The sequence below is a fragment of the Mesobacillus sp. QJM3NY_10 genome (genome assembly GCF_056173465.1).
The window spans coordinates 2572355-2630025 of the sequence record NZ_CM149675.1; the positions used below are offsets into that span (position 1 = coordinate 2572355).

Below are 57671 nucleotides of genomic sequence, written 5' to 3' on the forward strand. Positions count from 1 at the left end.
CCAGACTCCTTCGCTTCTTTAGCTTTTGCCCGAAGGTCTTCCATGTCTGAGTGGTTGAAGCGGATGATCTTTGCTCTAGATAAACGGCAGCCATCAATGATTGATGCATGGTTCAATTCATCAGAAAGGATGGCATCATTTTTATCCATGACAGCTGAAATGGCAGCCATATTGCACATGAATCCGGACTGGTATGCAATCGCAGCTTCTGTCTTCTTGAATTTCGCCAATACTTCCTCTAGTTCAATATGCAGCTGGAGCGTTCCGTTGATTGTACGTACTGCACCTGCTCCCACACCATATTTTTCAATGGCTTCATCTGCAGTCTTTTTCAGTCTTTCATCCGTAGCGAGTCCAAGGTAATTATTTGAGGAGAGGTTAATCATCTCTTTCCCATTAATGGTTATGACTGGTCCATTTGGGCTCTCAAGCGGGTCGATTACATTATATAAACCCTTCCCTTTTAAATCCTCCAGGTTTTCATTTAAAAACTGATCCAATGTTTTACTAGACATCGTAAATCCCCTTTCTGCCATTACATTTGGCATGTCATTATAATGGATACATCTGTCTTTTTGGAGAGGACAGTATTTCCGCCTCTTTTTCCATGTTTAATGTGTGTTCACAAAATATACTTTATCATATTTATTATATTTGTACATCTATGAAGGACAGAAAACGCTTTCTTTTTTTATCTGTTTAGTTTTCCCTATTTTTTGTCACAATGCATGATTTTTTATGAAAAGCTGCATCTCCATTGATGTTGGCAGTCTTCCTGGTGATAACCTTTCATCACTTTTGGGGAAAACCTTGAAAACATAGGTTTCAAAGTTTTTATTAGGGTATAGAAAAGGGAGCCAGTCTGCAGGCAAGCAGTTTGGCGGGGGCAGTGAAATTTGAGGTTTTACATAAATAATCACTTCCTCCTTATTTCATATAGAAATAGATACTGAATATGGAGGCTACTTATATGAAACACCCTTTGAATGTAACATCTGAAATTGGTGAGTTAAAATCCGTCGTCTTGCACCGTCCAGGAAAGGAAGTCGAAAACCTGACACCCAAGTACCTGGAACGACTCCTTTTTGATGATATCCCTTACCTGCCAGCAGTTCAAAAAGAGCATGATTACTTTGCGGATGTATTAAGAAATCGCGGCGTTGAAGTTCTCTACTTGGAAAAATTAATGGAAGAAGCATTAAAAACTGATGAGTTACATCAACAGTTCATAGATCAAGTATTGAATGAAAGCAAGAGCAATTTGAATGGCTCGAGACAAACAGTCGAAGAGTATCTTCATTCTTTTTCAACTGATGAAATGATCCGAAAAGTCATGTCTGGGGTTCTTAAATCAGAAATCAAGCAAGAGAAAAAAGTCCACTTACATGAGCTTCTCGATGATTACTACCCATTCTTTCTCGATCCAATGCCAAACCTTTATTTCACAAGAGACCCGGCAGCTGTGATTGGAAATGGTGTCTCTCTAAACAAGATGTGTGAAGGTGCAAGAAAAAGAGAATCATTGTTCATGGACTTTATCATTAAACACCATCCTAGATTCTCCGAGCATGATATTCCACATTGGTATGACCGTGATGAATATTATCCATTAGAGGGTGGAGACGAGTTAGTACTCAGTCGTGAGGTGATTGCGATTGGGGTTAGTGCAAGGACGTCTGCACAGGCGATTGAAAAATTGGCGAAACGGATTTTTGCAAGGAACGGTAGCATAAAAAAAGTGATTGCAGTTGAAATCCCTAAATTAAGAGCTTATATGCATCTTGATACTGTATTTACAATGGTTGATCATGAGAAATTCACAATCCATCATGGAATTGAAGGCCCTAATGGAAATATGAAAATCTATATTCTCGAAAAAGGCATGGATCCTGACACTCTTAACATTTCCGAGCGCTCAAATCTGACACAAACACTAAAGGAAGTCCTTGGTCTACAAGAGCTCGTACTGATTCCTTGTGGGGGCGGACATGAAATTGCAGCAGCCCGCGAACAATGGAACGATGGTTCAAATACACTTGCGATTGCACCAGGAGTAGTCGTTACATATGACCGCAACTATGTTTCGAATGACTTGTTGCGTAAAAATGGTGTAGAAGTCATTGAGATTCCAAGTTCGGAGCTATCAAGAGGACGCGGCGGCCCGCGTTGCATGAGCATGCCTATCTACCGAAAAGACTTGTAAACAAAAAGCAGTCCTGATAGCAGGACTGCTTTACATGTTAACTTTAAACTAGTATAACTATTGCACAATGATTAGTATCTAGCTTCAGCGCCTAGCCCCTCGAGCCGTTGTCAGGGCTGATCTAGGCGCTTACGCTTTTATTTCTAGCTGGTTGCAAGGTAGCTTTGCAATTCTTTGACCAATTGCTCTGCTCCCTCTCTGCTTAACACGATCTTACCATTTGCTAGTGACAAATTATCACTGCTGATTGTACCGGTTATGAGGCAAGTTTGATCTGGCTGGTATTTCTTCAGGATAATCATATCCTCATCAACAAATATTTCGAGCGGATCACTTTCCCCGATACTCAGTTTTTTCCTAAGCTCCATAGGAATGACCACTCTGCCAAGTTGATCTGTTTTCCTCACAATTCCTGTAGCCTTCATATAGCATCCTTCCCTTCAAAAAAATTATGGGATGTGGATGTCAATTCTTTGAATAAATTCTAGCCCAATACAATTATAGCAAAACGAGGCATAATTTTACATTATTAATGTGTCAGTTTAAGCAATCAGCGTTTGACCGTTACTATGATTTATATAGGTTCCTCTAATTACCAAAGTACCTATAATAACGAATTTAAGACTATTCCAACCACAAAAAGGCTAAACTCTAATATTAGAATTTAGCCCATTGTGTTATTTATGGTGAAAAGGACATTTGCCTTCTATTGGTTTGCTGTCGTCGCCGATAAAATACATTTTCCATTCCCGATGATCCGGATCGCCATAATGGCTTACATTAGGGTGCTTTGGCAGGTTGTCCCATTTCTCAACGCGCTCCCTTACCTTTTCCCGTGACATAATCCCACCCTTTGACGTTCCTTCAAGTCCCTCAAAAATTCGACGCGGCTGAAAACCAAGAACAAGACTATTTCCCAGATCCCTAGTTTTTCGCTGTTTATAGGCGGGTGCATTTCCGAAGGCAAAAAAAGGTTCGCCTGCAAACGAAAATGCCCATAAATGATGGTCAGGATCTTGTGGATAATCTGCCGGCCATGGCTGCGTATCTTTTTCATGTAAGAACTGAAGTACATTCCAAAAGTATTCACGATAGTAATCAATTGTTTTTTCTTCCATTTCAGGCTCGACGAATACAAACAATCCATGTCTTATAAGAGGCTTGGAATCATCAAACAATGCAATGAATTCTTCTATAGCACCGGGCAATTCATCCCAATTGTCCCGGCTAATATATGAATAACGGAGTTCTCCTTTTTTCTCGGCAGACATTCCAAAATAGCAAGGAAACTCCCGATTTGTGACAACATCCCTGAAATTTTTATATTCTTTTATCACCCACTCAGGCACAAGGTCTGAATTGACCATATCTTCCTTTGTAAACAAATAACTATTGGTAACTGCCATGTTTTACACCTCAACTTAGTTAGTCAGTTACCATTTACCCCTTCAATCAATTAGTAAACAAATTGCTTCCTTTCTTTATTTCACATACCTTCATAAGAAAAAAGTAAAAGCACGCAATCTTCGCGTGCTTTCACCATAAGTAATTGGCTGTATTCGTATGCTTTGTTGCTTTTAAAAAGTGGATTTCCACTCCAGAAAGGCGCTTTCCGCGTGAAGAATTATGAAAAAGCTCAACTCCCTGCTAAAACAGCCAAATTATTCTACACCCTGGCTAGGTGTTGTGGATGAACTATTATTCTTCAATAAAACCTTTAATCCTGACCCGATATCAGATGCAAGAATGTAATTCCTGTCCACAAACACTCCCCATACATCACTTCTTTCAGGTACATATTGGCCTACTTGAACAGGTGCCGCTGGGTCTGTTATATCAACTGCATATACTCCTCCTGCGTAGTGGGACAAGTACAATGTGTTTCCATGGACTTTAGGGTCGTGGACTGTATTTGCGAATGTAGTACCATCCTCGACGTTATCAACCAAATCAGTCTTAAACTCGCTTAGTAATTTAGGATTTGTTTTATCCTTGATATCGAAAATTCTTGTGTAGCCATAGGATTGTTCATAACCTTCTTTCGTTGGGTTATAGACTTCCCTGGTCTCAATCAGAACATTTCCTCCTTTAGCAAGGGTAGCCGAGTGTGCGGATCCCTGCTGGTCGGAACCAAAATCTGTACGTCCAAGGTATTGAGGGTTTTCGGGATTGCTGATATCAAAAATGACTGTACCCAAATCCCACATGGAAACATAGGCATACTTTCCGGTTTCATCTATCATCGTGCTGTGATTGAAAACTGGACGGGTTTTTCCATCAGGAGAATTCCAATGGTATCCGTTAAAATCGTCCGGAATTTCTTCAAGCATTCTTGGATCGAACTCCCATAGTTTTTGAGGGTTTGCAGGGTCGCTGACATCTACAACCTGGAAGTCCTTTTCCTCCCCATGGCTATAATAGTCTGCATAAGGATTTGCAGCAAGTACGATCGCGCGGTTCCCCTGCATAGTTAAATATAACTCATGAGTTCCTCTCGTTTTCTTTGTAACCTCATAGAATCCTAGCTTTTTTGGTTCTGTTGGATTTGTCACGTCATACAGCAGGAAACCGCCTTTGGAATCAGGGTTTTTACTATCTAGTTGCTGCACACTCACCACGGCAAGATCTCCTTTAAAAGATGGTGTATTGACGCTTTTTACGATTACTTTTTCTTGCCAGGTTCCAGGGATATCATTATTGGCAAAAACAGCAACTTCTTGAGGATTTGCAGGATCCTTTAAATCAAATACACGCACGCCTCCGTTTGCGCCGTTTTTAGTGTGAGTTCCAAGATATGCATACCCCTTATGCGAATAGACATCCGCAAAACTATTCTGTTTTCCATCTTCCCTTACTGTATTCATTTCAGGAGCTGCTGCTTCATGTAAGAATTGGAGGTTTTTGCTGCCCTCCATGACAGGGACAGCAATATTGCTATATCCAGCCCTCTCTCCTTTTTCAATATTGACATCCCCAAGTTCATCATGGGCAAGGACATTGAATGGAACCGAAGAGACCGTCAGAGCACCAGCTAAAATAAAACTCGATAACAAACGTTTTTTCATAATTTAAACCTCCTTCTATGTATTGAATAACAATATAGCAGAGGTGAAAACTTCGCTTCAATTAATAAACTGTATTTTTTGTAAATTCAGTTAATTTATCCTAATTTTGTAATTTGCTGCTATGTCTATAGTAGTTGTTTCGGATTCCGAATTAGGTAAAATTCCACAAAGCTGATAGGAACAGTTTCCATATCTTCCAACCTAGAAAACGCTGGTCGAAAACCAGAGATTTTAGTATGATTAAGAAATGTGATTGTAAAATATTTGTTTTCTTAAAATAGATTGAAGCGAGGATTTTATCATGAGTTTATTGAATGTAGAAAATTTAAGCCACACATTTGGCGATCGTACCCTTTTTAAAGACGTTTCCTTTCGTTTACTGGCAGAAGATCATGTTGGCCTTGTAGGAGCGAACGGTGTCGGAAAGTCGACATTGATGAATATCATTACTGGGCAGTTGATACACGATTCCGGTAAAGTTGAATGGACTCCAGGAGTTGAGTATGGATATCTTGATCAGCATACAGTTTTGACACCTGGAAAAACAATCCGCGATGTATTGCGTGATGCGTTTCTTCCTCTTTTTAAGAAAGAAGAAGAACTCAATGAAGTGACAGCAAAAATGGCGGATGCAACACCTGAGGAGCTTGAAAAGCTACTTGAACAAATGGCGGAAATCCAGGATGCCTTAGATGCGGGAGGTTTCTACTCCCTTGATATGGAGGTCGAAGAAGCTGCGCGGGGTCTTGGTTTGGATGCAATCGGTATAGATCGCGATGTCTCTGCTTTGAGCGGCGGCCAGCGTACAAAGGTTCTTCTTGCAAAGCTATTGCTTGAAAAGCCAAAGGTTCTCCTGCTTGATGAACCGACCAACTACCTTGATGTCGAGCATATCCAGTGGCTCACAAAATACTTGAAGGATTACCCTTATGCTTTTATCCTGATTTCACATGACACTGAATTCATGAACCCGGTTTCAAATGTTATTTTCCAGCTGGAATTTTCAAAGCTGACGCGCTATACTGCTACCTATGAAAAATTCCTGGAATTGGCCGAAATTAACAAGAATCAGCATATCAACGCATATGAAAAGCAAAAGGAATTCATCAAGAAACAAGAAGATTTCATTGCCAAAAATAAGGCACGCTATTCGACAACAGGACGGGCAAAGAGCCGCCAAAAGCAGCTTGACCGTATGGAACGAATTGACAGACCTGAAACGGCCGTCAAACCTACTTTTGAGTTTAAGGAATCACGCGCAAGCAGCCGTTATGTATTTGAAGGCACAGACTTTGAAATTGGATATACTCAACCACTTCTCCCTAAAATGTCGGTTACGATCGAGCGTGGTGAGAAGATTGCGATTGTCGGAATGAATGGTGTCGGTAAATCGACCTTGTTAAAAACGATGCTTGGGAAAATTCCTGCATTGAGCGGTAAAATCGAACGCGGCGACTTCCTCTTCCCTTCTTACTTTGAACAGGAAGTAAAAGCAGGAAGTATCACTCCGATTGAGGATGTCTGGAGCGAGTTCCCAGGCATGGATCAGCATCAGGTCCGCGCTGCATTAGCACGTGGGGGCCTAAAGAATGAACATATTTCCCGCCCGTTGAACCAGCTTAGCGGCGGTGAGCAGGCGAAAGTCCGCCTGACAAAATTGCTTATGCACGAGAGCAATTGGCTTCTGTTCGACGAGCCTACCAACCACCTTGACATCACTGCGAAAGCAGAGTTAAAGCGTGCATTGAAGGCATATAAAGGGACGGTTGTCCTAGTCAGCCACGAACCAGATTTCTACGAAGACTGGGTAACAAAAGTCTGGAATGTTGAAGAATGGATTGAAAAATCAAAATAGAATTCAAAGGAACCTGACGGCTATTCCGTCAGGTTTTTCTTTATTATAGTTCTGACAACTCCTTATAGAACTTGTTAAAAACAGGCTATGATTAAGATTTTGAACTGCTTGGACATTGAATTCTCCTAATCTCCCATAATATTCATATTAAATTTCATCAAAATGTATTGAGTTATCCGCTAGTTATTGATAAATTTTATAGGGTACATAAAATTTGTTTATAAAGGTGATAACAGATGAAAAAATTGATTACTTTTTTAAGCTTGTTGATGACCTTCACCCTTACGGCTTGTTCTGACACTGGTACAGACGAAGGACAAAAAGACACAAAAACAGAAACAATTAAAATCGGTGCGATTCCCGACCAGAATGCAGCAGATTTGAACAGAAGCATGGAGGATTTTGCGAAGGACCTGGAAGAGAAGACAGGATTGAATGTTGAGTATGTCCCTTCTGTCGATTATTCTGCGCTTGTCACTGCCTTCGAACGCGGCGAAATCCAGCTTGCCTGGTTTGGCGGCCTTACTGGTGTACAGGCGAGAAACTTAGTTCCTGAAGCGGAAGCATTTGCACAGAGACCAATCGATGAAAAGTTTAAATCAGTATTCATTGCCAACAGTGATGTGAAGATTGATGGCCTGGAAGATTTAAAAGGGAAATCCTTTACTTTTGGCAGTGAAAGCTCGACATCCGGTCATTTAATGCCGCGCTACTTCATGATGGAAGCTGGCATAGACGCGGATCAGGACCTTGATGGAAAGCCGAACTACTCCGGTTCACATGATAAAACATATAAGCTAGTAGAATCAGGTGCGTACCATACAGGCGCATTAAATATTTCAGTATGGGAAGCTGCTGTAAAAGAAGGCAAAGTAGATGAATCAAAGGTAAAAGTGTTTTATACAACTCCTGAGTACTATGACTACAACTGGACATTAAATAAGATGGATGCAGATACCAAAACTAAACTCAAAGAGGCGATACTTTCCATGACTTCAGAGGATAATGAAATCATGGAATTATTGCAGACTGATAAATTCATAGAAACGAAGAATGAAAATTACGAAGCAATAGAAAAGGTAGCAAAGCAACTCAAGATCATCAAGTAGGTGGATTTCATGCAAGAAGCAATAAGCCTTAAACAAATATCGAAAATCTATGAGCGGAAGGTAGCTTTATCTTCCCTCTCTTTTACTGTTAATAAAGGAGAATTAGTTGCCCTCATTGGTCCAAGCGGAGCAGGCAAAACTACATTGCTGAATTTGCTGGCAGCCATTCTTCCACCAAGCCAGGGTGAAATCCTGATAGACGGCCACCCTCTCTCTGAGCTAATGGACCATAAGAAGAGAGCAAAAAAAATCGGTATCATTCGCCAACAGTTTGACCTTGTGGGAGAGCTTCCGGTCATCCATAATGTTCTTGCTGGAAGGCTGTCTGAATGGGGGATTTTTAAATCGATTCTTTCCATGCTGATCCCTCAGGATAAGGAATATGCTGTCCAGGCACTGAGTCGGGTGGGATTGACAGATAAATTGTATGAAAAAACTTCTTCCCTCTCAGGTGGAGAACAACAACGAGTAGCACTTGCAAGGCTCCTTGTCCAAAGTGCTGAAATTGTACTGGCCGATGAACCGGTTGCCTCTCTGGATCCAGCGCGTGCGGAAGATGTCCTCGAACTATTGGTTAAAATCGCATTAGAGGAAAACCAGACACTGATCGCCAGCTTGCATTCAGTCGATTATGCCCGGAAATATTTTGATAGATTGATTGCCCTTAAAGATGGTGAAATCTTCTTTGACCTCCCCGCTTCCTCCGTAACTGATGACCATATCAATAGCCTTTATAGACTAAAGGAGCTGTCTTGATATGGATAAAAGATGGTTGAATTTTGAGCTCCATAAGCGAAAGATCCTTACACTGATCCTATTGCTTGCATTCATGTGGAGTCTTTTCTCTGTTGAATGGCATAGTAACTTGATTCATAGCGGAGGATTCATAACAGCAAAACAAATTGCGGCAGCATTTTTCACTCCTGATTTATCGGGTGACATCCTTCTTCTGGCCCTGGAGTCGAGCTGGACAACTCTTTCATATGCAGCTTCCGGCATGAGTCTGGCGATTATCATTGCCTTTTTCTTTGGCATTTTCGCCTCTGGAATTGTGGTATCAGAAGGTAAAATCAAAAGGTATATAAGGCCATTTTTTAGAGGTCAGCTTGGCTTCATGAGAGCCATTCATGAACTCGTTTGGGCCTGGTTATTCGTCGCCTCGATCGGTCTCTCTCCTTTTGCCGCGATTTTTGCCCTGGCTATACCATACGGTGGCATCCTGGGAAGGATTTTTGCAGATATGCTGGAGGACATACCAAGGGAACCGATTAAAGCTTTGGAAGCAGCGGGCGCTTCAAAAATGCAGATTTTATGGTATGGTTACTTGCCAATGGTCAGGGCAAGCATTACCAGTTATGCGATGTACCGATTTGAGTGCGCAGTTCGTTCTTCTGCCATCATGAGCTTTGTCGGCATCGGTGGCCTGGGGTATCAAATTCAGTTGAGTCTTGATGACCTTCATTATGATGAAGTTTGGACTTTCGTGTTCTTTTTAATCGCCCTAGTCCTCATCATCGATCTTTGGAGCAACCAATTAAGAAAGAGGCTGGTACAATGAAGAAATATAAACTTAGCTTCGTAACAGCTTCTGTCTATGCTCTATTGCTACTTATGATTGGATCCTGGGCATCGATATTTATTGTAGAAAAAGCAAGCTTGTCCTTACTGTTTACAGAAAAGAATCTTTTTTACGCTAGCAAGTTCTTTAAAGGGCTTTTGGGTATAGATGAAGAAAGTCCGGCTTATCTTAATGCCAAAAACTGGAAAAATGCATTGGATCTTACGATTGAAACATTGGTGATGAGTGTGATGGCTACTGGCTTTGCGACAATTGCCGCACTCCTGACAGTTGTGCCAGCAGCAAGGAATGTTGCAGACGGGTCCCTCACGCTGGCTAAAAAATGGCATGGTTGGCTATCATTTGGTGTTGTTCGCGGAGGATATATCTTTTCTCGGGCAGTCCCTGAGCTTGTTTGGGCAATGATCATCATCTTCATTTTTAAACCTGGAATATTGCCGGGGGCAATCGCACTTGCTCTTCATAATTTCGGGATTCTTGGAAAGCTTTTTGCAGAGGTCATCGAAGATTTAGACTCAAGGCCGGTTCGGAATCTTTCTTCATCCGGGGCAGGACGTTTTCAGCTCTTTTTGTATGGAATATTGCCTGCTGCTCTTCCCCGATTCCTGACGTATATCCTTTACCGTTGGGAGGTCATCATGCGAACGACGATTGTCGTCGGTTTTGTTGGCGCAGGTGGGCTCGGTCAGCAATTCAAGCTGAGCATGAGTTTCTTCCATTACACAGATATTACTCTCTTGCTATTTTTCTATCTTCTCCTGGTTTTCGCAGCCGACTACATTTCTGAAAAAGCGAGAATCTTCATAAAATAAATCCGGCCATGCCTGGCCGGATTTTTCCTTATAAAATATCAATTTTGTCCAAACCGTTTTCCAGGAAGTATTTTTCATAACGTGCTTTCAGTTGGAAAAGCCGATTGATCTTTTGTTCAATAGAAGCATTGATGTTGACTTCACGCTTCAAATCAATCGTTGCGAGCTTATGGGTAAGCTGATCCCAAAAGACATCTTCCTCGTACTCATCAATAATCGCCTCCACCGTATCCCTGAGGCCTTCGGAAAGATAGTAATATTCCTCTTCCTCGTCATAGTAAATCCCGTCAGCAGCTTCAAAGTCCCTTGATAGAGAGAAAATATATTGTTCAAGATCCTCCGCTTTACTCACCAGTTCCTGATTTGCTTCCGTCAGACCAAGCGGCCAGTTTCCAAGCTGCAATAATTTTACTAGTGTCAAATATTGCTCCCTTGAAAGGTCAATTCTCATATAACCCTCCCCTTTCATATGCTTGTTTCATATATATGAAAGAACAATGGCTAGCTTTCCTAAATATAGCTCTTGTTGGTTCTTTTTTTGTTCACCGGCTCTTTCACACACTCAAAAATACCTAAAAAATAAAAACGACAAGCCGCTGATCAAGGGCTTGCCGGGTTCTATTTAAACCTAGTTACTAATATTGATTGCCTTACCTAATAGCTGAATATCTTTATAAATCTCATTTTTCAGTTCCTTATCCTCGCATTGCGCGTACTCATTGAATAAACGGCCAAGTTCTTTGATAAATAACAGATGTTCTTCGACTGCAACCATACAGAGACCCCTTTACACAGAAGATGACCAGTGGCTAATGCTGCGATTCTATTTCTGTTGACCAGAATATTTACCCGTTAAGATTTATATCAAACTACCATTTTTATTATTATATGTCGGTACTGTCCACTATATGACAACCAGTTTGTTTAGTGTCCATTTCTTTAAGGTAATTAATAGGAAGAGACATAAATATTCAGGGGGTAAAAGACATGTGGATACAACGACCTTTTTTTAAATACGCAACCGGAACCATTCTCCTGCTTCTTATCATTTTCCTCTTTGGTAAGATAGACTACTTTGTTTGGCCGCTGCAAAACTTTATTATCGCCATTTTCTTTCCTGTTTTGATCTCAGGTCTTGTCTATTATATATTAAGGAAACCAGTTCAATGGTTTGAGCGTTACATGCCAAAGATAGTGAGCATTGTGATTGTCTTTGTTCTGGTAGCTGGATTATTTTCGGGATTTGTTTATTTTGCAGGTTCCCAATTAGGAGAACAGATCAGCGAAATACAGGGAAACTTTCCTCAAAAAGTAGATGAAATTACGGAAGAGTCGAAAAAAGTCATCAATGAAAATCAGCTTGGTTTTGTTAATGCAGATGAAATCAAGCAAAGAGCACTGAACTATTTGAGCAAGGTCACACAAAGTCTGGGAGAAAATCTCTTGACAGTATTTTCGGTGATCACTAGTGTCGCGACTGTTCTTGTCGTTGTTCCTTTTCTTGCGTTCTTCTTTTTAAAGGATGATGAAAAGTTAAGGCCTTATATTTTAAAACTAATTCCAGAAGGACATGTGCAGGAAGGCAATAAAATCTTAAAAGATATTGATAAAACTCTATTCACCTATGTAACTGGCCAATTCATCATCGCTCTTGTGGACGGGACGCTAATGTATATTGGATATAAAATCATTGGACTTGATTATGCCCTTATCCTTGCAATCTTCACGATGTTCTTAACTGTTGTTCCATTTTTGGGCCCGATTATAGGTATTATTCCAGCATTATTCGTTGCCCTCACAAGCAGTCCGATGATGATGGTAAAGGTACTGATCGTCCTAGTAATCGTGCAGCAGCTTGAAGGGAATCTTGTTACTCCTCAGGTGATGGGGAAAAAGCTCAGCATCCATCCGATTACCGTCATCCTCCTGTTAATCGCAGCAGGCTCCTTATACGGCTTCGTTGGGATTCTGATCGCCATTCCACTTTATTCTGTGGTTAAAATAATCATAAAGGATGTATGGAAATTTTATAAACTCAGGGAAAAGAGGAACCTGATCACCCCTGATTCATAAACAAATCACAAAAGGCCAGCAGCATCGCTGGCCTTTTGCCTGTTTAGTTTGTATTCTTTCCTCCATCCTCCAACCCCGTCTGAATAAGTGGGCGGACTGATAAATCTGTCAACAGGCCGCTATGGCTCACACCACTAATTTCAACATTTTCTGCTCCAGCAATAATTGAACTCGTATAAGGGTTTATGACTGTATCAGCACTACTGTAAATTGATGTGTATTGAATGATCGCTGAAGTGTCACTTCCATTTGGTGTTTCATCAACACTGTTTAAGTCGTTCAGGAAAGTACTTCCAGGGACCATTTCTCGCGCTCCCTGAGTCCACAACCCAAAATACGAAGAATTCGTGCCGTGATGAGGGGAACCTAATGTGACTACATCATCGACTTTTTGAGCGCCTTCCAGGTATTTTACATAGTATCGTGTACTTAGCCCTCCCATACTATGTGCGACTATATCAACTTTCGATGCTTTCGTCTGTCGCAAGACGGTTTTCACGAACGATTGCAATTCGTACGCATTGTCTATACTGCTTCCTGTAGTATCTGAATATTGGATGGCATACAGGTAATTGGATGGCCATCCCTGGCTAATAAGCCATTGTTTCATGTCATCAAAACTTGAAGACGAACCTGTAAAACCATGAACGAAAACGACTGGATCCTTCTCAGAAGTAACGGGAACTTTTTTAGCCGCTTCGGCTGTTGAAAAAACGGAAAGAAAAAAGACAATTGTAATAGCGATACTCATCAAACCCCTGGTCTTAGTCATTAATAACCTCCTAAAATATTTTTCTATAAATCTTATGGCGGCGCTTTCATAAAATTCCTCCATTTTCTCAAATATCCACACTGCCTTATTTTCCAGTACCAAATTACCGAACAAACAATAGTCTTTTCTCACTTTTAATAAGTTAGGAAACTCCGAATAAAACTTCGTCGATTTGGACATTCTATTTGCGATTCAAAAAATAGGAGGATTTGCCAATGAAACGAATTAGCGTACAGGTGCTTATCCTGATTATGACCGCCCTTTTGTTCGCCGGGTGCAATACTTATACAGATGAGGGAGCAGAAACTTATCAGATAAATAATAATGGTGCACGAATCCAGAATATCAACCAGGAGTACACCACCAATTCATATAATCAAACATACAAGATGCATGTGGATGAAAATGCGGAGGAACAAGTAGAAATGCTTAATGAAGTCCAAAGCGCTACCGTCCTCACCGTGCAGCGAAAGGCTTATGTGGCCGTAGTCCTTGAAAATGGTGATACAGAAGCTGTTCCAGGTGATTTAAAAAACAAAATTGCTCAACAAATCAAAGTCTCCGATGAATCCATTGATGATGTTTATGTATCTTCTAATGCAGAGTTTGTTGTCAGAATGACAGACTATAGGGATCAACTTCAGAGCAGAAGGCCGATTGTGGGGCTTTCCGAAGATTTTAATGCTACAATAGAAAGAATTTTCCCTGATAATCGTTAAAATCCAGCCAAGTCCAGAGATTGAATGAGGGCATCGGGAAGACCCGATGCCCTTAGTTCATTTATGATGGCAATTGTGTTCCTCCCCCGCTTTTACCACTCAAAAGCTCTTCATCAATCATTTTATCAAGCCTGATAATGCTTTGTTTTGCACGCTCATGTTCTATTTTCCTGTAATGGTGGTTTCCGCCTTCTTCTTCGTCTTTTTCATCTGCCCATTTCACTACCTGCTGAAGTGGCGTACGGATAATATCGTTTGAAGGCAAAAAGGAGTCTGTATGGAAAAGGATTGCAAGTGAAGTGGCTTTCGCCTGCACGGGGTTTTCACCCAATCGGATCAAGAGTTTATGCGCTCTCTCCGCTCCCTTAATTGGATGGATGTCATTTTTTCTGTATAGCTCGTAGTCCCATTTGCCGTTCCTGTACCAGGTAAAATGCCCTATATCATGCAGGAAACCGGCTTTCGCTGCAATATCTACATCCACCTTATGCTCCCTGGCAAGATGGAATGCGTGGTAAGCGACAGCGATAGCATGGGCCATGCCAGAACGCTTCAAGTATTTTTGGGCAATATGGTGTTCAAATATGTCCAAAAGAGTTACATCCCTCATTTCATAACCTCCTTAGCTGATGTGATACCCTCATTTTTATGAATGTTAACAGAAATCATCCAGAAATGCACTTTTTTGCATCCTACCTTTCACATAGCCTGTTTTCGTAAAGATTGTTGTTAAAATCCTAAAGCCGATTTTAACGTAATATAAGGCCATTGCAGGTCGGAATTAAGTTTGCATGCTCTTTTCTCACAAAAGAGTCAACTTTACGAAGAAAAACGGTCATTAAATCCTATTTTGTAGTCAAATAGCAAAAAAGTTTGAGAAAAGAGCCTTCATAAAACAAAGCTGGCAAAGGATCAAAACATTCCCCCTTTGCCAGCTTTTATTAGTTCCAGTTTTTCATTTTCATGATTAAACTCTCTTTTAACTTTGCCAAGAGAGTTTTCTCCCCTCTAGCTCCTTTTTGTTTATTCCACTCATTGAAGCTGGCAACACTGATCAGGATCGATCCGGCGATCAAGAGGTAACCCCACCAAGGGAGATTTCCCCAGAATGGGCGGGTTTGCAGAACCACATTAAGAAGCAAAACTCCCGCCCCAACAAAGAAATAAGCTTTTACTCTCAGCCACATTCCGGCCAGCATGGAAATCAGCGACAGCGATCCAAGAATCAGGGCATCATAAACCGTATTGCTTTCCAAGCCATCCTGAATGAGCATAAGAGATACCAACATCAACACCGCCCACTGAATATAGCTGGTGATTTGCTTGCTTCTCGCTTTGAACATATATCGTAAGAAAATCACAAGGGCCACGAGTGGAAGTACGTATACCTCCCTTTCAAACAAGGCCGGGATATTAAGCTGCTCTACGGCTGTATAATAAGGAATCAGCAGGTAAGCCCCTGCGATAAATTGAATTACACTTACTCCTTTACCATGAACCCTGTTCTTCTGCAGCCATAATCCTGCAGATAGAAGGAGTCCATGGACAATGAGCGCCCAGAAGGTTTCACCATTCATTAGTGCCACGGAAACAATGAACAAGAATCCGACTAATGAATAAGCATCCATGCTTTGCAGTCCAAAAACTCCTCCCTTTTCCCAGAGATTGCTATAAATCCTTCTCCCTGAAAAAATAAGCAAAATTCCTGATCCTGAAAGAATAGCGATATCCCAATACACATGCAACTGTGCCAGGAACATGATTTGGATTGTGCCGTAAAAGATCATTAATAACGGGATCATTGCGGCTAAATCCCATTTCACTATATGGAGCAAAACCAATATCGCTGCTGCATAACCAATTGTTATACCGAACAACAGCCAGCTGTATGGATATGCCGCCAGAAAGCTTGCTACTCCTAAGAGTGAAATCGGGACAAGATAATATAAGGTTCTTTGTTTAAAACTCGCGGTTGACAATACCCAGAATAGAGTCAACAAAATACTTGTCACCAGGAAGGCGTAATGGCCTGTATCTGTTTCTGTAAAATGACTGATACCCGTCTTGATCGTCAGGAACAACGTAGTGAATGCAGCGTATAAGAACGATTTCACTTTCCATTCCTTTTTCACAAAGAAAATACTCGCTGCATAGACTCCCGTTCCAACCAAGTAGCTTAAGATCGCTTCATCCCCGTACATGATAAACTCAACTGCCATTATTGGAGCGAGGTAGATATGAGCAATCCATGAATAAGCAATTGCAAGACCTCTCTGCTTTTGAATAAGTAAAGCGGCTGCCCCCAGCAATAACCATCCGCCTCCTGGGATGATTAAAGACTCTATTGTTGTACTAAAATCAAATATCTTTTGATTAATCGAGTCCATAGTGATCAGGTACCAGGCAAGGCTGACTACACCGGAAAAAAATGCGACCAGTGACTCTTTTGTCACTCTATAAAGCAAGAGAGACATCATGATACCGCCAAACCAAATGATTGATTCTCCGTAAATATTTGTCATCGGAGACGCGAATGTGTAAAACAGGCTTGCCGCATAGAAACCATGCGAACTGAAAAATGCATTTTGTGACAGGATGGTTTCCTTTGTTTTGCCAAGGACAAAACTGGTACCTAATAAAAGGACTCCCGCAAGAGCGAAATTTCCGGGCATTCCAATAAAATCGTTATATAAGATGGAGTGTAACCGTATTTCCTCCCCGATGGCAGCGGCTGATAAACCGAGTGAGATGGGTGCTGCCCATTGTGCAACCAAAGGCAAAATCGGTCTGCTTTCTATTTTCATCATGATATACAAAGCATAGCTGGTCAGCGAGAACATCAGGGCCAGCTCCCACCAGTCGAACATGGAAAAAGCAACAAGAATCATGAAAAGCATGATCACCATTCCGACATCCCGCGAGCTGGTTTTAATGGCTTGAAGATACTTCATCTTGGCCAGCCAGCCTGCAAGACTGAAGAGAATGAACCCAATGAAATAAATTGGCAAAACAAGGCTTTCGAAACCGATCCATTTTTCAATTTGCAAAACGGCTTCAAACATAGCGGCTGCAAGGAAAATCGGACTCAAATATTTAAAAATGATATTTTCATTGGTATTCGCAAGATAAATGAAGTTAGCTGAAATGATCAGGTAAGCTGCCATAAGAATAAAGGATGGACTTTCGGTATGAATCATCATCCCTTCGGCTGTGATGAATAAAAAGGCAAGACCTGATACAACTGCACTAGTCATTTGGAAAGCTCTTTTCAAGGCGTGTTTATCATCAATGAACCTTGGAACGAACAGAAACACGAAACCAAGAAGTGCATAACCTATTACACTTACTTCTGTAAACCACCAATTTTCAAGAATTTGATAGGCACCGTAAATGAACATGGCACTAAAAACAAAATGATACTCTTTATGGCCATTAACGAAGATCATCGATAGATAGACAATAGCAGTCAAAATCAAATTGAAGCCGTTGAAAATATGATTTTCATAAAAGAAAAGCATTAACAAGGTAGACAGTACTAGGTTTGCCTGTGAATATACTGCAAGTTCCTTGGTGAAAAGCGGCAGGTGATCTTTTATTTTCAGCTGGTGATAGGCTGCAATCAGAAGTGTATTGAAAATCATCAGGCCGAGGTAAAATCCGTCTGTTTTCAGTCCAATCGCTCTCAACACATATGCTGCTGCAATGGAGGTTGTAATAAACGTAAACCACACGAATAACCTCGAAGATAGCCTCTTTGCCAGAAAACCATATATCGGAATCAACACTGAACTGCTTATTGCCCCTAAAATGAAGCGACCTTCTCCATAGAACGATAAGAAAGGGCCGAGCAATTCAAACCAGCCTAGTGATAAGGTGAAGATAGGCAAGAAAAGGCTGCCAAGTACCACAAACGCAAAGGCTGTTTTTTCAATTTTAATGATCTTGTAGCTAATATAGGCAATTCCGTAAAACAAAGCCGAAACCATTGCGATTGACCCTGTCTTCATCCATGGAGTCATACTTTCCCAGTTGCTTGTAGCTAGGTACAATCCGCCAATCAAAAGCATGATCACCCCTATATTCAAAGACCAGGAAATATTCCGTTCACGAATCTCTTCCGCTGATTTCTTTGGTCTTGCTTTTACCGGGTTTGGTTTAGACTGTTGTATTTGATTCTCCTTCACCGCAACGCGATCTGTTGACTGAACTTTTTCGTTCTTAAGTTCAAGTACTTTAGGAGTATTGTTCCTAGTTGCCAAGTCTTTCTCCTGCCGGTCTTTTGCCAGCAAATCAAGAAAGTATTCATTATGGGCTTCTGATACACTTTTGTATTCCTCTGGTGATACATAACCTGATTCTTTTAAATTATAGAGCTCATTACGGAAAATCCTGCGTCTTTCCTCTTTAGGAGCATGCTCCATTTTTATCCCCCAATCCCTCTTTAACCCATATTTAAACTGCTTAGTGTAATTTTACACCTTTTAGAAAATAATTCAACATTTTACATGGAAAAATCACAAGTCATTTTTCGACAATTTCTATTCCAACATTGCCTCTTCACCTTTATAATAGGATAGGTGCGTTTAAAGGGTGTTCTTCTCGGACAAAGCGACTTACCACTATCATTCTGTTTCGATTTATAATTTTCAGAATCAGGACGTTTAAACCACTCTGATAAAAAACTAATTAAAAGATTACGAGGTAAGAAAATGACTGACTTTTTATGGTTAATGTATTTAGGATTTATGGGCACCACGGCAATTTGGTTTTTGATCAAGGGTAAATATAAAAACAATATCACCAGGCTGGATTTTGTCATTTCAATCATCACTTGGCTTGGATTATTTGGATATGTGACTGAAACAGAAATGCTAACCCCTTTAGTATGGAAAATCGTCTTCGTTATCGGTCTTTTATGGGATGTGATTTTTACCATATTCTTTGCGGAGCGGTTTGCAGGGGATTTTGGCCTGGAAGAAGAGGAAGAACCCATGCCGCTTGCAGCAAAACTGAGTGGATTGATATTTGTACTGCCCCTTTATTATGGGATATTCCAATATGCTTTTTAAAACGGCTTATGCCGTTTTTTTGTTCACTCTCTTAAGTTATACCAAAATAACAGTATCGTTTTTTAATATAATAATAGCCTTTCTAGAGTCTGGAACAGCATATTTTAGCGGTATTCCTGCATCCAATTAGTACCAGGTACTATTACTGATTGCGAGTGTCTTTTCCAGGAAGACACTTCAGTTTTTCTTTAGTTTTTATAAAAAAAGAGGATAAAACCTTTGTTGGTTCTATCCTCTGAATGATTATGGATTTGTAGACCACATTCCAGCTGTTTTGATGAAAACGCGGCGGTTCAATTTTAGTTGCGCTACCATTAGCTCAGCCAAATCTTCTGGCTGCATGACTTTTTCCGGATTGCCATCTGTTAAGTTCGACTCAATGGCCAGGTCAGTAGCTACTGTGCTTGGTGTAAGTGCGCTGACACGAATGTTATGCTTTCGGACTTCAAGCATTAATGATTCTGTCAACCCAATCACTCCGAATTTTGATGCGCTGTATGCACTTGTTACCGGTGCTCCCTTTTGCCCTGCTGTGGAAGCAACATTGATGATGTCACCTGTTTTTCGCTCAATCATTCCTGGCAAGACAGCACGAGTCACATTATATGTGCCCATCAAATTGACCTGGATAATTTTTTCCCACTCCTGTGGTTCTAGCTCGAGAAAGCCGCCAAATTTTGCGATTCCTGCATTGTTAATTAGGATATCTATTGGACCGATTTCTTCTGTTACATGGTCAACAGCGTGCTGTACAGATTCGATGTCAGATACATCAGCTACAGCCCCTGAAACATTTACCCCATATTCCTCAAGTTCAGTTGTAACCTTCTCCAGATTGGCAAGCGTTAGCCCAATCATGCCAATATTTACGCCTTCTTTAGCCAGAGCTATAGCAGCAGCCCGGCCGATGCCTCTGCCAGCACCCGTGATCAGCGCTGTTTTCCCTTTTAAAGATTCCATATGGTGACTCCTTTCAATTATGTAGTCAAGGGTTAATTATAAAAAATCTCATCGGTGAAAACAAATCTTGTGACTCATTTAGAAGATGGAAGCGAATTAGTCGCCATATCAGGCTGGTACTAAAGGAAAATATTCGAACCTATAAAAAGACCAGCAGGAAAAATTACTGCTGGCCTGGCTAGAACACCTTCTTCATTATATTATAGAGCTTTGCATAAAGTGGCTCTTCAATACTGTTAACGCGAATATATTCCATGTAGGGTGCTCAATATCGAATAAAATTCTTTTCGGCTTGTTCCCAGTCTGGATAAAGGTCAGTACGGCGGTCTCGCCATGTAGTGACCGAACCGCGCTCACGCACTTCGTACAATAGTTCTAAATCAAGGTCGGCAGTTACGATCATGTCATCATTAAGTTCCCCTTCAACCTGAAGACCTTTTGGAGGGAACGGAATATCATTAGGCGTAATCACTGCCGCCTGGCCAAAGTTAGCGCGCATAAAGTCAACTGTAGGCAATGCGCCTACTGTTCCTGTCAAAACGACGTATACCTGGTTTTCAATAGCTCGTGCATGGCTGGTATAGCGAACTCGATGGAAACCATGGCGGTCATCCGTACAGGATGGGACGAAAATGACATCTGCACCTTTTGCTTTAGCCATCCTTACGATTTCAGGAAACTCAATATCATAGCAGGTTAGCAGCGCGATGCGTCCCTTCTTTGTATCAAATACCCTGAAATCCTCTCCCGCACTCATATTCCACTCATTTACCTCGGTAGGTGTAATATGAAGCTTCGCCTGCTCGACGATTCTGCCATCCGGGTAAAACATGTGAGCGACATTAAAGAGCTTTCCTTCTCGAGCAATAACATGTGTTCCGCCAATAATGTGCATCCCTGTTTTCAATGCGAAACTCTGGAAAAGGTTTAAATATTGCTCGGTAAAACCGGGGAGTTCATTGATGGTCAGCCTCGTACCCTGCTCACTGCCGATTGATAATAATTGAGTAGTAAAGAACTCAGGAAACAAAACGAACTCTGAACCATACTCCTGTGCTGTTTTTACATAATGCTCACACTGCTGAGCAAACTCTTCGAACGACCTGATCGTGTGAAGATGGTATTGGACTGCGGAAACTCTCATTTTCATCCATCATTCCCCCTGTATCTATAGACATTTTCATCTTGAATTCAAATTTTCGGAAATACGAAAATCATTATATAGCATTTCGCTTTGTATGAATACAGTTTTAAAAAAAATAACAAGAAATTAATTTTCTTTCCTATGTATCATAGGCGAAGGATTGTCTTGACCACGATAAGTCTGACCAAAGTTTTCTGGCTTGCCGCTCAAGAAAAAGCAAAATTAGTAGAAAAAGCGATGGAGGAAAAGCAAAAACTCCATCGTTTTAGGGGACGATGGAGCTGGTTTATTACTTTATCTTTTTAAACCTTTTCATTCTCTGTGCTCACATACTTCAATCCTGTTACGGCCGTTTTGCTTTGCCTTGTATAATGCGCGGTCTGCGAATTCAAGAATCAGCTTCAGTTCATGTGGGTTAAAAGGAGTAACGCATGAAAGACCAATACTGATTGTTACGATCTCACTTACTTTGGAGTTTGCATGTTCAATCTTCATTTCCCGGATGGTCGACTGGAAACCCTCAGCTAATTGTGATGCTTTCTGTGCATCCGTGTTCGGTAGCACAACTGCGAATTCCTCGCCCCCATATCTTGCAGCGAAATACCCTTTTTCATGGAAAAATCGTTCAAGCTCGCGGGCAACTGTTTTTAAACATTCATCACCCTGGATATGCCCATATGTGTCATTATATTTTTTAAAGTAGTCGATATCCAGAAGAAGCAAGGATACTGGCGTTTTATGCTTGCAAGCGAAAGCCCATTCTGTCTTAAGGAATTCGTCAAAGGCGCGCCGGTTATAGATTTCGGTCAATCCATCAAGAGAGGAAAGCTTCCTCAGGAGTGAATTACTTTCTCTTAACTGATTTTCAATGGTCCTCCTAGCACTTACATCCCTTGTGGCGAACATCATTCCCGAAGCCTTGCCTGATTTGTCCTTCACCGGTCTGACTGTAGTTTCAGCCCATATATATCCGCCGTTTTTATGCAGCATCCTGTAGCTCGATGTCACTATGCCACTTAATTCCTTAGGGTTCCCATATTGCTCAAGCAGGCTCTCGCGGTCATCAGGATGAATTTTCCCATAAATATTTTTCCCTATCAATTCATCGTTTCTGTACCCTAGAATTCCCCTGCTCGAAGGAGATATATAAATAATAATCCCATCACTTGACAGCCTTCCAATCATATCTGATGAATTTTCAGCGATAAAGCGATACTGTTCTTCGCTTTCACGCAAAGCTCTTTCCATGCTTTTACGCTTTGTAATTTCCTTTATAACAGTTAAAACAGCTTTTTCTCCCTGATACGTAATCAAAGAAGAAGATACTTCAATATCTATATATGAATCTCCCTTTTTCAGCTGCTCTTCAAAACTAATTACAGACTTTTGATCAAAATCAATTTTAGAAGCTATTTTCGGGTGCTCACTGAAAAAAGAACTCACAGGTTTACCAATTACCTCGTTCCTATTTGCACCAAATAAGGCCTCAGTGTGCGGATTGGCATAGGCAATCTTATCAAATTGCGAGAGAATGATCGCATTAGGAGAAAGTTCAACAAGAGTCCTGAATTGTTCCTCGCGTTCTTTTAGCTGCTGGGACAGCATTTCAACTTCGGTAAGGTCAGTATAGACAGCAAGGTAATTCACGAGTTCGCTATCTTTGTTCAATATTGAAAAGATATTCACCTTCATTAAATAATGGCTGCCGTCTTTACGCTTGTTCCATAACTCACCTTCCCAGCATCCCCTGGTCAAAATAGAGTCCCACATTCTCTTGTAAAAAATCGGCGTGTAGCTATGCGATTTCCATATTCGAGGATTTCTGCCAATGACGTTTTCCTTAAGATAGCCTGTCAATCGGGTAAAAGAATCACTAACAGCCTGTATCATGCCATCTGGAGAGGTGATGACAATTCCTTTATTTGAGCTAAGTATAAGTGAGCCGATTTCTTCCAAGTAATCGTTATCAATGGTCATTGGCGTTATGAAGCGCATGCAAGTCTTGATTGCCGATTCTCCATTAAATATCGTGTTTTCAGAACTAACCAGGAAATCCATTGGAATACCATTAATGATGAAACCCATTATACTAGCTTGCAGAATCGTTCCTTTTTCGATCGCAGCGATTCTGGTTGTGATTGTTTCTTGGTTGGCGCTTGATAAAAAGGAAAATATTGATTTTCCTATTATTTCACCTGGATATTTGTATCCGAGCAACTGAGTGCCGCCTTCATCTATAGAAATGATGATTGAATTTTTATGTATGCAAACAAAATAGGGTGACAAATTATTGGCAGTTGCTGCATCTTCAATTATTGTACCAGTACCGCTTTCCTTTACCATCATTTTACTTCTCCTTGCAAAGTCAAAATTGATACCATAATCATTCTACTTTTGTTTATATTGATATTCAATAAGCGAATTAGAATAATTATCGTTTAATTTTCCGATTAAATACAGAAGTATTAAGATATCATGTTGCTAGCAAATAATATCTTAATACTATCGAAAGCTATCATATATAGTCGGATTTTGTCAAAACACTTGTTATAAAGCGGTTTATGTACTTCCCAATCTGTCGGATGGTCGTTTTTCCTGATTCGGGTTCTGTAAGTCCATCTATCAATACAACAATAAATGCCTGCTTCTTACCGTATGATATAATACCGCAATCGTGCTCGACTCCAGGAAGTTCTCCTGTCTTGTTTCCGATTTTTAATAGAGTATCATCCAAATAAAATGGCAGCTTTTCTTTGAATTGTTGTTGCAGGAGCAACGAAAAGAATGTGTTTTTCGAGTGTTTATTTAAAGACCCTCCAGCAACAGCTTCTTTCAAGCATAATGCGATATCAACTGCGGATGTAAAGTTATCATGTCCGGATTGAATGGCATCGAAATCCAACATTTTACGCTGCAATATCGAGTTTTTCATTCCGATCGTGGATATAGTCGAATTGATTGAATTTCTCCCTATTAAATCAATCAATAGATTAGTAGCCGAATTATCCGACACAATGATCATAAGTGACAACAAATCCTCGACTGTAAGCTGCTTAACTTTCATAGCCTGGAGAACTCCAGTGTCTCCAATTCTGTCGCTTTCTTTAATGGTCACGATTTTGTCTTTTTGCAGCTTACCTGCTTCAATCAGTCTCAAAGCCTCGAATAATATCGGCAGTTTGATCAAACTGGCAGACTGGTAAACTACATTGCTGTTAGATTCTATAATTGATCCTTCAATTTCCAAAAACAAACTCGCCCGGCCCTTGCACCCAGCGAGTTCATTCGACAGTCTATCTCTTAATTCTTCTATTTTCATGGCTATTCTGTTCCTTATCTGATATTGACAAGCATTTCTTTTTTATCTTTTCCTTCTAAATGTTCATCATATAAATGACAGGCAACATAATGGTCTTTGTCGATCTCCTGCCAGACAGGTTTCTTCTGCGCACAGATGTCCATTGCGTGCTGGCATCTGGTTCTGAAGACACAGCCGCTCGGAGGATCCATCGGGCTTGGCAGTTCTCCCTGCAGGATGATACGCTCCCGCTTATCCTCCACATCCGGATCCGGAATCGGGATGGCAGAGAGCAATGCCTGAGTATATGGATGCAGCGGTTTATTGTAAAGCTGGTTACTAGCCGTGAGCTCGACAATATGGCCGAGGTACATAACTCCGATCCGGTCGCTGATTTGCTTAACCATGGAAAGGTCGTGAGCAATGAATAGATAAGTCAATCCCTTTTCTTCTTGAAGACGCTTCAGCAGGTTTACGACTTGTGCCTGGACTGATACATCAAGAGCTGAAATTGGTTCATCCGCTATGATAAAATCCGGATCAAGCGCAAGTGCCCTTGCAATTCCTATTCTCTGACGCTGCCCGCCACTGAACTCGTGTGGATAACGGTTCGCATGGTCACGATTCAATCCTACATCTTCCAAGAGCTGATAAATTCGTTCCAAGCGTTCTTTTTTATTTGGAAACAGTCCATGAACCTCCATAGGTTCAGATATAATTTCCTTTACCGTAGAACGTGGGTTTAATGAGGCATATGGATCCTGGAAAATCATCTGCATCTGCTTATGGAACTGAAATTTTTCTTTTTCTGAAAGTGAATGCACGTCTTTGCCGTTAAAAACAACTTCTCCATCTGTCCGGTCATAAAGTCCAATCATTGTTCTGCCGGCGGTCGATTTTCCGCATCCAGATTCCCCGACAAGGCCAAAGGTCTCGCCTTTAAAAATATCGAATGAAATGCCATCTACTGCTTTAAGGATTTCATTTTTACCCATAGTAAAATGCTTCTTTAAATCTCTTACACTTAATAAAACTTCATTTTCCATATTTATTCCTCCGTATCAATCCAGTAGCGTCTCGCTGCACAGAGTTCTTTTTCGTAGATTGTACCTTCTAAAGAAATGATCTCGATATTCTTGCCAGTATTCGGTGAATGCAGAAGCTTGCCGTCACCATAATAAATACCGACATGATGAATGCTGCCTTTTCCTTCCTCATAGGCGAAGAAGAGCAAGTCCCCTGGCAGGATGTCTGGAAGTGGTACCTCTTTACCCGCAGCAGCCTGTTCATGGGCGTCCCTCGGAATGATATAGCCGTTCGCCAGGCACATATTATAACTGAAACCCGAGCAGTCATAGCCATAGCTGCTCATTCCGCCCCAAAGATATGGCAATCCGAGGAATTGCTCGCCAGCAGCCACGATTGCTGCCCCATTCTTCTTAGGAATTTCCTTATCCGATGGTGTGACGGTTACATCCTCAGCTCTTAAGATGCCAATACCTGTTGGTGTTTTAACGCGGATTCGATCGAGTATATCCTCCACGATTGGCAATGTGGTCTGGTAGCTCAATTCCATCAGCTTTTCGTTCTTTTCGAAATATAGCAGGGCTTTCTTAGCTGTAATGACTGCTGCAGGTCCCTGCTTGATATACCAATCTGATTGTTGAATCAGCTGATCTTTTGGGATCCACCCTGGATATCCACGACGATCTTTTCCTGATGGCTGGTCTGGGACAATAACATGTGCCCATTCATTCACTTCATCAATGATCAAGACTTCCTGACCAAACAAAACCTGTGATTGAACCAGATTATCATCACACAATTGGAGTCGTGGTTCATAAGTAAGCTTTTCAAGCCATTTATCTATATTCAGGTCACCGGAAATTGCGTCCCTGTCGATTTCCCTCGCTGAATCATGTGAAGTCCACAAAGTTGCTACAGGGACATTGACGAGCCAAATATTATTGCTTTCCAATGGAAATTCCTCCTTCTGAAAGGACCTTTTCTATTCCAAGACCTGGTTGGTCCAGAAGTGTGATTTTTCTACCATTATACTTTATTCCGCCTGAAATCGCTTCATTTGCCAGCATTAATGGCGCGTCGAAATCAAAACGCGTGATGTTTTTCTTGCTTGCTGCGAAGTGGGCAGCAGCGGTAATTCCCAGCCGTGTTTCAATCATACTGCCAACCATACATTCTATCCCAGCCATTTCAGCCATTTGGTTAATCATTTGAGCTTGATAAATTCCGCCAGACTTCATTAATTTAATATTAATAAGGTCTGCGCTTCTACTTCTGATCACCTCAAATGCCTGTTTCGTTGAAAATACACTTTCATCAGCCATTATTAAAGTATCGACTGCATCAGTTACCTGCTTTAAACCTTCCAGATCTTCTGCTTTAACAGGCTGTTCAACCAGCTCGATATCAAGTCCAAGGTCCTCCATTTTTCGGATCGCCCTGATTGCATCCTTCGGTTTCCACCCCTGGTTCGCATCGAGCCGAATTTTAATTTCATTGCCTATTCTTTTGCGGATTTCCTGGATCCTGGCAATATCGGTTTCGATCTCACCGATTCCTACCTTAACCTTAAGTACATTGAACCCATTGCTGACATATCCAACAGCATCCTCACCCATTTCTTCTGGGGTGTTCACACTAACGGTAAAATCGGTTTCAAGCTCGTTTCTGTAGCCTCCAAGGAATTGATAGAGCGGAAGGCTGCAATTTTGCGAGATACAGTCGTACAATGCCATATCAACGGCTGCTTTTGCGCTGGTATTGTTAACAAGGATGGTTTTTAACCCCTGGAAAATAGCTTCAAAGTTCAATAGATTCTTTTTTAATAAAAACGGCTTGATGACGTCATTGATTGCACCCTCGATACTTACGAGACTGTCCCCTGTTATGACCAATGTAGGCGGTGCCTCTCCCCAGCCGGCAATCCCATTATCACAGGTTATTTTAACAAAAATGGCTTCAGCTACAGTAACTGTGCGGAGTGCGGTTTTAAACGGCTTTTTCAAAGGGACAGCATTACGAAATGTCTCGATTTTTTCAATAATCATAACTCTTATCTCCTTTGGTTCTATTTGATCCCGCTTTCAACAAATAACGTTTTCTCTTTGGTATTCATGGATGCAGCCGCCCCGAGTGGCACACCAATGTGAGGGGAGCAATGCCCCATTTTGAATCCTTTGAGAGCCGGTATACCGGCAAGTTTAATGTAATGGTCTATAACTTCTTCCAGAGTTAAAGACAGTTCTCTTTCTGGTACGCAGTTATTAAAGTCACCGACAATGATCCCGGCTGATTCCTGCAGCTTGCCAGCCATAAACAGCTGGTTCAGCATCCTGTCTACAGCCCGTGGCTCTTCATTAATGTCTTCAATAAGCAGAATCTTACCTTCTGTATCAATTTCAAATGGTGTGCCCATAGCGCTTGAAAGAAGCGAGAGGTTTCCGCCAACTAATGATCCTTTAGCGGTGCCGGGTACCAGCTCTTCAATTTGCGAAAGCTCAGAAGAATAATTTAACTCTGCTGGTGTAAACAATTGCTGGAATGTATCCTTGGAAATTTGATTAGCCCCTTCTTTTCCAATATCCGAAGCAAGCATTGGACCATGGAAAGTGACCAGTCCTGTCTGCTGCCTGATTGCAGTATGCAAGAATGTAATATCGCTGTAGCCCCAAAAGATTTTAGGATTATTTTTAATAACATCATAGTCTATCGCAGACGCAATTCGCGCTGTGCCATAACCGCCGCCAGCACAGATTATTCCTTTTACTTCGTCATCGAGGAACATTTCATGCAGGTCGGCTAATCTATCCTCATCATTACCGGCCAGATAACCATATTCAGAGTACAATGATTTTCCTAGTTTATAATTAAGTCCTAAATCTTCAACGAATTTTAAGCCTCGCTTAAGGTTTTCTTTATTAGGTGGACTCGCTGGCGCTATGACTGCAACGGTATCCCCTTTTTTCAGACGATTGGGCTTCATTGTCATTTTAATCGACTCCCTTTTATTATCGTTTTTTGAAGTAGACATAATTATTTTATTGACTACTTTAAAAGCGCATGTGATAAAGTTAGATACCATGTTCTGCCCGAAATTCAGTTCCCAAACCATTTTGGGTAAAAGCAGATGCTTTGCTTTGCCCTAAATTCAGTTCACGGATCATTTTGAGTAAAAGCAGATGCCTTGCTTTGCCCTAAATGCAGTTCACGGATCATTTTGGGTAAGTGCAAATGCCTTGCTCTGCCCGAAATTCAGTTCACGGATCATTTTGGGTAAAAGCAGATGCTTTGCTTTGCCCTAAATCCAGTTCACGGATCATTTTGGGTAAAAGCAGATGCCTTGCTTTGCCCTAAATTCAGTTCACGGATCATTTTGGGTAAGTGCAAATGCCTTGCTCTGCCCGAAATTCAGTTCCCAAACCATTTTGGGTAAAAGCAGATGCCTTGCTTTGCCCTAAATTCAGTTCCCGGACCATTTTGGGTAAAAGCAACAGGCCTGCTTTGCCGCAAAAAAGAAGATTCATATGTATTAAGGATATTTTTAAATGGTATGTACTAGTAAAAAAGAGGTGTTCCAAGATGAACACCTCTTTCTTAGAATTACTACTTCTTATCTGCCCACTTTAATTCAAGGTATCCTACCGGATGGCGGACAACCTCAGATACAGCTTCGTTTTGAAGATATACTTGGTTATAGAAGTGAACAGTGAAGATTGGTGCTTCTTCAAACAAAATCTTCTCTGCCTCATACATTAACTCAAAACGTTTTGCTTCGTCAGATTCATTTTTTGCCTGCTTAATCAGTTCATCATACTTCGGATTGCCCCAGCCAGTACGGTTCATGGAGTGGCCAGTCTGGAAGTTTTCCAGGAAGTTGATTGGATCAGCATAGTCAGCAAGGAATGAACTGCGGGAAAGCTGGTGCTTTAGTGCTTTCTGTTCTTCCGCGAAAACGTTCCATTCCATATTCGCAAGCTTGACTTCAACACCTAAGTTTTCTTTGAACATTTGCTGTAAAGCTTCAGCGATCTTTTTGTGTACATCGCTTGTGCTATATGTCAGTGTAACTTCAGGAAGTTCAGTGTACCCTTCTTCTTCCATTCCCTTTTCCAACAGTGCTTTCGCTTCTTCTACATCCGTTTTATTGAAATCTCCATTTACTTCACGGAAGTCCTTGCCTGATGGATCCTGGAATCCAGGAGAAACAAAGCCATAAGCAGCTTTTTCCTTGTTCTTTGTAACAAAGTCAACGATCTTCTGCTGGTCAACTGCAAGTGCAAAGGCTTTACGGATATTTACATTCTGGAACGGTTCTTTTGAAACATTGAAGCGGTAGAAGTAATCTCCTGCCTGATCTTCAACCTGTACCTTTCCTTCTTCAAACAACTTATCACTTAGTTCAGCAGGTACATCTGAAACATCGAGATCCCCAGCTTGATACATTTGATACTCAGTGTTTGTGTCGTCAACGATTGCCCATTCTACACGGTCAAGGTTTACGTTTTCAGCGTCCCAATACTGGTCATTCTTTTCCATGACGAATTTTGTGTCATGCTCCCAGCTTGCAAGGTTAAATGGTCCGTTACCTACGAATGAGTCAGCTTCAGAAAACCATTCTGGATTTTCTTTCGCTACCTTTTCGTTGATCGGGAAGAATGCCGGATTGGCAATGACACTTAAGAAATATGCCTGTGGACTTGTTAAGGTAACTTCAAACGTCTTGTCATCTACTGCTTTTACTTTTACATTGTCAGCAGAACCCTCTCCGCTGTTGAATTCCTCTCCGCCTTCAATGAAATAGCCGAGGAAAGCAGCCGCTGATCCAGTTGCTGGATCCAAAAGACGCTTCCAGGCGAATTCGAAATCTTTTGCTGTTACAGCGTCACCGTTGGACCATTTAGCATCTTCACGAATGTGGAATGTGTATGTCTTCCCATCTTCAGATACATCCCACTTTTCTGCAGTTGCAGCTTCAGGCTGATGCTCTTTACCTAGTCGAGTAAGACCTTCCATCAGATTGTTCAAAGCGTTCCAAGATGCAGAATCGAAACCGATTGGCGGGTCAAATGATGTTGGTTCCTGGCCGTTGTTTAGGTAAAGGACCTTTTCCTCTCCTTTTTCCCCACTGTCGTTTCCTTCTTTTTCTTTACCTGCATTATCGTTGGCGGTACATGCAGCCATCGTGAACACAAGCATTGCTGCCATGAGCATGGTTAATAACTTTTTCACTCTGTTTCCCCCTTATGTTGACCTAAAATTATATCAAAAAGGCAATAGCCTGTTTGAACACTATCTGTTTGCGAGCAATTTTTGCGCTCGCTCATCCTGTAGCCAGCAGTCCACACCGTGGCTGTCGGAAAGCTTTGTTGCTGAAGGGTAGACTTTGTCACAAACCTCCATTGCATATGGGCATCGGGCTGTAAAAGGACATCCAACTGGCGGAGAGAATAAATCAGGCGGAGTCCCGGCGATCGGTATCAGTTCAGCACCCTCCACATCCAAACGCGGAACAGAGTTCAATAACCCTTTCGTATATGGATGCTGTGGATTATAAAAAACCTCTCTCCTTGTACCTGTTTCGACAATTTTACCAGCATACATGACCGCGATCCGATCTGCGACTTGTGCAACAACCCCTAAATCATGAGTGATCAGAATTATCGAGACGCCTGTTTTTTTCTGGATATCACGAAACAATTCTAAAATCTGTGCCTGGATTGTCACGTCAAGCGCTGTTGTCGGCTCATCCGCAATTAAAACTTCCGGCTGGCAGACTAGCGCCATAGCAATAACAATCCTTTGCCTCATTCCGCCGCTGAATTGATGAGGGTATTGTTTCAGGCGGACTTGTGGGCTAGGTATTCCCACCAGGTCAAGCATTTGTACCGCCACTTTCTTTGCCTGCTCCTTTGAAAGGTTCATGTGCTGGAGAATTCCTTCGGTCAGCTGATCCCCGATTGTCAAAGTCGGATTCAATGCTGTCATCGGATCCTGGAAAATCATTGATATATCAGAACCGCGGATTTTTCGCATCTCAGAATCCTTCAGTTTCGTCAGGTCTTTCCCTTTAAAAACGATGGAGCCACCATCAAATCTACCGGGTGGTTCCGGAATCAATCTCATGATACTTTGTGAAGTCACGCTCTTCCCGCAACCAGACTCCCCTACAATCGCTAAAGTTTCCCCTTTATGTAAATCAAAAGTGACTCCACGGACAGCTTTAACCTCACCGCCGTACGTCTTGAATGAAACATGAAGGTCTTTTACTTCAAGTACTTTTTCCATGTTGCTTACCTCCTTAGCTTCGGGTCTAGTGCATCCTGAAGCCCATCACCTAAAACGTTAAACGAAAACATTGTCATTGAAATGAAGAATGCTGGGAAAAATAGCCTCCACCAGTCACCTGATAAAATAACTGGCAAAGCATCGCTTGCCATCGATCCCCAGCTCGCAAGCGGTGCCTGGATTCCCAAACCAAGGAAGCTAAGGAATGCTTCAGCAAAAATAGCAGATGGAACGGAAAGTGTGATTTGCACAATGATTGGTCCCATCGTATTTGGCAGTAGATTTTTTCGGATGATTCTTGCTGTTTTCGTTCCAAATGTTTTAGATGCCAAAACGTATTCGTAGTTCTTGATCTGCAGTACTTGACCGCGGACAATCCGCGCCATCCCTATCCAGCCAGTAATCGTCAGTGCGAAAATGATTGTAGCAAGGCTAGGCCCCATCACTACACTAATTAAAATAACTACAAGCAAATATGGAAGCCCATAAAGAACTTCTATGATTCTCATCATGAAATGGTCTGTCCTGCCGCCTTTATAACCTGCAATCCCGCCATAAATGATCCCGATTAGAAAATCGATCAATGCTGCAGCAATCCCGACGAATAATGATATACGTGCGCCATACCAAGTCCGGGTAAATACATCGCGCCCGAGTTCATCGGTTCCAAACCAATGCTCACTTGACGGCGGAAGATTTTGATTGACCAAATCCTGGTGGTCAACAGTGTGTGGCGAAATGATAGGCCCGAAAATCGCCATGAATGTCAAAACAGATAGGAAGAATAACCCCATCATGGCCAGCTTGTTTTTCAGGAGGCGTCTCCATGCATCCTGCCAATACGAAAGGCTGGGCCTGACAACAGCTTCTGCTTCTGAGTCACTTTTTTCTATAGGAACGAACCAGTCGTCAGGAATTGACGGTACTTCTGGTGGTTCCTGATGTTTGCGCAGAGCCATCATTTTCCCTCCTTTTTATGAAGCTTGATCCTTGGGTCAAGAATGCCATAGGCGAGGTCTACAAGGAAAAGCATCATAATCAATACTGTACTGTAAAAAATCGTTGTTCCCATTATGACAGGATAGTCACGTTGGTTGATGCTTTCGACAAAGTACTTGCCCATGCCTGGAATCGCAAAGATCTTTTCAATGACGAAAGTTCCTGTGAGTATACTAGCTGCCAATGAGCCAAGAATCGTGACAACTGGCAGTAATGCATTCTTTAAAGCATGTTTGAAGACGATTTTTACTGGTGACAGCCCTTTTGCCTTTGCTGTCCGTATGTAGTCTTGTGTCAAGACTTCAAGCATACTTGATCTCGTCAAACGTGCGATGATTGCCATAGGCCCGGTAGCAAGTGCCAGAGTCGGCAGAATCATATGCTTCGGACTCGTCCAGGTAGCAACCGGAAGGATCTCCCAGGTAACGGCGAGCTGCTGGATCAACAGGGTGGCCATGACAAAGTTTGGTACTGAAATACCTACTACTGCAACAGTCATCGCAAGGTAATCGATCAAGCCATTATGGCGAAGTGCCGCAATGATTCCCAGAAGAATGCCAGAAAAAATCGCGACAATCAGCGTGATCATCCCCAGTTCAAATGAAACAGGGAATCCCCTTCCAAGCATTTCGTTTACAGTCTGTGAGGACTTTTTGATAGAAGGCCCAAAATCGAATGTCGCGACCGATTTTAAGTATATAAAGTATTGAACGTATAATGGCTCATCCAAATGATAGAAACTTTCAAGGTTCTTTTGGACTGCTTCGCTCGTCGCCCGCTCCTCGTTAAAAGGAGAACCAGGAATTGAGTGCATCAAGAAGAAGGTCAGTGTGATGATGACCAGCAAGGTGACCGCCATCGAGCCCAGTCGTTTGAGTATGTAATGGAGCATTAACTCACATCCTTATCATGTCTTTATGTCAGTTCTTAAGGTGAATGAAAAACATTCTATGAAAAAGTCGTCCTCATTGCGAGTTCTGTCATCACAAGCATAGCTTGATAGGCTTCTAGAATGCTCTTAGCCTGGTAGCGGACAATTGTTGTCCCTTCTTCGATTTCTGTACCGGGCATCAAGTTTGCCCACTCTGCCTGTCCATAGTTGGCAAATTCAATTCTTAACACAGGGTTCTCAGGAGGAGTAAGCGGTTTCACTTTATCCTTATTTTTAATAGCCAACTCAGTTTTCTCTGCAAGCAGTTCACCCGCTTTAACTGGTGTTAAGGATTTTGCCGCGGACCTTGAGATGGACTCTTTAACTACGGCAGTTGTAATGTTAGGGATCAATGCCTCTGCTTCTCGGGCAGCTCCATCGTCCCCCGCCACCATGATGACTGGTACTCCGAAATGACCTGCTACATAAGCGTTGAAACCAAGCTCGCCAATTTGAATATCATTTATCCACATATGGCGTACTCCGAAAATCATCGAATGCGACATCACACCACTCATAGAAGCCCTGGCATGATAGCCAACAAAAACTGCTCCACCAAAGCTGTCATCCAACCCTTGCACCATTGAAAATGGTTTTACATCCCCAGTAATCAATTGTGTTTCCGGATGAAGATCCTCTATTAAAAGGTTGTTCATCTTTGAGTGGCTGTCATTGACGATGACTTCCTCGCAGTCAGTTTCAAATGCTTTCGAAATCACATAGTTGGCTTCCTGGGTCATGATTTTCCGGCCACGTTCGTAATTAAGCTTTGAAGAGTCCACATGAGTATGGTCGACTAGACCAGTAATTCCTTCCATGTCCACTGATATGTAGAGTTTCATTTTTTACCCAACTTTCTATGAATAATTATCTTAAAATTATAAATAATAAAACTACCAACCGCAACCTTTTTTCCTATTTATTTCAGTCTTTACAAGGAAATAGGAGATTTGTCACTGGTAGCAAAATGTCAATAATATTATTTAAAGAATAATATTTTCCAATTAAAAATTTAAGGAAATAAGAACGAACCTGATTGTTAAAACATTTTTCTGTATCCCCGGAAGTGTTTAAACCGTTTTTTCAAAATAATGGTTTTTTGGCAGAAGAAAAGAGCGCAATGAAATACGCTCCTACTCTCTGAGATTATGTTGCTCCATCAATTCAATAAAGTGGGTCAGGACCTTGGCTGTTAGTCCCCAAATCACCTTTCCGTTCGTTCTGTAGAAATATTCATCCATTTTTCTAGTCTGCCAATTGTAATTCTCACCGCCAATGATCAGATCGAAAGGAAATCCATCTTCTGGTTCCACTTGAAAATTGATTTTATAACTGTCAGGCTGGTTCTTTTTAAAAAAGGACAGAGGTACTGTGAATACCTCTCCTACTTCTGCTTCGTTAGGAATGATGGCGTTTAGATTACTGATTCTTCCAGCAAAAGGATATATGATAGTTCCGAATGCGGAAACCATGTAATCCAATGGAAAAACATCGAGGATCTCGCTTTCCTTTATGCCGAGTTCTTCTGAGGTTTCTCTGACTGCTGCCTCTTGAGGATCCTCTCCCTTTTCGATTTTCCCGCCTGGGAAACATACTTCGCCTGGCTGTCTTCTCATCTTAAGGGAACGTACCTCGAATAAAATATGGACATCACCATTAACTTCAACTAACGGCAGCAATACTGCGAATTTGATGAATTTCTCATGACCCAAAATTGAGGGTGTCCGCCCCAATAAAGTATTTGAAATCTGGTTTATGTTCATTATTGGACATCCACTCTCCCTGTTTTAGTATGTATTTTATTTTATTATGAATAGCACGATAAAAGAAAGAAAACGACTTTTTTATCGCAGTATATTTAGTAACTTGCCGAAACAACAATGTTACAATTTCCCGTTACAGTTCGAAACCAAGGCTTTATAAAAATGAAAGAGCAGCGACCGAATGCCGCTGCTCTTTCAATCAGATTATGATCCTGTCGCCCGGCCTTTGATCGCTTTATACGCAATCAAGATAATACCGATGATGAGCAGAATGTGAATGATGCCGCCGGCTATTTCGAAAATCAGTCCTAATAACCAAAGCACCAGTAATATACTCGCTATTGTCCACAACATTAGGAACGTCTCCTTTCGCTGTATTCTTAATAAAAGTTTACCCCTTAGACATTTACATTAAACAAGCCAGTTGTGATAAGGGTTAATCAAAAATTTGATTCCTTTGCCAACGATATGTCACACTAAAATAAAACAACAATTTAAGGAGCACAGCTTATGCCAAACTACAAGATATTATTCTTAGATATAGATGGAACAATTTTAACTCCTGATGATACTATTGAGGATTCCACTAAGATCGCCATCAGTGAAATGAGGAAGCAAGATATTGAGGTCGTTCTGGCCACGGGACGCCCGATTCATGAGATCAAAGGGCTTGGGGACGACCTTAACATTTCCTCCTATATAGGATACAACGGTGCTTTGGGCATATATGAAGAGGAAACGATCTTTGCTGAACCAATGCATGCAAAGGATGTAAAATACATCCTGGATGTTGCAAAAAAACATAATCATAAGCTGGTCTTGTATACCAGTACAAAAAATTATTTAACAGACCTGGACTCGGACTTGGTTAAAACTTTCCTTCAGCAATTCCATTTGCGGCAGAATGATATTTTTTCAGAGGAAGTCATCGAAGATATTCTCGGCATGACGATTATCACAACCGGAAATAATGGAGAAGAACACTATGAATTCAATGATGGAATACATTTGTCACAGGTCAATGTTGAGGGTATGCAGCATTGCTACGACGTCATCCGTGATAAGGTAAATAAAGGGGTTGGCATTCAATTCTTGTTAAAAAAACTGGGAATAGAACGTGAAAGCTCCATTGCCTTCGGGGACGGGATGAATGACAAAGAAATGCTTTCATTCGCTGGAGAAGGATTTGCCATGGGGAATGCCCATCCGGACTTGTTCAAGCATGCGAAGCATAGAACGACAGATGTTACGGACTCAGGAATTTACAATGGCTTGAAGAAGCTCGGTTTGTTGTAATTATGCATAAGAATTCGGAGAGTTCAAATTAGATCAGGCAATTCAAAAGCCGTTGTAAGATGACAACGGCTTTTGTAAATTAATCTTTATTTAACAGCTCTTCCCCTGCAATCCCAGGGTTTGTCATTTCATATGGATTCAGGATTAAATCGAGCTCTTCTTCAGTCAGAACATCATAGGCAAGACACAGTTCCCTAACTGACTTTCCTGTCAGGATCGCTTCTCTAGCTATCCTTGAAACTGCTTCATAACCCAGGTGCGGGTTGACAGCAGTAATGATGCCTACGCTCCTCTCAACATCCTTCTCGAGTTTCTCTTTGTTCGCTTCAATCCCGACAAGACAATGGTCAGTAAACACCTTGAACCCATTGTTCATGATGCTGATTGATTGGATCAAGTTGAAAATAAGGACTGGTTCCATGACATTCAACTCGAGCTGGCCCGCTTCGGAAGCAAGACAGATTGTATGGTCGTTTCCAATAACCTGGAAAGCAACCTGGTTTATGACCTCAGGCATAACCGGATTCACCTTGCCAGGCATGATGGATGAGCCTGGTTGTCTTGAAGGAAGGAAAATCTCGTTGAAGCCCACTCGAGGACCTGACGCCATTAGTCGTAAGTCGTTGGCTATTTTCGACATATTCATCATGCAAACCTTCAAGGCCGCAGATACGGTTGTATAAGCATCGGTATTTTGTGTCGCATCGACTAAATGATCAGCATTCTTCAATGGATATCCGCTTATTTCAGAAAGGTGGCGGACAACATTTTTGATGTATTTAGGATTGGCATTAAGCCCGGTCCCCACGGCGGTTGCTCCCATATTCACTTCGAAGAGATGGCCGCGAGTATGCTTAATTCTGTCAATATCGCGTTCAATCACCCTTGTATATGCTTCAAATTCCTGGCCGAGACGGATTGGCACAGCGTCCTGTAAGTGCGTCCTGCCCATTTTTATGACAGCATCAAATTCCCTTGCTTTCTGGGAAAAAACATCGCGCATGATCTGCATGGTATCCAATAGCTTGTCCAAAAGGGACAGCACAGAAATATGCATCGCAGTAGGAAATGCATCATTCGTCGATTGAGCCATGTTCACATGAGAGTTGGGGCTTAATGTGAAATAATCCCCTTTCTTCTCACCAAGCAATTCCAGCGCGCGGTTCGCAATTACTTCATTCGTATTCATGTTGATGGAGGTCCCAGCTCCTCCCTGAATTGGATCAACGATGAACTGTTCATGCCACTGCCCCTGGATTATTTCATCAGCCGCTTTTACAATGACCTCTCCAAGGCCGCCGTAAAGCCTTCCTGTTTCCATATTGGCAAGTGCCGCAGCTTTTTTCACCATGGCCATTGCCTTTATAAGTTCACTATGTATTCTATACCCTGTTATCGGGAAGTTTTCAACAGCCCTTAAAGTTTGAATGCCATAATACGCATCCGCTAAAACTTCCTTCGTACCCAGAAAATCCTTTTCAATACGGACCTTAACCTCAGACATTTGTTTTACCCCTCCAAAAAGCGTGAAATATTCGTAATCAATCAAAAGTTATGTATTGAGGGCAATCATTTTCCGACAATCTTCTTGTAAATTTTTAATCCCCCTTAGCCTAAATATTGGCCTACATGACTATTGTAAATCAAAAAAAGGATTTCATCACGACAAATCATCATTTTCCTAAACCTAGATAGCGAAAACTGTATGATTTCTGATTGTTATGCTGAAACTCCACTACTTTTGAGAGCTTTTGTCACCATGCAGGAAAACAGGAATGTTCTTGCTGAATTGTAATAGGACATCGAATTTATCATAAACCAAACAGAAAGGAATGTGCATGATGACTGACACTCAATTCATGAAGGCATACACAATCAAAGAGGTGTCCAAGAAAATAAATGTTCCGTCCGGCACCATTAGACAATGGGAAAAAGATCTTGCAGGGTTATTGATCGTTCCAAGAACGAAACAAGGTGCAAGATTTTATACGGATATTGAAATAGACCAATTGATGAAGATCAAACAAATGCGTGATAAAAATCTAAGCAAAGAAATGATTCGTGATCTCTTACAGAGGCATTTGAGTTCTGATGCGGTTTCCGATCAATCACCACAGGAAAACAGCCTTACGATAAAATCGAATATGCCAGCCACTTCTCCGGCAGGCAGCCCAAATGATTATGATACTTTTATGTTGGCAATGGAACAATATAAGGAGTCCTTGCTTGCAGAGGTAAAAGCAGAGATCAGGAACGGCATTCGAAAGGAAGTTCTGGAGGAAGTAAAAAAAGAAATCTCCAAAGGTACTTTTACAACAGTAAAAACCCTTTCCGATTCTATTTATAAAACAGGAGAAAAAACAAATGAACAAATTTTGGTACTTTCTGAAACAGTTGCCAAAAGCACGGAAGAAAGTTCCGAACGTCTCGGAACCATTTCTTCAGAGCTTACGAATGTTTCGAAAGGCACTTCCGAAATCAGTACCAATATTGCAAAAGTTTCTAAAGGTACGACAGAAATGTTCAGCAAGCTTTCAGATTCTGTAACCAAAGCTTCACAGGGTACGACTGATAAAATAACGAAGCTGACCGAAAGTGTTGCGAAGGTTTCAAAAGGTACTTCCGAAAAAATTAATGCACTATCCGGCAGTCTTTCGAATGTCTCGAAGGGCACTTCCGAACGATTTACATCTTTGACATCTAGTTTGACTAAAACCTCAAAAGGCACGAATGAAAAAATTGTAAAACTAGAAAGCACGGTCAATAAGCTGTCATCCGGTACAAATAAGGAATTATCACTTTTGGCAAAACGCCTGAATGAGACAACCGAGACAGTTTCCGAAGAGTTTAAAATACTTGCGGACTATGTTTCAAATAGTCGTGAGACAACAAATCAGGAGCTCTCTAATTTAAACCAGGTCATCAATCAGGAACGAGATTATTTTGTCCGCACCCTTCAAAGTGAACGTGAAGAGTTACGCCGGGAGATCAGGCAGCGGGACGAAATGTTTAAAAATATGGTCGATAGCTTCAGGGAGACCGCAGCTTCGAAACAAACAAAACGCAATTGGTGGAAGGTTTGGAAGTAGTTTTCTTTTTACTGACATATAACTTGTAAAGATGTAAATAATATTCACACTTAAGAGCCGCCCGTTTTTTATAAATCTCCATTATGCAATGTAAGAAATACTCTTAGGAGGGAAATTGGAGATGGTGAGATATATTCGCTGGATGGCAATCGCAGCATTGGTTATATACTTATCAGGAGCATCATCAGATTTTGCTGTAGCGAAGATCTCCTCGGATTACGGACAAATAAAGGCAATCAATATCTCTCATCGTGGTGCTTCAGGCCATGCCCCCGAACATACATTGCACGCTTATGAACTAGGGAATGTCATGAATGGCGATTACATTGAAATCGACCTTCAAATGACGAAAGATGGAGAATTAATTGCGCTGCATGACGAAACAATTGACCGGACTACGGAGAAAAAGGGTCTGGTCAAAAACCTTACTCTAAAGGAAATAAAGAAACTTGATGCAGGCTCATGGTTTAATGAGGCTTTCCCTGAAAAAATGAGTACCGAGTATTTGGGGCTTCAAATCCCTACCCTTCGTGAGGTGCTTGATCGGTTCGGTTCAGACTCCAAGTTTTTCATTGAAACCAAATCGCCTGAAGTCTATCCTGGAATGGAAGAAAAGCTAATAAATATACTGAATGAATACAATCTCATCGGGGCCCATCAGACATTCGGAAATGTTATTATTCAATCATTCAGTGTAGATAGTTTGAAGAAAGTCCACCAATTAGATGAGTCGATTCCATTGGTCCAGCTGTTGTCCTACTACGCTCCAGCAATCATCACCGATACTGAAGTAAGCAAAATCAAAGAATATGCAGTTGGGGTTGGATTGCATTATACGGCAGTTAGTCCCGGATATATTAAAAAGGTCACAGATTCTGGTTTAATGGTTTTCCCTTATACAGTCAATGAAAAAGAAGATATGAACATGCTTTTGGATTGGGGAGCCACAGGAATGTTTACCAACTACCCAGACCGGTTGAACGGAGTCATACAAAGCAGAATATCAAAAAAATCGTAAACCTTATCAAGACATAAGCTGCCTTTTGGCAGCTTTGTTCACTTAATAATGAGACTTGTTATACATGCACCCTTAGAGGTAGTGAACTTCCCGCATAAGGGTCTCTTTCATGACTAAATGCACCCTTATATCTCGAGAACCTCTCTCATAATGGCTTAATTATTGGTATCTTTTCAATAAAGTCTATTTTTATATCCTTCTTCCAACCTCTTCTTTATATCAGCTTCTGAAGACCCAGGAAGCTTGGAGTGTGCTGCCAAAATTTCTGCACCGGATGGCAAATCAGATGAATCTACCCAGCTTTCAGGATTCCATAAGCCGGACCGCTTCAACGCTTTTCCGCACTGTATATAGCATTCCTCTACTTCTACTACGATTCCAAGCAGCGGATTCTTCCCGCCGGCTTTCATCCTTTCTAGTAGCTCTGGCTCCAGAGTCAAACGGGCCTTCCCATTCACTCTCAATGTTTCAGGCATCCCGGGTATAAGAAATAAGAGGCCTACCCTTGGGTTTGATAAGATATTTTTCAATGAGTCCATTCTCTTGTTACCGGGACGGTCTGGAATCACAATCCGGTTTTCGTCCAGAACAAGCACAAAACCAGGTGCATCTCCCCTCGGGGACGCGTCTGTGTACCCGTTTTCGTCAGAGGTGGATAAGACAAGAAATGGTGATTGGTCTATGTAGTTACGGCAGTGTTCGTCTACGAAAGAAATAACCTTCCGTTTGGCCAGCTCACTAGGCTCCCCGAACAATGTCCGTAATTCTTCAAAGCTATTAATTACATGATTCATTAAATCATCTCCCTTTTTCCTTGATATTTACTTAAAAACGAATAAGCCAGTGTAAGGCTGATATTACTTCCAACTGGTAAAAATAATGTGCTAGGATGGTATTGCCACTATTTGGCTGGCGAAAAATATCATAGAAGGTGCAGCATTGAAATTAACCGTAAATACAAGATCATTTTTATTTTCATTTTTGATAGCTTTGTCTGGTGGTTTGTTGTTTTCATTCTTATCAATTCCGGTTCCATGGCTACTCGGACCAATGTCAGCAATTCTGATTGCTGATCGCTTCAAAGGATTAACATTATATTGGCCGAGGGCCTTGAGAGATACAGCGTTACTACTCATTGGTTATTCAATCGGCCTTTCCTTTACAAGCTCCTCTGTTGAAAATATCATAGATAACCTCCCGGCAATGCTGATCTTGACGGTAATCCTTGTAGCATTTGCTGCCTTAATGTCTAAAGTTATTTCAAAGCTGTCCGGTGTTGATTATCCTACAGTATTGACTGGGAGCATTCCAGGCGGGTTGTCACAAATGATCATTTTTGCAGAAGAAATGAAAGGGATTGATGTCACAACGGTTACCTTCCTTCAGGTATCCAGGTTAATGATGATTGTTTTTGTCGTTCCTTTTATCATATTCGGGCCAATTTTCGATATCAGTCATATGAAGAATGAATTGGCAGGCTCAGATCCATTCATTTTTGACCCTGTTATGACCTTTATATTTTCTATAGTATGTATCCTTGGAGTGATTATTGGCAAGAAACTGAGCTTGCCTACTCCATTCTTACTTGGTCCATTATTAGGAACAGCCATACTGACTTATTCTGGCTATACAGGTCCAACTCTGCCAACCTCAGTCCTGGATGCTTCACAACTGATGATAGGCGGCTATATTGGTATGTTACTAAAACCTGAGAAATTAAAGAAGAAAGCATCCACCATCATTCTCGCTTTGTTAAGTGGTTTCTTGCTTGTAATCGGATCTTTGGTGTTAAGTTTCTTTTTATCAGACGCTTTAAATATCAATATAGTTACAAGTTTTCTGAGCCTGGCACCAGGCGGAATGGATCAAATGGGGATTATCTCACATGAGGTAAATGCTGATTTATCAATTGTTTCAGGCTTTCAGCTATTTAGGTTATTTTTCATTTACTTTGTAGTTCCTCCGGTTTTAAGGTGGTATTTTAAAAGAAAATTACGCATTCAAAAGGATTCCCTTTGATATCCGGGGTATATTAACAACAGACTTTTAAAAATGCTTAGATGGAGGAATGAAAATGAACAAATCGTTTAATAATTTTCTTAATAAAGCTAAAATGACTTTGAATCAGGCATTTGGTCATGCGAAAGAAACCCTTTATTCCATTACAGGAACATCGTCAGCATCTGTTCAGCAAATAGCCGATTTCGTCAGGAGTCACCCTGATGTAAAAATTGTAAAGAAAGATTATCTAGGGATGACTTTATCATTTTATGAACTCGTCCAGGGTAAAATGAGATACTATCTAGAGACAAATAATTCAAAAATTTTGCAGCTTGATGTACATTCCCATAATCACACTGTGGTAGCATACCGTTCATACCGTGATCAATTATCAATTGATACACCAGTTAAGTTTCCAGATCTGCAAAATGCAAAATAAGCTGAAGGAGCTAAGTCCCTATTTGTAATCCATAATACAAAAAATAAGGTGTCCCAAATGCTATTGGGACACCCTATTTTTATTCCTTTATGTCAACCCGGACAGCTGGTCCCGGTCGTCAGCCATCGGAGGTTCCTCCAGCCATGAGTTTTTGATCATGATATTGGCACCATCTTCTGCATATAGCGCAATTTCAGGAATCAGTGAAGCATATTTAAGTCCAATATCCTTGCGCGGGCTTGCTGCCATTGCGGCACCATAATTCCCGATCCCTGCGGCGATCATTGCTGAGACATGGAATGAGATCAGTTTATCTGAAAATACCTGTGTAGTGCTGTCTGTTACAGCTGAATCCCAAAACAGGGGGGCCGGAATATCGTTGTTCTTAAGGATATCACTGAATAAATCAACGTGTTTTTGAGCGATTTTCTTTCCTCTCTGCAAATATTCCTTGACCTCTTTGTCCTGGGCCACCTGGATGAAGCCCATGATCAGTGCCTTTCCTATTTGGTTGGTTTGTATATTCATGAACAAATGCGTTATTTCTACTGAGGTAAGTGCCCGTCTCCTGCTTTTGATTCCCGAAAGGAATTTTTGCTTCTCAACAAAGTCAACCTTATCTGGGACTGAAATAAATGGTGGTCTTATGTATGTCCCTTGCTCCAGCATTGCCTCCCTTGTCAAATCCTGCAGTCCAATCGCAGATTTCAAGACACTTTTATGAAAGTTAATTACATCAGGCCGCGTTCCAAGACCGATTGCCGCAATATTTGCTGCCATTCCAAGAATGGACATATGCCTTAAATACATCATTACGAATGTATCGGAAAACAGCCGCGGAGCATGAATATTCACATCTTTCTTTGTGAAACCCATTGGGTAGGGAAAATCTTCACGATCGAAAATCTCTTTTAAATGAGAAATGTTTTTTTGTGATGCGCCGAGAGCAAACTCAACGATTTCCTTTACCTTTTTGTCGTCTATGTTGTTCAAAAAATAACTCAAAACACAAACAGAGACTGTGTCATTTATATATTGCGACCACAAACTAGACATTTCTGCCGCAGTCAGGTGGATTTTAGTCTTGTCCTCCATTTTTACACCCCAATTCACTGATGATAACTATATCTTTCCTTAACTTGCCGATATTTATTTTAATATTTTGCCTCTGTTAAAGATGAATGGTGAATTTTTAGCATTGTTGTCGGAAGAGATTGCTGATAACAACAACCCGATAAAAACATCCTATCTATTTTACAAAAAAATAGTAAAATAGAAGTATGATTCAAATTTAGGAGTGAGCAAGCTGAACGCAATTTTTTTATTAATCATTGCAGCTGTTGGAATATCACTGACAGCAAATTTATTGAGATTTCATGTAAGCGCTTTTTTAAACCAACTGATTTTCTCTGCTGCATCATTGATCCTGGTTGAGACTGCAGTTTATTTTTATGGAAGTAATCAAGTAAGCTGGACTATTCTTTTATTTATTGCGACTGCGGGTTATTCTTTTAAATTAATTGGGGGTTTAGTGGCAGCCCTTCTTAGTGTTCTTATCGTTTATTTACATACAGGAGGCTTTCCTTTGGAGGTTCTCCCCGTTTATTTGGTAATCGGGACGTGCGCCGGCTACATTTCACAATATTTACTCAAGAAAAAGAGAGAGCACCATGGCTGGATGTACATGCTCATGGAGCAATCTAAGCATTTACAGGTCTTTCGTGAAGTGAGCACAACGATGCAGGGGACTCTTCAGCAGGATTTGCTTTTGAAAGTGATCTTGACATCTGTAACCGCTGGCCATGGCCTTGGATTTAACAGAGCGATGATTTTTCTTGCCTCCAATGAAACTAAGTCCCTTAAGGGGATCGTTGGTGTCGGCCCTATGGATGTGAAGAAGGGCTATGAAGTGTGGGAAAAGATTTCAGAAGACAGACTAAAACTCAGTGATTTAATTGAACATAACTTTGACAGCAATTTTACCGACCCGGAGTTGAATGCTATTTTACGTTCATTGGATATACCAATTGATGAACATAACGTCTTTGGGCTAGCTTTATCAAGTCAAAAACCAGTTATTGTTAAGAGCATCGCAAAAGAGGATATGTCACAGGTTTTAATTAAAGACTTGTTCCAAACCGAGGAGTTTGCGGTGATCCCCTTGATTAACCAGGGTAAGAATATCGGTATCCTGCTGATTGATAATATTGTAAATAAGAGACCGATTACCTTGATGGATACTGAAAATATCCTTCCTCTGGCGAACCAGGCTGCGATCGCTCTTGACCATGCTAACCTTTATGAGCAAATTGAGGAAATGGCTTTACGCGATGGATTGACAGGTCTTCTCAACCAACGGGCATTCCAGACAATTCTTAATGAACACTTCCCGGTTGAAGGAAATCGGAATAGTCCCCTTTCGTTAATCATCTTTGATATCGATTTCTTTAAGGTTTTCAATGACAAAAACGGCCACCTGCTTGGGAATGAAGTGTTGATGAAGCTGGCAAGAGTCATTGTTAATTCATTAAGACCTGATGATTTTTCCTTCCGATTTGGCGGAGAAGAATTTGTAGTCCTATTGCCCGGCACCCTTCTTAACCAAGCCGAAGTAATAGCTGAAACAATTCGTTCGAATGTAGAGAAAGCAAGCTTTCCTGGTGAAAATACACAGCCCAATGGCACATTAACAGTAAGTATCGGAATAGCCTGTACAGACCATTCGGAAATAACCACTAAAAATGAATTGATAGAAGCTGCTGACCAGGCACTATACAAAGCTAAAAGCGCAGGAAAAAATACGGTAGTTTCCTTTAAGGAGTTTGTGAACATTGATTGAACTGGCATTTATTCTTGCTACCCTTTTCTTTTTCATGGCTTCCGCTTTGACAAGCAGGCCCTTATATAATCTTTCACAAAAGCAGTATTCCAACCGGGTTACTGCAAATTATGGGTTCAAGGTATCAGAATTGCATTATTCTTATGACCAAATGATCTACTTTATCTCAATGCCGACTACTTTGCCTTATATTAAAAATGCGTTAAAGGAAGACCTAGTTATTGAGCAAGATTATTCATCTTATTTTTTTCCCGTTCTTAAAGGTATCAAAATATCTTTAAAACAGAATGGCGAAAATATGTACCTTGCCTATTTGCCTATTGGGAACTTCCGTCTGCCGCATCTCGATAAGCTGCAGCAGGAAGGCACTATTGATGAGCAGACATATTTAAGAATAAGCACCAGTAAGCTGCTTGATCCCAGCACATTGCAGGAAGTGCGTGAAGAGGTATATAAACAGCTTCAAGTGGGTCGTTATTAATTATGAAAGAGCCAGCATGGGATGCCGGCTCTTTTACTTTTCAACTTCAGCAGCAGTTCCCTTTTGCTTTCCCAGGTCTTTATATATCCACTTTTTTAATAAAGCAGCCAAAAAAATCATGAAAAAATGAATTGAATTATTAATAATAAAATGGCGGAAATTTCTTTTGGCAATCCCACTTTTCATGACCAGAACATCCATAACCTTAGTGAAACTGAAAGCCTGTAAAATTCCTTTCCATCCACTGTCATGTTTAATAATTAATGCTGTTGCCATTGATAGAATAAATGAATAGATTGGTGCTACCTTAAAGTGTTCCTTCCAGCTATGCCATCGTTCAAAACCAAATCTGAACTTTCTTAGTATCGACATGGAGTACATTAGGTTCAGCCCATTGACCAGGATGCCAAGGAATAATGAGCTAAAATGAAAAATAGGTGTTCCAATTCGAAGTTGTTGATACCAAAAATCATTTATGTAAAAAAAAAGCGCCATGAGGGTAACCGTATATCTCGTCTTCCACCAGTTATTTCTATGGACACCCATAAATAAGAAAAGTTTCTCGATTAGTCCGAAAAAAAAAGCGAATAAGACTTTTCCTTTCCAACCAATTTTGAAAGCTGTTATAAAAATGGCGGTGAATGGAACAAAAACTGCCTGGGACATAATTGCACCAAAAAAATTGTCCAAATCCTTATTTTTGAACAATTTAGGCTTGTAGCGATAAGCTTTAAAGAGACTCAAAATGAAGTATTCAAAAATAAAACAAAGACCCATACCCGATAAAAGAGTGATGAGCATCCTCTTTCGGTCTTTATTCTTGTAGAATGCATAGATCATTAAAGAAGTGTGGATGAAAAGGAGAATAAAAAACGACATATAATGTTTTTTGTTCCTGTTCATAGTGCTCCCTCCACCTTCCCTGATTAAATATCTTTATTAAGATGGACTGATTCAAATATTAATATTCCAAAAGGAATGGAACAGGAAAAGCCCAATCAAATGATTGGGCCTGCATCATCAATTTAAACTTCCTATAAAATTAAGCTCTTTGGCTTCGGAAATACTAGAAGGATTTTCAAGGATTCTTTTCACATCGTTTAGCGTTTCCTCGAGTTTTACGTCCTCTCCCTTCTTGCCAGTGTAGGATTCCGCTACAAAGAAAGGCTGCGTCAAATATGCCTCCAGTTTCTCGCCTTGCTGATAAATTTGCGACTCAGCAGCTGGAAGGCGTTCGATGCCATGTACATTGACGATCGCCCGCAATTCTCTGTACCTGCGTAAAAGCTTTTGCGCTCTTTGTTGAATGCTATGGTGTATAGGGTCTAAATATGACCCCTCTAGGATGGAGGATGTTGAGTAGATTGGGTTGATTGCAGGGTATTTATGACGCGCTGCAAGGTCGGCATCGAATTTCCATAAAGTATCAAGAGGGCCATACGGAAGGTCTTCATCGACAGCCTCTCCTTTCAAATCCATCAGGAATGTCGTTACCTGGCTGATTCCTTTGTTATCGAAAGTTTCCTGTAATGTGAACATTTCACCTGATATTACATAGGATCTGTCGGTTGAAAGTACGTAATCTTTCTCTGTACCTTCTTTTAACATTACCTTAAATGTCTCTTCGATATTGTTTGTAACGTAATCGACGTCATTCAGAATATCGTCAAGCTCAGGGTGATTCCCCTTCGGTTTTATGAGAATTGTAACATACCCTTCACTTTTCAGTCGGTAGAGCATCTCAGCAAGTACAACTAATTGACCCATTCCCGGCCGCGCAACCAGCCCAACAGTTCCGCCCTTTGCAATTGGCGCAAATAAGTCCAAAGTTTTAATGCCAGTTTTAATCATTTCTACACTCTCCCCTCTTAAAATTAGTTCATCCAAACTGCAGCCAGCCAGCTCCGCCAGAGCGACTATCGTCCTTACCTCTGCCCTGCCGACCGGTATTTTGCCGGTAGACAAATTTGAAACGGTGGCAGGTCTCAGTCCTACAGATTTAGCTGCAGATGTAAGGTTTGGCACCTTTTTTCTCAACAACGCAACATTAAGTCTAAGATTTTCCATTAATAGCACCTCCTTACTTTAGATAGTAAAACAAATTACTTTTAATAGCAACAAAAATTACTCTTAAAAGTAATTATAGATTTTACAAATAAGGTGTTTCTTGTTTCAAGCAGGGTAAAATAATTCAATAAAAGAACTTGAAAGGAGTTCTCAAATGATTCCGATTGGTGTATCAAATCGTCATATTCATTTAAAAAGAGAAGATCTAGATCAGCTATTCGGTGAAGGATATCAGCTCACTACTGCTAAAGAGCTTTCACAGCCAGGGGAATTTGCCGCGAATGAAACAGTAAGAGTCATTGGTCCAAAAGGGGAATTTCCCGCAGTCAGGATTCTTGGTCCTTTAAGGAACTTTACTCAGCTTGAAATTTCAAAGACTGACTCCTTTTCCCTCGGAGTAAAAGCACCATTAAGAGCTTCAGGGAAGATTTCCGGCACTCCAGGCATTAAGCTTGTCGGCCAAAAAGGTGAACTGGAAATTCAGGAAGGCGTCATTGTGGCAGAACGCCATATTCATATGACCCAAGCTGACGCTGCAAAGTATAATGTCCAGGATGGAGAATATGTAAGTGTTAAATCTGCAGGTGAAAGAAGCTTAGTGTTCAATCAAGTACTCATAAGGGTGAAAGACTCCTACACTCTTGATATGCACATTGATATCGATGAAGCTAACGCGGCTGGCCTGCGAACTGGCGACCAGGTTGAAATAATGAAATAAACATGGCCGGAACTGCTCAAGAGCAGTCCGGCCAAATTCATTAAAACTCTAGAGGACAATTACAGAGAAAAAAGCGGTTTACTCCCAGACTTCCTTAAGTGTTTTTCGAAACAATTTGTTAAGTTCTTTTGTAGGATCGTCAGATTTTTGACAGGAAAATTTCACATAACTGGCAAGCAGTTCAATTTCTTGTTCTATGAACTCATTAAGAATCATGTTTTTCTCAGTTAAATAATGTTCCCCGCTTTGTTTCTTCCAAAGCAAGTCCTTCACTTCCCTTTTTACTAGTGCATTTTCTAAAATACTTAAAAGTTCCATGAATTCCACTGGTGGTATTTGATTATGTATTTGCAACCATTTTGCCGACAGGATTGACCTGAGAATATATAGATATACCTTCCCCCTCCACTCCTTCTTCTTTTCCATATCGTTGACATTTCTTGTTACAAGATTGAGGTGGTGGTTTATGTATGCTTTATGTGAAATGACAGTATCTTGCATGAACTTCAATTTTTCGGCCAGATAAGCATAATTACAATAAACATATTTTGAATTAATCCATTCGAGCAAGGAAGGATTAGACTTCCGGAAAAGCCTGAGTGTTTTGGTAAGCTCCCAGCCAACGACATCCAATTTGGGATCGACCTCAATGGAAAGAGGATCCTCTTTTGGAATTTCGATAACATCCCTATACTGATCAATTGATAAATACCAATCCTTTTTATGAATATAGATAAATCGGATATCATAATCACTGTCTGCTGAAGCAAATCCCAGCGCTCTGCTCCCGGCGTAACATGCATAAAGTATTTTTACCTCATATTCTTCTTCAATTTGATTTAATACACTTATGATCTGATCCTTCATTTTAAGATTTGCCCCTTTCATCACATACACTTAATAGTTTGCCATCAATCGTAAAGGGTATAAAAGAATATACTCAAATAAAGGAGGCCAAAATAATGAATGACAAGCAATCAAAAGGCGCATTTGATCAGGTTAAAGGTGAAGCTAAAAAGCAATTCGGGAAACTGACCGACAATGAATCCATGGAAGCTGAAGGCCGCCTAGATAAGGGAAAGGGAAAACTGAAAGAAACAGCTGGTGATATGAAAGAAGATGTATCACGTGCATTTAACAAATCGTCCAGAGATTAATAAGCGTTAATGTGAAAAGCCTTTGCTGAATTAGCAAAGGCTTTTTAACTTTGTAAGAAAGTATACAATTTCCCCACCAAGATTAGTGTCTAGCTCCAGCGCCTAGCCAGTTTTCATCCCTGAGATTGCTTCCGGGAGTATCTTGCGAGAAGCGTTAGCTTTGAGCAGCTCGAGTCGTTTCGATCCTGCCAATGAAGTCAAAGAACGACTTCACTGTCAGGACCTCCAACGCTTGTCGGGGCTGACCAAGGCGCTTCCGCTTTTCTTATACTAATCAATATTATTCTTGTTTTTTCCTTTAACAAATCGATAGGCCAAATATGCTACATAAAGTGGGGTTGCGATATAAATCAAGTAAGGGAATTGATTGTAGGTCCCTTTCCAAATGACAAACAGTAAAGAACCAAGGAATATTGTCACGATTGTACCATACTTAGGGAGCGGTACTTCCTTGAAGCTTGGAATCCTGATTCTGCTTACCATGAGGAAGCTCAGTGCCGTAAAGACAACTGTAGTAACGATATTGGGAATCAAGTCACCAAATAAAGTGAGGATGGCCATAATTCCACCAGCTGCAGTAATAGGCACCCCAATAAAATAATTAAGCGAAGATTTATCAGTACTGATATTGAACCTCGCCAGGCGATAAGCTCCGAATAACGGGAATAGTCCCGCTACCATCAAGCCCCATAGTCCAAATTGGTAAAAGTATGTATAATAAACCAGGAACGATGGTGCTATACCAAATGTGACGATATCCGCCAGTGAATCAAGTTCCTTTCCGAGCTGGCTGTCCGCTTTCAGCATCCTCGCCAGCCTTCCGTCCATGCTGTCCAACATCATGCCGATTAAAATTAAAATGGCTGCATTGTTAAATTGGCCATTAGCCGCAAATCCAATTGATAGAAAACCGCAATACAGATTCCCAAGTGTGAACATATTGGGAATCATTTTTGTAAACCGCATCAGTTGTCATCACTCTCCGAACTTTTTCTAATTCTTCTTATGCCTATTTTTACCCCAGTCAACTAATAATCATGTTTATTTTATTATAGAATCGACGAAAATATAGTTTAACTATATCATTTTTTCTCATTCTGAATAGAGGTTCACAAGAAAATTCTTATCTGAAATTCAAAGATTTATCATCATGGAAGTAATTTGTCAAAAAGGCTATTAAAATGATTCATCAAATTGTATACTAATTTGGGGCTGGTGAATTATGATCAATAAGAACTTGCGTAAACTAAAATTTCTTCTTATAAAGTTATTTAGAATAAAAGAGAACGCACATAATGTATCACTAGGGTTTACCCTTGGTTTTTTAATCCACTTCATCCCATCATTCGGCATGGGGCCTATACTTTCGACCGTGGGTGCCAAGCTCTTCAAAGGGAATCCGATAGCCGGTTTCATTAGTGGCGTAGCACTCATTTGGCTTTTCCCGTTCTTATTTTATTTGAATGTCGTAGTCGGTGAAACCCTATTCCCTTATGGCATCTTCCCCTCAGCAGCGGGGATGCCATCTCATGGTTTAGATGCCGGAATCCATTTAGGTGCCGTTTTTTTCATAGGCATGATCATTAATATCATTCTTTTCGGGATGCTTGTATACTATCTCATTTATACAATCATGAGAAAATACCGATTAAGTTTCCTTACTATAGTAAAAAATTGGGAAATAAAAAAATAAGGAACGGGAAAAGCATTGCGCTGCTCCTTTCCTTATTTTTTATCCTGGATGACTTCGAGGAATTCTATTACCTCTTTATCCGGACCCAAATAGAAGATCGTCTTCCATCCGTTGTCTAATGTATATGGACCCTCAAAAGAATGAAGTTCTTTATCCCGCATTTCCTTCATTTTTTCATCAAGATTATCCACCTCGAAGCAAAAATGAGTCCTTTCACTAATCACTCCATCTGACTTTTTCTGGGACAATTCAAGCCTAAAGCCATTCTGTTCCAAAAAGATCATTTCTTCCTTCTCAAAATGTAGTCTGCCGCTTTCATTAAAACCAAGAAATGCTTCATAAAAAGTTTTTGAAATTGTCAAATCGCTTACTTCAAGCGCAAAATGATGGAATCTCATTCTCCTCTTCCCTCTTTCATTTAAATGATCAAATTTATATCACCAAATTCGTGCCAAAGATATTTTTGTTCAATTGCGATATTGTAAGCTTCTAAGAGCTTGATCTCATCAACGAAGGCAGCCAGCATATCCAAATGACTTGCCTTTGGTTCATGAAACCCTGTTATGATTCCATCAACGAGCTGCAACTCATAATCCGAAGTGATATACAGATTAGTCCATCCTTGAATAGTTGAATTACTGGCTGCGGTTTCTAGTGCGCGAACAACAGTTGTCCCAGCTGCGATTACCTTTGCTCCAGAATCTTTTGCTTTTACTATTGCCTCCATATCTTCCTGGCGAATAGAATATTCTTCGAAGTGTCCTTCTGGTGAATGGGAATACTCATCATCGAGAAGATAACTAAGGCCCGTATGAAGCTGCAAAAAAGCCAATTCAACTCCTTTTTGCTTTAGCTTTAACAGGAGTTCCCAGCTGAAAGCCCGACCTGCTGATGGCATCTCGACTGACCCTGGCTGACTTGCAAACACAGTCTGGTAATAATCCAGGTTCCACGGGTGATGAATATATTCATATCTTATCGGTTCACCCATTGAGTAGATTTCATTGTATAAATCTTTACCTCGTAGATTGAACTGGATCATCTTAAGCGGGGATTTGTATAGTTCTCCAATTACATTCGCCTCTAAAGTTTCCGAGAACTTAAAACAATCTCCTGATTTTACATTTGTTGCTACGATCAAAACTTCCCATACGGAGTCATTCTTTTTCCTGGCAAGTCGCATTTCTACTTTCGTGCCAATCACCTTTCCGTTTCGGTGCAATGTTCCTTTCAGAATTGCAGGAATCGTTCTGCTATTATTCAGCACAAGTATATCCCCTGAATTTAGATATTTTTCTATTTGAATAAATTGTTCGTGCTCTATATTACCCGTTACTCTGTCCAACACCATCATCTTCACCTGATCCCTGCGCAATCCTCTCCTTTCTGGTGGATGAGAGGCGTTAAGAGAAGGTGGCAGAGAAAAATCATGAGGATGTACCTTTGTTTCCAACTGCATCATCTCATCTCCCGACTAAACTCTTGTGCCTTGAATCGTTGTCCATTGACTTCTTTTGATTCTTCTGAAGCAAGGAAAAGAAAGACATCGACAACATCGTCTGGTTGGACTAACCCATAATCACAATCTGGTACTGCAAGAGAATGCATTTTCGTATCCATCTCTCCAGGATCGACCATATTCATTCTTATTTTTGTTCCATTTAGTTCGTCTGCCCATGTTTCAGTTATTCCTTCGACAGCAAATTTTGAAATTCCATAAGCTCCCCAGCCCGCATATCCAACATGGCCAGCTTCTGAAGTTACATTTATAACTGATCCTTCACCCTGAATAAGCATGACAGGAAGTACCCTTCTTGTTATCAGGAAAGGACTGATGCTGTTCACCTTGATGACCTCAGCAAAATCCTCCTCCGGATAATCCATCAGTAGTGGCATTGGACTAGGCCCCAGTATCGATGCGTTATTGATCAGAACATCAATTCGTCCAAATGTTTCAAGTGTCAGGGCAACAAATTTTTCGGCTTCGCGCGGTACCGATACATCAGCTGTTATTGCCAGCACCTCTGCCCCATATGATTCCGCTTCTTTTTTTACTACTTCCAGTTCTATTTCCCTTCGAGCGCAAACAGCCAGCTTCGTGCCTTTCTTTGCGAACCTTAGCGTCAGTGCTTTTCCTAATCCCTGTGTTACGCCTGTAATCATTACTACTTTATTTTTCATCATGTTCATCTTCCTCCTTAGTTTTCTTCTTGTATTCATCTTAAGATTTTGAAGAAAACCATACCTCATCGAGAAGCTTGATATTTTCTAAGACTTTAGTATGAAGGATATAAGCTTTACGAAATTGATAATAAGAAAAGCACAAGCGCCTTGGTCAGCCCCGACAAGCGTTGGAGGGCCGACCGGTGAAGTCGCTCTTTGACTTCATTGGGCGGACCGAAACGTCTCTAGGGGCTAGGCGCTGGAGCTAGACACTAATCTAAGTGAATAAATTTATATATTCTTATCCAGAAATAAAAAAGGCTGCAAATAGCAGCCTTTTTCAACGATTAATCCTGGATCAGGTATACAATTGCTTCATACGGCTTTAATGAAATGGAAGATCCGTATTCTGTATTTGCCTCGTAATTTGAAATTAATATTTCGTTTTTCTTGCCTTGCAGATCAGCCGGAACATCAAAGCTCTGATTCTCATTGGTGAAATTCAATAAGACAAGTAATTTCTGCGATTCCAGTGTTCTTGTATAAACATAAATACTCTCATCCTCGGGAACCAAGATGTCATAGCTGCCATGAACAATGACCGGGTGCTCTTTACGAAGCTGAATTAGCTTTCGGTAATAGTGGTAAATAGAACTTTCATCTTCCACAGCCTGCTTTGCACTAATGGCTGTATAGTTTGGATTTACCTGAAGCCACGGAGTGCCAGTCGTAAACCCTCCATGCTCACTATCGTCCCACTGGAAAGGAGTTCGGGCATTGTCGCGTCCTTTTACATAGATTGACTCCATTACCTTCGCGGGATTTTCTCCATTTTGATTCACTTTTTCATTGTACATATTAAGGGTTTCAATATCCTTGTAATCTTCGATGGAATCAAATCGTACATTTGTCATCCCGATTTCTTCACCTTGATAAATATAAGGAGTTCCTTTTAACATATGAAGAAAAGTTCCAAGCATTTTCGCTGACTCTACACGATATTCCTTGTCGTCACCGAATCGCGAAACCATCCTAGGCTGGTCATGATTATTGAGGTAAAGGCTGTTCCAGCCAATATCTTCGAGCCCCTTTTGCCATTTCGTGAAGTTGTTTTTTAAATCGGTTAGCTTAAGAGGTTTAAGATCCCATTTCCCGCCAGGGCCTGAATCCAGGTCGACGTGCTCGAATTGGAACACCATATTCAATTCATTTCTAGCATCATCGGTGTAAAGCTTAGCTTCTTCTACATTGGCACCAGGCATTTCACCCACTGTCATTACATCATATTGAGCAAGTGCTTCCCTATGCATTTCCTGCAGGTAATCATGAATTTTAGGACCATTCATGAAGTATCTGCTTCCAGAAACATATTTTTTCCCTTCAGGATTTGGAGCATCAGGAAGGCCATCTACTTTCGAAATAAAATTGATAACATCCATCCTGAACCCATCTATGCCTTTGTCCAGCCAGAATTTCATCATGTCATACACTTCCTGGCGAAGTTTAGGGTTTTCCCAGTTCAAATCCGGTTGTTTTTTACTGAAAATATGCAGATAGTACTCTTCGGTATTTTCATCGAACTGCCAGGCGGAACCGCTGAATGTTGACTGCCAGTTATTCGGTTCTCTTCCATCCTTGCCAGGTCTCCAAATGTAATAGTCACGGTATGGATTATCTTTCGATTTTCTAGACTCTACAAACCACTCGTGTTCATCAGAACTATGGTTTACGACAAGGTCCATGATCAGCTTCAATCCTCTGTCATGCATTTCTTTTAATAGAAGCTCCCAGTCTGCCATCGTTCCGAAATCATCCATGATTTCACGATAATCGCTGATATCATAACCATTATCATCATTAGGAGACTTGTATACAGGTGAAAGCCAAATAACATCTACTCCCAGGTCTTTTAAATAGTCAAGCTTTGAGATAATCCCAGGAATATCGCCGATCCCATCGCCGTTAGAATCCATGAAGCTTCGCGGGTATATTTGATAAATGACTGATTCTTTCCACCAATGTTTTTTCAAAAAAACCACTCCAAACTAATTTCTTTAGTAAAGGCTCTCTTCTTTAAAATTTGTTGCTTTTACGATTGTTATTTCATTCCCCATTCGAAAAGCTCCTTTTCCAAGATGAATAAGGATATTAAAATGGGGCCTGAAAGCAAACATCAATGTGATGACAGCCTTAGTAAACGTTTACGTATCATGTAAGATTAACTTTTTTCACACTTTCCCGTTCAATAACAGAGTGAGACATAATCCTGCTTTCAACTCTTCTACCTTGGTTCATCATCGTAAATAGCATTTCTGCTGCAACAATACCCATTTCTTCCAAGGGCTGAGCTACTGTTGTAAGTGGCGGAATCGACATCTCTGCAATCGGCAAATTATCATATCCGATTATGGAAAGGTTCTCGGGTATTTTAATGCCAAGCTTATAAGCGGCTGATATCGCTCCAAGGGCCAATGCATCGCTGGCGGCAAATACAGCTGTCAAATCCGGGGATTGTTCAAGGAGTTTCGGTAAACCGGTCAAACCATCATTAAATGAAAATCCATTTGAATGGATTATATTTTTATCCTTAACGGCTAGTCCCCTTTGAGCTAACGCTTGCTTATAGCCGTCTATTCGCGGCTGGCCAGCTATTATGTCATCTTTATTTCCACTGATCATTCCGATTTTACTATGCCCCATTTTTATCAAATAATCAGTCGCGGTGAAAGCGGCATGCTTATCATCTACTTTCACGTAAGGCAAAGGATATTGATAGGATTCAGTCGAGATGAGGACAACCGGTATCTGCATTGACTCAAGTTTTTTATAATACTCTTCAGTTATCATTTCACTAACAAACAGGATACCGTCCACCCTTTTTTCGGTTAAAAGCTGTAAATACTTCATCGTTCTCTGTCCATGTGACGCCGTATTGCAGACAATCACGCTCGAATTGAGACGATGGGCTGCTTCTTCAACACCTCGAAGGATCTTGGAAGAAAATTGACTCGAAACTTCTGGAAAAAGGATTCCTAATGTATTGGATTTATT

55 protein-coding genes (2 of these 55 running past the window's edge) are annotated in these 57671 nt (G+C 40.9%); 19 read left to right on the forward strand and 36 right to left on the reverse strand.

Annotated elements, in window-relative coordinates; all coding sequences use genetic code 11:
• A protein-coding gene (locus tag AC0VX7_RS12925) for a glycine C-acetyltransferase (protein ID WP_475424545.1) crosses the window boundary here: on the reverse strand, positions 1–515 show its 5' portion. Its footprint begins 676 nt before the window's first position; the window shows 515 of its 1191 coding nt (coding positions 1–515); its start codon is at positions 513–515; the stop codon falls past the left edge of the window.
• A gap of 455 nt (positions 516–970) precedes the next feature.
• Between AC0VX7_RS12925 and arcA the strand changes: the two genes are divergently transcribed.
• Positions 971–2203, forward strand: coding sequence for an arginine deiminase (arcA, locus tag AC0VX7_RS12930; RefSeq protein WP_475424546.1), 1233 nt, complete (start codon positions 971–973; stop codon positions 2201–2203).
• A 143-nt stretch (positions 2204–2346) separates the two neighbouring features.
• Here arcA and AC0VX7_RS12935 read toward each other — a convergent pair whose 3' ends face one another.
• The 3 genes from AC0VX7_RS12935 to AC0VX7_RS12945 all read right to left on the reverse strand — a co-directional run bounded on the left by AC0VX7_RS12935 (position 2347) and on the right by AC0VX7_RS12945 (position 5268).
• Positions 2347–2628, reverse strand: coding sequence for an AbrB/MazE/SpoVT family DNA-binding domain-containing protein (locus AC0VX7_RS12935; RefSeq protein ID WP_475424547.1), 282 nt, complete (start codon positions 2626–2628; stop codon positions 2347–2349).
• A 252-nt stretch (positions 2629–2880) separates the two neighbouring features.
• Positions 2881–3609 (reverse strand): YqcI/YcgG family protein, encoded by a 729-nt coding sequence (locus AC0VX7_RS12940; RefSeq protein ID WP_475424548.1) that lies wholly within the window; start codon positions 3607–3609, stop codon positions 2881–2883.
• A 255-nt stretch (positions 3610–3864) separates the two neighbouring features.
• Positions 3865–5268, reverse strand: a complete 1404-nt coding sequence (locus AC0VX7_RS12945; RefSeq protein WP_475424549.1) for an LVIVD repeat-containing protein — start codon at positions 5266–5268, stop codon at positions 3865–3867.
• 301 nt (positions 5269–5569) lie between these two features.
• Here AC0VX7_RS12945 and AC0VX7_RS12950 point away from each other — a divergent pair, with 301 nt between their 5' ends.
• The 5 genes from AC0VX7_RS12950 (at position 5570) to AC0VX7_RS12970 (ending at position 10623) form a co-directional block, all read left to right on the forward strand.
• Positions 5570–7123, forward strand: coding sequence for an ABC-F family ATP-binding cassette domain-containing protein (locus tag AC0VX7_RS12950; protein ID WP_475424550.1), 1554 nt, complete (start codon positions 5570–5572; stop codon positions 7121–7123).
• 236 nt (positions 7124–7359) lie between these two features.
• On the forward strand, positions 7360–8232 hold the full coding sequence (locus AC0VX7_RS12955; RefSeq protein ID WP_475424551.1) for a putative selenate ABC transporter substrate-binding protein: 873 nt from the start codon (positions 7360–7362) through the stop codon (positions 8230–8232).
• A 9-nt stretch (positions 8233–8241) separates the two neighbouring features.
• On the forward strand, positions 8242–8988 hold the full coding sequence (locus AC0VX7_RS12960; RefSeq protein ID WP_475424552.1) for a phosphonate ABC transporter ATP-binding protein: 747 nt from the start codon (positions 8242–8244) through the stop codon (positions 8986–8988).
• A gap of 1 nt (position 8989) precedes the next feature.
• Entirely contained in the window at positions 8990–9790 is an 801-nt protein-coding gene (locus AC0VX7_RS12965) for a PhnE/PtxC family ABC transporter permease (protein WP_475424553.1), read from the forward strand.
• On the forward strand, positions 9787–10623 hold the full coding sequence (locus AC0VX7_RS12970) for a PhnE/PtxC family ABC transporter permease (protein WP_475424554.1): 837 nt from the start codon (positions 9787–9789) through the stop codon (positions 10621–10623). Before AC0VX7_RS12965 ends, AC0VX7_RS12970 begins: the two co-directional genes overlap by 4 nt.
• 28 nt (positions 10624–10651) lie before the next feature.
• On the opposite strand, the gene AC0VX7_RS12975 is transcribed toward AC0VX7_RS12970, so the two are convergent.
• Complete coding sequence (locus AC0VX7_RS12975) at positions 10652–11074, reverse strand: hypothetical protein (protein WP_475424555.1); 423 nt, start codon at positions 11072–11074, stop codon at positions 10652–10654.
• Positions 11075–11251: 177 nt separating this feature from the next.
• On the reverse strand, positions 11252–11398 hold the full coding sequence (locus AC0VX7_RS12980) for a hypothetical protein (RefSeq protein WP_215032887.1): 147 nt from the start codon (positions 11396–11398) through the stop codon (positions 11252–11254).
• A 212-nt stretch (positions 11399–11610) separates the two neighbouring features.
• Between AC0VX7_RS12980 and AC0VX7_RS12985 the strand changes: the two genes are divergently transcribed.
• On the forward strand, positions 11611–12696 hold the full coding sequence (locus tag AC0VX7_RS12985) for an AI-2E family transporter (RefSeq protein WP_475424556.1): 1086 nt from the start codon (positions 11611–11613) through the stop codon (positions 12694–12696).
• A gap of 43 nt (positions 12697–12739) precedes the next feature.
• Here the strand turns inward: AC0VX7_RS12985 and AC0VX7_RS12990 are convergent, their stop codons facing one another.
• Positions 12740–13468: an esterase/lipase family protein gene (locus AC0VX7_RS12990; protein WP_475424557.1), complete on the reverse strand. Its 729-nt coding sequence runs from the start codon at positions 13466–13468 to the stop codon at positions 12740–12742.
• A gap of 215 nt (positions 13469–13683) precedes the next feature.
• On the opposite strand from AC0VX7_RS12990, the gene AC0VX7_RS12995 reads away from it, so the two are divergent.
• On the forward strand, positions 13684–14187 hold the full coding sequence (locus tag AC0VX7_RS12995) for a YhcN/YlaJ family sporulation lipoprotein (RefSeq protein ID WP_475424558.1): 504 nt from the start codon (positions 13684–13686) through the stop codon (positions 14185–14187).
• A 61-nt stretch (positions 14188–14248) separates the two neighbouring features.
• Here AC0VX7_RS12995 and AC0VX7_RS13000 read toward each other — a convergent pair whose 3' ends face one another.
• Together AC0VX7_RS13000 and AC0VX7_RS13005 are read right to left on the reverse strand one after the other, a co-directional pair.
• A complete protein-coding gene (locus tag AC0VX7_RS13000; RefSeq protein WP_475424559.1) occupies positions 14249–14797 on the reverse strand; it encodes an HD domain-containing protein in 549 nt (182 codons plus the stop codon).
• A 331-nt stretch (positions 14798–15128) separates the two neighbouring features.
• A complete protein-coding gene (locus AC0VX7_RS13005; protein WP_475424560.1) occupies positions 15129–18608 on the reverse strand; it encodes an SCO7613 C-terminal domain-containing membrane protein in 3480 nt (1159 codons plus the stop codon).
• A 288-nt stretch (positions 18609–18896) separates the two neighbouring features.
• Here AC0VX7_RS13005 and AC0VX7_RS13010 point away from each other — a divergent pair, with 288 nt between their 5' ends.
• The gene (locus tag AC0VX7_RS13010; RefSeq protein ID WP_215032974.1) at positions 18897–19256 is read left to right on the forward strand and encodes a hypothetical protein; all 360 of its coding nucleotides are present in this window, start codon (positions 18897–18899) and stop codon (positions 19254–19256) included.
• Positions 19257–19499: 243 nt separating this feature from the next.
• Here the strand turns inward: AC0VX7_RS13010 and AC0VX7_RS13015 are convergent, their stop codons facing one another.
• The 15 genes from AC0VX7_RS13015 to AC0VX7_RS13085 all read right to left on the reverse strand — a co-directional run bounded on the left by AC0VX7_RS13015 (position 19500) and on the right by AC0VX7_RS13085 (position 36013).
• A complete protein-coding gene (locus AC0VX7_RS13015; RefSeq protein ID WP_475424561.1) occupies positions 19500–20216 on the reverse strand; it encodes a 3-ketoacyl-ACP reductase in 717 nt (238 codons plus the stop codon).
• A 265-nt stretch (positions 20217–20481) separates the two neighbouring features.
• Positions 20482–21366 (reverse strand): carbon-nitrogen hydrolase family protein, encoded by an 885-nt coding sequence (locus tag AC0VX7_RS13020; protein WP_475424562.1) that lies wholly within the window; start codon positions 21364–21366, stop codon positions 20482–20484.
• 306 nt (positions 21367–21672) lie between these two features.
• Entirely contained in the window at positions 21673–23706 is a 2034-nt protein-coding gene (locus AC0VX7_RS13025) for a sensor domain-containing diguanylate cyclase (RefSeq protein WP_475424563.1), read from the reverse strand.
• A 169-nt stretch (positions 23707–23875) separates the two neighbouring features.
• Entirely contained in the window at positions 23876–24679 is an 804-nt protein-coding gene (locus AC0VX7_RS13030) for a serine hydrolase (protein ID WP_475424564.1), read from the reverse strand.
• A gap of 14 nt (positions 24680–24693) precedes the next feature.
• Positions 24694–25704, reverse strand: coding sequence for an ABC transporter ATP-binding protein (locus tag AC0VX7_RS13035; protein WP_475424565.1), 1011 nt, complete (start codon positions 25702–25704; stop codon positions 24694–24696).
• Between the two features lie 2 nt (positions 25705–25706).
• Positions 25707–26636, reverse strand: a complete 930-nt coding sequence (locus AC0VX7_RS13040) for a C40 family peptidase (RefSeq protein WP_475424566.1) — start codon at positions 26634–26636, stop codon at positions 25707–25709.
• Entirely contained in the window at positions 26623–27729 is a 1107-nt protein-coding gene (locus AC0VX7_RS13045; protein WP_475424567.1) for a dipeptide epimerase, read from the reverse strand. Before AC0VX7_RS13045 ends, AC0VX7_RS13040 begins: the two co-directional genes overlap by 14 nt.
• 20 nt (positions 27730–27749) lie before the next feature.
• The gene (locus AC0VX7_RS13050) at positions 27750–28670 is read right to left on the reverse strand and encodes a S66 peptidase family protein (protein ID WP_475424568.1); all 921 of its coding nucleotides are present in this window, start codon (positions 28668–28670) and stop codon (positions 27750–27752) included.
• Between the two features lie 614 nt (positions 28671–29284).
• The gene (locus AC0VX7_RS13055) at positions 29285–30910 is read right to left on the reverse strand and encodes an ABC transporter substrate-binding protein (protein ID WP_475424569.1); all 1626 of its coding nucleotides are present in this window, start codon (positions 30908–30910) and stop codon (positions 29285–29287) included.
• 60 nt (positions 30911–30970) lie between these two features.
• Entirely contained in the window at positions 30971–31966 is a 996-nt protein-coding gene (locus AC0VX7_RS13060; protein ID WP_475424570.1) for an ABC transporter ATP-binding protein, read from the reverse strand.
• A 5-nt stretch (positions 31967–31971) separates the two neighbouring features.
• Positions 31972–32925, reverse strand: a complete 954-nt coding sequence (locus tag AC0VX7_RS13065; protein ID WP_215032838.1) for an ABC transporter permease — start codon at positions 32923–32925, stop codon at positions 31972–31974.
• Complete coding sequence (locus tag AC0VX7_RS13070) at positions 32925–33857, reverse strand: ABC transporter permease (protein ID WP_023614168.1); 933 nt, start codon at positions 33855–33857, stop codon at positions 32925–32927. Before AC0VX7_RS13070 ends, AC0VX7_RS13065 begins: the two co-directional genes overlap by 1 nt.
• Before the next feature lie 56 nt (positions 33858–33913).
• The gene (locus tag AC0VX7_RS13075; RefSeq protein WP_475424571.1) at positions 33914–34738 is read right to left on the reverse strand and encodes a M55 family metallopeptidase; all 825 of its coding nucleotides are present in this window, start codon (positions 34736–34738) and stop codon (positions 33914–33916) included.
• 291 nt (positions 34739–35029) lie between these two features.
• Entirely contained in the window at positions 35030–35659 is a 630-nt protein-coding gene (locus AC0VX7_RS13080; RefSeq protein ID WP_475424572.1) for an NUDIX hydrolase, read from the reverse strand.
• A gap of 204 nt (positions 35660–35863) precedes the next feature.
• Positions 35864–36013, reverse strand: coding sequence for a lmo0937 family membrane protein (locus tag AC0VX7_RS13085; protein WP_156972634.1), 150 nt, complete (start codon positions 36011–36013; stop codon positions 35864–35866).
• Positions 36014–36169: 156 nt separating this feature from the next.
• On the opposite strand from AC0VX7_RS13085, the gene AC0VX7_RS13090 reads away from it, so the two are divergent.
• Positions 36170–36955, forward strand: a complete 786-nt coding sequence (locus AC0VX7_RS13090; RefSeq protein WP_475424573.1) for an HAD family hydrolase — start codon at positions 36170–36172, stop codon at positions 36953–36955.
• A gap of 79 nt (positions 36956–37034) precedes the next feature.
• On the opposite strand, the gene aspA is transcribed toward AC0VX7_RS13090, so the two are convergent.
• Positions 37035–38459, reverse strand: a complete 1425-nt coding sequence (aspA, locus tag AC0VX7_RS13095) for an aspartate ammonia-lyase (protein WP_475424574.1) — start codon at positions 38457–38459, stop codon at positions 37035–37037.
• Between the two features lie 334 nt (positions 38460–38793).
• Between aspA and AC0VX7_RS13100 the strand changes: the two genes are divergently transcribed.
• Positions 38794–40044: a MerR family transcriptional regulator gene (locus AC0VX7_RS13100; protein ID WP_475424575.1), complete on the forward strand. Its 1251-nt coding sequence runs from the start codon at positions 38794–38796 to the stop codon at positions 40042–40044.
• Between the two features lie 121 nt (positions 40045–40165).
• Positions 40166–41062 (forward strand): glycerophosphodiester phosphodiesterase, encoded by an 897-nt coding sequence (locus AC0VX7_RS13105; RefSeq protein ID WP_475424576.1) that lies wholly within the window; start codon positions 40166–40168, stop codon positions 41060–41062.
• A 173-nt stretch (positions 41063–41235) separates the two neighbouring features.
• Here the strand turns inward: AC0VX7_RS13105 and AC0VX7_RS13110 are convergent, their stop codons facing one another.
• Entirely contained in the window at positions 41236–41856 is a 621-nt protein-coding gene (locus tag AC0VX7_RS13110) for a pyridoxamine 5'-phosphate oxidase family protein (RefSeq protein WP_475424577.1), read from the reverse strand.
• A 145-nt stretch (positions 41857–42001) separates the two neighbouring features.
• Here AC0VX7_RS13110 and AC0VX7_RS13115 point away from each other — a divergent pair, with 145 nt between their 5' ends.
• Together AC0VX7_RS13115 and AC0VX7_RS13120 are read left to right on the forward strand one after the other, a co-directional pair.
• The gene (locus tag AC0VX7_RS13115; protein ID WP_475424578.1) at positions 42002–43081 is read left to right on the forward strand and encodes an AbrB family transcriptional regulator; all 1080 of its coding nucleotides are present in this window, start codon (positions 42002–42004) and stop codon (positions 43079–43081) included.
• Positions 43082–43136: 55 nt separating this feature from the next.
• The gene (locus tag AC0VX7_RS13120; RefSeq protein ID WP_475424579.1) at positions 43137–43502 is read left to right on the forward strand and encodes a hypothetical protein; all 366 of its coding nucleotides are present in this window, start codon (positions 43137–43139) and stop codon (positions 43500–43502) included.
• A gap of 87 nt (positions 43503–43589) precedes the next feature.
• On the opposite strand, the gene AC0VX7_RS13125 is transcribed toward AC0VX7_RS13120, so the two are convergent.
• The gene (locus AC0VX7_RS13125; protein WP_215032968.1) at positions 43590–44597 is read right to left on the reverse strand and encodes a DUF3231 family protein; all 1008 of its coding nucleotides are present in this window, start codon (positions 44595–44597) and stop codon (positions 43590–43592) included.
• A gap of 490 nt (positions 44598–45087) precedes the next feature.
• Between AC0VX7_RS13125 and AC0VX7_RS13130 the strand changes: the two genes are divergently transcribed.
• Both AC0VX7_RS13130 and AC0VX7_RS13135 read left to right on the forward strand, forming a co-directional pair.
• Positions 45088–46341: a GGDEF domain-containing protein gene (locus AC0VX7_RS13130; protein WP_475424580.1), complete on the forward strand. Its 1254-nt coding sequence runs from the start codon at positions 45088–45090 to the stop codon at positions 46339–46341.
• The gene (locus AC0VX7_RS13135; RefSeq protein WP_475424581.1) at positions 46334–46822 is read left to right on the forward strand and encodes a hypothetical protein; all 489 of its coding nucleotides are present in this window, start codon (positions 46334–46336) and stop codon (positions 46820–46822) included. The genes AC0VX7_RS13130 and AC0VX7_RS13135 overlap by 8 nt, the downstream gene beginning before the upstream one ends.
• Before the next feature lie 33 nt (positions 46823–46855).
• Here AC0VX7_RS13135 and AC0VX7_RS13140 read toward each other — a convergent pair whose 3' ends face one another.
• Both AC0VX7_RS13140 and AC0VX7_RS13145 read right to left on the reverse strand, forming a co-directional pair.
• Positions 46856–47725: a hypothetical protein gene (locus AC0VX7_RS13140; protein WP_475424582.1), complete on the reverse strand. Its 870-nt coding sequence runs from the start codon at positions 47723–47725 to the stop codon at positions 46856–46858.
• A gap of 117 nt (positions 47726–47842) precedes the next feature.
• Positions 47843–48889: an ATP synthase beta subunit C-terminal domain-containing protein gene (locus AC0VX7_RS13145; RefSeq protein WP_475424583.1), complete on the reverse strand. Its 1047-nt coding sequence runs from the start codon at positions 48887–48889 to the stop codon at positions 47843–47845.
• A gap of 154 nt (positions 48890–49043) precedes the next feature.
• Here AC0VX7_RS13145 and pduL point away from each other — a divergent pair, with 154 nt between their 5' ends.
• Complete coding sequence (gene pduL, locus AC0VX7_RS13150) at positions 49044–49607, forward strand: phosphate propanoyltransferase (RefSeq protein WP_475424584.1); 564 nt, start codon at positions 49044–49046, stop codon at positions 49605–49607.
• 78 nt (positions 49608–49685) lie between these two features.
• On the opposite strand, the gene AC0VX7_RS13155 is transcribed toward pduL, so the two are convergent.
• Positions 49686–50474: a nucleotidyltransferase domain-containing protein gene (locus tag AC0VX7_RS13155; protein WP_475424585.1), complete on the reverse strand. Its 789-nt coding sequence runs from the start codon at positions 50472–50474 to the stop codon at positions 49686–49688.
• A 95-nt stretch (positions 50475–50569) separates the two neighbouring features.
• Between AC0VX7_RS13155 and AC0VX7_RS13160 the strand changes: the two genes are divergently transcribed.
• Positions 50570–50764 carry a CsbD family protein gene (locus AC0VX7_RS13160; RefSeq protein ID WP_475424586.1) on the forward strand — a complete coding sequence of 65 codons (195 nt, stop codon included), beginning with the start codon at positions 50570–50572 and terminating at the stop codon, positions 50762–50764.
• Between the two features lie 270 nt (positions 50765–51034).
• On the opposite strand, the gene pssA is transcribed toward AC0VX7_RS13160, so the two are convergent.
• Positions 51035–51730, reverse strand: a complete 696-nt coding sequence (gene pssA / locus AC0VX7_RS13165; protein ID WP_475424587.1) for a CDP-diacylglycerol--serine O-phosphatidyltransferase — start codon at positions 51728–51730, stop codon at positions 51035–51037.
• A gap of 256 nt (positions 51731–51986) precedes the next feature.
• On the opposite strand from pssA, the gene AC0VX7_RS13170 reads away from it, so the two are divergent.
• Positions 51987–52457, forward strand: a complete 471-nt coding sequence (locus AC0VX7_RS13170) for a DUF2062 domain-containing protein (protein ID WP_475424588.1) — start codon at positions 51987–51989, stop codon at positions 52455–52457.
• A gap of 32 nt (positions 52458–52489) precedes the next feature.
• Here AC0VX7_RS13170 and AC0VX7_RS13175 read toward each other — a convergent pair whose 3' ends face one another.
• The 5 genes from AC0VX7_RS13175 to AC0VX7_RS13195 form a co-directional block, all read right to left on the reverse strand.
• Positions 52490–52855 (reverse strand): VOC family protein, encoded by a 366-nt coding sequence (locus tag AC0VX7_RS13175; protein ID WP_475424589.1) that lies wholly within the window; start codon positions 52853–52855, stop codon positions 52490–52492.
• Positions 52856–52875: 20 nt separating this feature from the next.
• The gene (locus AC0VX7_RS13180) at positions 52876–53919 is read right to left on the reverse strand and encodes an S-adenosylmethionine:tRNA ribosyltransferase-isomerase (RefSeq protein ID WP_475424590.1); all 1044 of its coding nucleotides are present in this window, start codon (positions 53917–53919) and stop codon (positions 52876–52878) included.
• Positions 53916–54641, reverse strand: a complete 726-nt coding sequence (locus AC0VX7_RS13185) for an SDR family NAD(P)-dependent oxidoreductase (RefSeq protein WP_475424591.1) — start codon at positions 54639–54641, stop codon at positions 53916–53918. The genes AC0VX7_RS13180 and AC0VX7_RS13185 overlap by 4 nt, the downstream gene beginning before the upstream one ends.
• Positions 54642–54967: 326 nt before the next feature.
• A complete protein-coding gene (locus AC0VX7_RS13190; RefSeq protein WP_475424592.1) occupies positions 54968–56650 on the reverse strand; it encodes a glycoside hydrolase family 13 protein in 1683 nt (560 codons plus the stop codon).
• Between the two features lie 178 nt (positions 56651–56828).
• Positions 56829–57671, reverse strand: the 3' portion of a protein-coding gene (locus tag AC0VX7_RS13195) for a LacI family DNA-binding transcriptional regulator (RefSeq protein WP_475424593.1). Its footprint extends 171 nt past the window's final position; 843 of the gene's 1014 nt are visible here — the last part of the coding sequence; the start codon falls outside the window, past its right edge — the gene reads right to left on this strand; the stop codon is at positions 56829–56831.

Excerpts from the sequence above, each read along its gene's own strand:
- AC0VX7_RS13100 (WP_475424575.1), top strand. The coding sequence starts at position 38,794 with ATGATGACTGACACTCAATTCATGAAGGCATACACAATCAAAGAGGTG.
- AC0VX7_RS13000 (WP_475424559.1), bottom strand. The coding sequence starts at position 14,797 with ATGAGGGATGTAACTCTTTTGGACATATTTGAACACCATATTGCCCAA.
- AC0VX7_RS13120 (WP_475424579.1), top strand. The coding sequence starts at position 43,137 with ATGAACAAATCGTTTAATAATTTTCTTAATAAAGCTAAAATGACTTTG.
- AC0VX7_RS13140 (WP_475424582.1), bottom strand. The coding sequence starts at position 47,725 with ATGAACAGGAACAAAAAACATTATATGTCGTTTTTTATTCTCCTTTTC.
- AC0VX7_RS12960 (WP_475424552.1), top strand. The coding sequence starts at position 8,242 with ATGCAAGAAGCAATAAGCCTTAAACAAATATCGAAAATCTATGAGCGG.
- AC0VX7_RS13180 (WP_475424590.1), bottom strand. The coding sequence starts at position 53,919 with ATGATGCAGTTGGAAACAAAGGTACATCCTCATGATTTTTCTCTGCCA.
- arcA (WP_475424546.1), top strand. The coding sequence starts at position 971 with ATGAAACACCCTTTGAATGTAACATCTGAAATTGGTGAGTTAAAATCC.
- AC0VX7_RS12945 (WP_475424549.1), bottom strand. The coding sequence starts at position 5,268 with ATGAAAAAACGTTTGTTATCGAGTTTTATTTTAGCTGGTGCTCTGACG.
- AC0VX7_RS13020 (WP_475424562.1), bottom strand. The coding sequence starts at position 21,366 with ATGAAAATGAGAGTTTCCGCAGTCCAATACCATCTTCACACGATCAGG.
- AC0VX7_RS12995 (WP_475424558.1), top strand. The coding sequence starts at position 13,684 with ATGAAACGAATTAGCGTACAGGTGCTTATCCTGATTATGACCGCCCTT.
- AC0VX7_RS12985 (WP_475424556.1), top strand. The coding sequence starts at position 11,611 with ATGTGGATACAACGACCTTTTTTTAAATACGCAACCGGAACCATTCTC.
- AC0VX7_RS13155 (WP_475424585.1), bottom strand. The coding sequence starts at position 50,474 with ATGAAGGATCAGATCATAAGTGTATTAAATCAAATTGAAGAAGAATAT.
- AC0VX7_RS13185 (WP_475424591.1), bottom strand. The coding sequence starts at position 54,641 with ATGATGAAAAATAAAGTAGTAATGATTACAGGCGTAACACAGGGATTA.
- AC0VX7_RS13145 (WP_475424583.1), bottom strand. The coding sequence starts at position 48,889 with ATGGAAAATCTTAGACTTAATGTTGCGTTGTTGAGAAAAAAGGTGCCA.
- AC0VX7_RS13085 (WP_156972634.1), bottom strand. The coding sequence starts at position 36,013 with ATGTTGTGGACAATAGCGAGTATATTACTGGTGCTTTGGTTATTAGGA.
- pssA (WP_475424587.1), bottom strand. The coding sequence starts at position 51,730 with ATGCGGTTTACAAAAATGATTCCCAATATGTTCACACTTGGGAATCTG.
- AC0VX7_RS12940 (WP_475424548.1), bottom strand. The coding sequence starts at position 3,609 with ATGGCAGTTACCAATAGTTATTTGTTTACAAAGGAAGATATGGTCAAT.
- AC0VX7_RS12980 (WP_215032887.1), bottom strand. The coding sequence starts at position 11,398 with ATGGTTGCAGTCGAAGAACATCTGTTATTTATCAAAGAACTTGGCCGT.
- AC0VX7_RS13030 (WP_475424564.1), bottom strand. The coding sequence starts at position 24,679 with ATGAAAATAGAAGAATTAAGAGATAGACTGTCGAATGAACTCGCTGGG.
- AC0VX7_RS13050 (WP_475424568.1), bottom strand. The coding sequence starts at position 28,670 with ATGACAATGAAGCCCAATCGTCTGAAAAAAGGGGATACCGTTGCAGTC.
- AC0VX7_RS13175 (WP_475424589.1), bottom strand. The coding sequence starts at position 52,855 with ATGAGATTCCATCATTTTGCGCTTGAAGTAAGCGATTTGACAATTTCA.
- AC0VX7_RS13025 (WP_475424563.1), bottom strand. The coding sequence starts at position 23,706 with ATGATGGTAAAGGAAAGCGGTACTGGTACAATAATTGAAGATGCAGCA.
- AC0VX7_RS12965 (WP_475424553.1), top strand. The coding sequence starts at position 8,990 with ATGGATAAAAGATGGTTGAATTTTGAGCTCCATAAGCGAAAGATCCTT.
- AC0VX7_RS13105 (WP_475424576.1), top strand. The coding sequence starts at position 40,166 with ATGGTGAGATATATTCGCTGGATGGCAATCGCAGCATTGGTTATATAC.
- AC0VX7_RS13110 (WP_475424577.1), bottom strand. The coding sequence starts at position 41,856 with ATGAATCATGTAATTAATAGCTTTGAAGAATTACGGACATTGTTCGGG.
- AC0VX7_RS13065 (WP_215032838.1), bottom strand. The coding sequence starts at position 32,925 with ATGGCTCTGCGCAAACATCAGGAACCACCAGAAGTACCGTCAATTCCT.
- AC0VX7_RS13170 (WP_475424588.1), top strand. The coding sequence starts at position 51,987 with ATGATCAATAAGAACTTGCGTAAACTAAAATTTCTTCTTATAAAGTTA.
- AC0VX7_RS13075 (WP_475424571.1), bottom strand. The coding sequence starts at position 34,738 with ATGAAACTCTACATATCAGTGGACATGGAAGGAATTACTGGTCTAGTC.
- AC0VX7_RS13005 (WP_475424560.1), bottom strand. The coding sequence starts at position 18,608 with ATGGAGCATGCTCCTAAAGAGGAAAGACGCAGGATTTTCCGTAATGAG.
- AC0VX7_RS12950 (WP_475424550.1), top strand. The coding sequence starts at position 5,570 with ATGAGTTTATTGAATGTAGAAAATTTAAGCCACACATTTGGCGATCGT.
- AC0VX7_RS13090 (WP_475424573.1), top strand. The coding sequence starts at position 36,170 with ATGCCAAACTACAAGATATTATTCTTAGATATAGATGGAACAATTTTA.
- AC0VX7_RS12990 (WP_475424557.1), bottom strand. The coding sequence starts at position 13,468 with ATGACTAAGACCAGGGGTTTGATGAGTATCGCTATTACAATTGTCTTT.
- AC0VX7_RS13045 (WP_475424567.1), bottom strand. The coding sequence starts at position 27,729 with ATGATTATTGAAAAAATCGAGACATTTCGTAATGCTGTCCCTTTGAAA.
- aspA (WP_475424574.1), bottom strand. The coding sequence starts at position 38,459 with ATGTCTGAGGTTAAGGTCCGTATTGAAAAGGATTTTCTGGGTACGAAG.
- AC0VX7_RS12970 (WP_475424554.1), top strand. The coding sequence starts at position 9,787 with ATGAAGAAATATAAACTTAGCTTCGTAACAGCTTCTGTCTATGCTCTA.
- AC0VX7_RS13015 (WP_475424561.1), bottom strand. The coding sequence starts at position 20,216 with ATGGAATCTTTAAAAGGGAAAACAGCGCTGATCACGGGTGCTGGCAGA.
- AC0VX7_RS13160 (WP_475424586.1), top strand. The coding sequence starts at position 50,570 with ATGAATGACAAGCAATCAAAAGGCGCATTTGATCAGGTTAAAGGTGAA.
- AC0VX7_RS13080 (WP_475424572.1), bottom strand. The coding sequence starts at position 35,659 with ATGAACATAAACCAGATTTCAAATACTTTATTGGGGCGGACACCCTCA.
- AC0VX7_RS13010 (WP_215032974.1), top strand. The coding sequence starts at position 18,897 with ATGACTGACTTTTTATGGTTAATGTATTTAGGATTTATGGGCACCACG.
- AC0VX7_RS12975 (WP_475424555.1), bottom strand. The coding sequence starts at position 11,074 with ATGAGAATTGACCTTTCAAGGGAGCAATATTTGACACTAGTAAAATTA.
- AC0VX7_RS13035 (WP_475424565.1), bottom strand. The coding sequence starts at position 25,704 with ATGGAAAATGAAGTTTTATTAAGTGTAAGAGATTTAAAGAAGCATTTT.
- pduL (WP_475424584.1), top strand. The coding sequence starts at position 49,044 with ATGATTCCGATTGGTGTATCAAATCGTCATATTCATTTAAAAAGAGAA.
- AC0VX7_RS13060 (WP_475424570.1), bottom strand. The coding sequence starts at position 31,966 with ATGGAAAAAGTACTTGAAGTAAAAGACCTTCATGTTTCATTCAAGACG.
- AC0VX7_RS12955 (WP_475424551.1), top strand. The coding sequence starts at position 7,360 with ATGAAAAAATTGATTACTTTTTTAAGCTTGTTGATGACCTTCACCCTT.
- AC0VX7_RS12935 (WP_475424547.1), bottom strand. The coding sequence starts at position 2,628 with ATGAAGGCTACAGGAATTGTGAGGAAAACAGATCAACTTGGCAGAGTG.
- AC0VX7_RS13125 (WP_215032968.1), bottom strand. The coding sequence starts at position 44,597 with ATGGAGGACAAGACTAAAATCCACCTGACTGCGGCAGAAATGTCTAGT.
- AC0VX7_RS13070 (WP_023614168.1), bottom strand. The coding sequence starts at position 33,857 with ATGCTCCATTACATACTCAAACGACTGGGCTCGATGGCGGTCACCTTG.